Source organism: Okeania sp. SIO2C2, assembly GCF_010692625.1.
In the GTDB taxonomy this organism is placed as follows: Bacteria; Cyanobacteriota; Cyanobacteriia; order Cyanobacteriales; family Microcoleaceae; genus Okeania; species Okeania hirsuta.
Window position 1 is genome coordinate 1 of record NZ_JAAHGM010000032.1, and the last position, 57671, is coordinate 57671.

General features: G+C 36.6%; 46 protein-coding genes, 2 tRNA genes and 2 pseudogenes. 25 read left to right on the forward strand and 25 right to left on the reverse strand.

Features of this window, described 5'->3' with window-relative positions; translation table 11 throughout:
- Nucleotides 1–694: 694 nt before the first annotated feature.
- The 3 genes from F6K18_RS37355 (at nucleotide 695) to F6K18_RS22285 (ending at nucleotide 1391) form a co-directional block, all read left to right on the forward strand.
- Nucleotides 695–925 (forward strand): adenylate/guanylate cyclase domain-containing protein, encoded by a 231-nt coding sequence (locus F6K18_RS37355; protein WP_375341338.1) that lies wholly within the window; start codon nucleotides 695–697, stop codon nucleotides 923–925.
- Between the two features lie 180 nt (nucleotides 926–1105).
- On the forward strand, nucleotides 1106–1231 hold the full coding sequence (locus tag F6K18_RS37360) for a hypothetical protein (RefSeq protein ID WP_375341339.1): 126 nt from the start codon (nucleotides 1106–1108) through the stop codon (nucleotides 1229–1231).
- Nucleotides 1232–1320: 89 nt separating this feature from the next.
- A tRNA-Gly gene (locus F6K18_RS22285) sits at nucleotides 1321–1391 on the forward strand.
- A gap of 728 nt (nucleotides 1392–2119) precedes the next feature.
- Here F6K18_RS22285 and F6K18_RS22290 read toward each other — a convergent pair.
- Complete coding sequence (locus tag F6K18_RS22290) at nucleotides 2120–2881, reverse strand: YebC/PmpR family DNA-binding transcriptional regulator (protein ID WP_287524174.1); 762 nt, start codon at nucleotides 2879–2881, stop codon at nucleotides 2120–2122.
- A gap of 154 nt (nucleotides 2882–3035) precedes the next feature.
- The gene (locus F6K18_RS22295) at nucleotides 3036–3683 is read right to left on the reverse strand and encodes a histidine phosphatase family protein (protein WP_287524304.1); all 648 of its coding nucleotides are present in this window, start codon (nucleotides 3681–3683) and stop codon (nucleotides 3036–3038) included.
- A gap of 1153 nt (nucleotides 3684–4836) precedes the next feature.
- Here F6K18_RS22295 and F6K18_RS22300 point away from each other — a divergent pair.
- Nucleotides 4837–5151, forward strand: coding sequence for a transposase (locus tag F6K18_RS22300; RefSeq protein ID WP_287524177.1), 315 nt, complete (start codon nucleotides 4837–4839; stop codon nucleotides 5149–5151).
- A gap of 7 nt (nucleotides 5152–5158) precedes the next feature.
- On the opposite strand, the gene F6K18_RS22305 is transcribed toward F6K18_RS22300, so the two are convergent.
- Nucleotides 5159–6232 (reverse strand): class I SAM-dependent methyltransferase, encoded by a 1074-nt coding sequence (locus F6K18_RS22305; protein ID WP_287524180.1) that lies wholly within the window; start codon nucleotides 6230–6232, stop codon nucleotides 5159–5161.
- Between the two features lie 108 nt (nucleotides 6233–6340).
- Complete coding sequence (locus tag F6K18_RS22310) at nucleotides 6341–6640, reverse strand: 30S ribosomal protein PSRP-3 (protein WP_124143727.1); 300 nt, start codon at nucleotides 6638–6640, stop codon at nucleotides 6341–6343.
- A gap of 74 nt (nucleotides 6641–6714) precedes the next feature.
- On the opposite strand from F6K18_RS22310, the gene F6K18_RS22315 reads away from it, so the two are divergent.
- On the forward strand, nucleotides 6715–7542 hold the full coding sequence (locus F6K18_RS22315; protein ID WP_287524182.1) for a TIGR01548 family HAD-type hydrolase: 828 nt from the start codon (nucleotides 6715–6717) through the stop codon (nucleotides 7540–7542).
- A 217-nt stretch (nucleotides 7543–7759) separates the two neighbouring features.
- Here the strand turns inward: F6K18_RS22315 and F6K18_RS22320 are convergent, their stop codons facing one another.
- The 4 genes from F6K18_RS22320 to F6K18_RS22335 form a co-directional block, all read right to left on the reverse strand.
- Entirely contained in the window at nucleotides 7760–8242 is a 483-nt protein-coding gene (locus tag F6K18_RS22320) for a GxxExxY protein (RefSeq protein ID WP_124143725.1), read from the reverse strand.
- A gap of 15 nt (nucleotides 8243–8257) precedes the next feature.
- Nucleotides 8258–8515, reverse strand: a complete 258-nt coding sequence (locus F6K18_RS22325) for a hypothetical protein (RefSeq protein ID WP_287524185.1) — start codon at nucleotides 8513–8515, stop codon at nucleotides 8258–8260.
- A gap of 105 nt (nucleotides 8516–8620) precedes the next feature.
- A complete protein-coding gene (locus F6K18_RS22330) occupies nucleotides 8621–10039 on the reverse strand; it encodes a M16 family metallopeptidase (RefSeq protein WP_375341340.1) in 1419 nt (472 codons plus the stop codon).
- Nucleotides 10040–10245: 206 nt separating this feature from the next.
- Nucleotides 10246–11709, reverse strand: a complete 1464-nt coding sequence (locus F6K18_RS22335) for a pitrilysin family protein (protein ID WP_287524306.1) — start codon at nucleotides 11707–11709, stop codon at nucleotides 10246–10248.
- 683 nt (nucleotides 11710–12392) lie between these two features.
- Here F6K18_RS22335 and F6K18_RS22340 point away from each other — a divergent pair.
- Nucleotides 12393–13019, forward strand: a complete 627-nt coding sequence (locus tag F6K18_RS22340) for a TetR/AcrR family transcriptional regulator (RefSeq protein WP_287524189.1) — start codon at nucleotides 12393–12395, stop codon at nucleotides 13017–13019.
- 75 nt (nucleotides 13020–13094) lie between these two features.
- Here F6K18_RS22340 and F6K18_RS22345 read toward each other — a convergent pair.
- The 3 genes and pseudogenes from F6K18_RS22345 to F6K18_RS22355 form a co-directional block, all read right to left on the reverse strand.
- Nucleotides 13095–14079 (reverse strand): annotated as a pseudogene (locus F6K18_RS22345) (IS5 family transposase).
- A gap of 438 nt (nucleotides 14080–14517) precedes the next feature.
- Nucleotides 14518–15492 carry a DUF2207 domain-containing protein gene (locus F6K18_RS22350; protein WP_287524192.1) on the reverse strand — a complete coding sequence of 325 codons (975 nt, stop codon included), beginning with the start codon at nucleotides 15490–15492 and terminating at the stop codon, nucleotides 14518–14520.
- Nucleotides 15493–15666: 174 nt separating this feature from the next.
- Complete coding sequence (locus F6K18_RS22355) at nucleotides 15667–15864, reverse strand: hypothetical protein (RefSeq protein ID WP_287524194.1); 198 nt, start codon at nucleotides 15862–15864, stop codon at nucleotides 15667–15669.
- Nucleotides 15865–16172: 308 nt separating this feature from the next.
- Between F6K18_RS22355 and F6K18_RS22360 the strand changes: the two genes are divergently transcribed.
- A complete protein-coding gene (locus tag F6K18_RS22360; RefSeq protein ID WP_287524195.1) occupies nucleotides 16173–16316 on the forward strand; it encodes a hypothetical protein in 144 nt (47 codons plus the stop codon).
- Nucleotides 16317–16373: 57 nt separating this feature from the next.
- On the opposite strand, the gene F6K18_RS22365 is transcribed toward F6K18_RS22360, so the two are convergent.
- Complete coding sequence (locus tag F6K18_RS22365) at nucleotides 16374–16886, reverse strand: hypothetical protein (protein ID WP_287524197.1); 513 nt, start codon at nucleotides 16884–16886, stop codon at nucleotides 16374–16376.
- Between the two features lie 225 nt (nucleotides 16887–17111).
- Between F6K18_RS22365 and F6K18_RS22370 the strand changes: the two genes are divergently transcribed.
- The 4 genes from F6K18_RS22370 to F6K18_RS22385 all read left to right on the forward strand — a co-directional run bounded on the left by F6K18_RS22370 (nucleotide 17112) and on the right by F6K18_RS22385 (nucleotide 24877).
- A complete protein-coding gene (locus tag F6K18_RS22370; RefSeq protein WP_287524199.1) occupies nucleotides 17112–18473 on the forward strand; it encodes a hypothetical protein in 1362 nt (453 codons plus the stop codon).
- A gap of 90 nt (nucleotides 18474–18563) precedes the next feature.
- Nucleotides 18564–19820 carry a DUF1822 family protein gene (locus F6K18_RS22375; protein ID WP_287524201.1) on the forward strand — a complete coding sequence of 419 codons (1257 nt, stop codon included), beginning with the start codon at nucleotides 18564–18566 and terminating at the stop codon, nucleotides 19818–19820.
- A 546-nt stretch (nucleotides 19821–20366) separates the two neighbouring features.
- Nucleotides 20367–23078, forward strand: coding sequence for an ABC transporter substrate-binding protein (locus F6K18_RS22380; protein WP_287524203.1), 2712 nt, complete (start codon nucleotides 20367–20369; stop codon nucleotides 23076–23078).
- A gap of 434 nt (nucleotides 23079–23512) precedes the next feature.
- Nucleotides 23513–24877: a DUF1800 domain-containing protein gene (locus F6K18_RS22385; protein ID WP_287524206.1), complete on the forward strand. Its 1365-nt coding sequence runs from the start codon at nucleotides 23513–23515 to the stop codon at nucleotides 24875–24877.
- A gap of 183 nt (nucleotides 24878–25060) precedes the next feature.
- Here the strand turns inward: F6K18_RS22385 and F6K18_RS22390 are convergent, their stop codons facing one another.
- Nucleotides 25061–25354: a hypothetical protein gene (locus F6K18_RS22390; protein ID WP_287524208.1), complete on the reverse strand. Its 294-nt coding sequence runs from the start codon at nucleotides 25352–25354 to the stop codon at nucleotides 25061–25063.
- 111 nt (nucleotides 25355–25465) lie between these two features.
- Here F6K18_RS22390 and F6K18_RS22395 point away from each other — a divergent pair, with 111 nt between their 5' ends.
- Both F6K18_RS22395 and F6K18_RS22400 read left to right on the forward strand, forming a co-directional pair.
- On the forward strand, nucleotides 25466–25708 hold the full coding sequence (locus F6K18_RS22395) for a hypothetical protein (RefSeq protein ID WP_287524210.1): 243 nt from the start codon (nucleotides 25466–25468) through the stop codon (nucleotides 25706–25708).
- Between the two features lie 121 nt (nucleotides 25709–25829).
- Nucleotides 25830–26450 carry a tetratricopeptide repeat protein gene (locus F6K18_RS22400; protein ID WP_287524309.1) on the forward strand — a complete coding sequence of 207 codons (621 nt, stop codon included), beginning with the start codon at nucleotides 25830–25832 and terminating at the stop codon, nucleotides 26448–26450.
- Nucleotides 26451–26746: 296 nt separating this feature from the next.
- Here the strand turns inward: F6K18_RS22400 and F6K18_RS22405 are convergent, their stop codons facing one another.
- From F6K18_RS22405 to F6K18_RS22420, 4 genes are all read right to left on the reverse strand, one after another.
- Nucleotides 26747–26899, reverse strand: a complete 153-nt coding sequence (locus F6K18_RS22405) for a hypothetical protein (RefSeq protein ID WP_287524212.1) — start codon at nucleotides 26897–26899, stop codon at nucleotides 26747–26749.
- A complete protein-coding gene (locus F6K18_RS22410; RefSeq protein ID WP_287524215.1) occupies nucleotides 26896–27339 on the reverse strand; it encodes a DUF4332 domain-containing protein in 444 nt (147 codons plus the stop codon). Before F6K18_RS22410 ends, F6K18_RS22405 begins: the two co-directional genes overlap by 4 nt.
- Nucleotides 27340–28294: 955 nt before the next feature.
- Entirely contained in the window at nucleotides 28295–28999 is a 705-nt protein-coding gene (locus tag F6K18_RS22415) for an HAD family hydrolase (protein WP_124143716.1), read from the reverse strand.
- A 525-nt stretch (nucleotides 29000–29524) separates the two neighbouring features.
- Complete coding sequence (locus F6K18_RS22420) at nucleotides 29525–30736, reverse strand: NAD(P)/FAD-dependent oxidoreductase (RefSeq protein ID WP_287524217.1); 1212 nt, start codon at nucleotides 30734–30736, stop codon at nucleotides 29525–29527.
- 183 nt (nucleotides 30737–30919) lie between these two features.
- Here F6K18_RS22420 and F6K18_RS22425 point away from each other — a divergent pair, with 183 nt between their 5' ends.
- Nucleotides 30920–32071: a hypothetical protein gene (locus F6K18_RS22425; protein ID WP_287524219.1), complete on the forward strand. Its 1152-nt coding sequence runs from the start codon at nucleotides 30920–30922 to the stop codon at nucleotides 32069–32071.
- A 316-nt stretch (nucleotides 32072–32387) separates the two neighbouring features.
- Here the strand turns inward: F6K18_RS22425 and F6K18_RS22430 are convergent, their stop codons facing one another.
- Nucleotides 32388–32873 carry a hypothetical protein gene (locus tag F6K18_RS22430; RefSeq protein ID WP_287524221.1) on the reverse strand — a complete coding sequence of 162 codons (486 nt, stop codon included), beginning with the start codon at nucleotides 32871–32873 and terminating at the stop codon, nucleotides 32388–32390.
- A gap of 847 nt (nucleotides 32874–33720) precedes the next feature.
- On the opposite strand from F6K18_RS22430, the gene F6K18_RS22435 reads away from it, so the two are divergent.
- Nucleotides 33721–34647, forward strand: a complete 927-nt coding sequence (locus F6K18_RS22435) for an alpha/beta hydrolase (RefSeq protein ID WP_287524312.1) — start codon at nucleotides 33721–33723, stop codon at nucleotides 34645–34647.
- 498 nt (nucleotides 34648–35145) lie between these two features.
- Here the strand turns inward: F6K18_RS22435 and F6K18_RS22440 are convergent, their stop codons facing one another.
- The 4 genes from F6K18_RS22440 to F6K18_RS22455 all read right to left on the reverse strand — a co-directional run bounded on the left by F6K18_RS22440 (nucleotide 35146) and on the right by F6K18_RS22455 (nucleotide 41510).
- Complete coding sequence (locus F6K18_RS22440) at nucleotides 35146–36819, reverse strand: mechanosensitive ion channel family protein (RefSeq protein WP_287524223.1); 1674 nt, start codon at nucleotides 36817–36819, stop codon at nucleotides 35146–35148.
- A 1288-nt stretch (nucleotides 36820–38107) separates the two neighbouring features.
- A complete protein-coding gene (locus tag F6K18_RS22445; protein WP_287524225.1) occupies nucleotides 38108–39112 on the reverse strand; it encodes a calcium-binding protein in 1005 nt (334 codons plus the stop codon).
- 110 nt (nucleotides 39113–39222) lie between these two features.
- Nucleotides 39223–40194 (reverse strand): calcium-binding protein, encoded by a 972-nt coding sequence (locus F6K18_RS22450; protein WP_287524227.1) that lies wholly within the window; start codon nucleotides 40192–40194, stop codon nucleotides 39223–39225.
- 500 nt (nucleotides 40195–40694) lie between these two features.
- On the reverse strand, nucleotides 40695–41510 hold the full coding sequence (locus F6K18_RS22455) for a hypothetical protein (protein ID WP_287524230.1): 816 nt from the start codon (nucleotides 41508–41510) through the stop codon (nucleotides 40695–40697).
- Nucleotides 41511–42024: 514 nt separating this feature from the next.
- Between F6K18_RS22455 and F6K18_RS22460 the strand changes: the two genes are divergently transcribed.
- Together F6K18_RS22460 and F6K18_RS22465 are read left to right on the forward strand one after the other, a co-directional pair.
- Entirely contained in the window at nucleotides 42025–43350 is a 1326-nt protein-coding gene (locus F6K18_RS22460) for an AAA-like domain-containing protein (RefSeq protein ID WP_124155106.1), read from the forward strand.
- A 373-nt stretch (nucleotides 43351–43723) separates the two neighbouring features.
- A complete protein-coding gene (locus tag F6K18_RS22465) occupies nucleotides 43724–47266 on the forward strand; it encodes an AAA-like domain-containing protein (RefSeq protein WP_287524233.1) in 3543 nt (1180 codons plus the stop codon).
- Between the two features lie 99 nt (nucleotides 47267–47365).
- Here the strand turns inward: F6K18_RS22465 and F6K18_RS22470 are convergent, their stop codons facing one another.
- Complete coding sequence (locus F6K18_RS22470) at nucleotides 47366–48889, reverse strand: serine/threonine-protein kinase (protein ID WP_287524235.1); 1524 nt, start codon at nucleotides 48887–48889, stop codon at nucleotides 47366–47368.
- Between the two features lie 96 nt (nucleotides 48890–48985).
- Here F6K18_RS22470 and F6K18_RS22475 point away from each other — a divergent pair.
- The 5 genes and pseudogenes from F6K18_RS22475 to F6K18_RS22495 form a co-directional block, all read left to right on the forward strand.
- Nucleotides 48986–49058 (forward strand) — tRNA-His (locus tag F6K18_RS22475).
- 105 nt (nucleotides 49059–49163) lie between these two features.
- Entirely contained in the window at nucleotides 49164–49388 is a 225-nt protein-coding gene (locus F6K18_RS22480; RefSeq protein WP_287524237.1) for a hypothetical protein, read from the forward strand.
- A gap of 602 nt (nucleotides 49389–49990) precedes the next feature.
- Nucleotides 49991–50254, forward strand: coding sequence for a PEP-CTERM sorting domain-containing protein (locus tag F6K18_RS22485; RefSeq protein ID WP_287524240.1), 264 nt, complete (start codon nucleotides 49991–49993; stop codon nucleotides 50252–50254).
- 343 nt (nucleotides 50255–50597) lie between these two features.
- Entirely contained in the window at nucleotides 50598–52223 is a 1626-nt protein-coding gene (locus F6K18_RS22490; protein WP_287524315.1) for a PEP-CTERM sorting domain-containing protein, read from the forward strand.
- A 110-nt stretch (nucleotides 52224–52333) separates the two neighbouring features.
- A pseudogene (locus F6K18_RS22495) lies at nucleotides 52334–52414 on the forward strand (IS1 family transposase); the annotation flags it as partial.
- A 26-nt stretch (nucleotides 52415–52440) separates the two neighbouring features.
- Here F6K18_RS22495 and F6K18_RS22500 read toward each other — a convergent pair.
- Entirely contained in the window at nucleotides 52441–52710 is a 270-nt protein-coding gene (locus F6K18_RS22500; RefSeq protein WP_287524242.1) for a hypothetical protein, read from the reverse strand.
- Between the two features lie 12 nt (nucleotides 52711–52722).
- Nucleotides 52723–53034 carry a hypothetical protein gene (locus F6K18_RS22505; protein WP_287524244.1) on the reverse strand — a complete coding sequence of 104 codons (312 nt, stop codon included), beginning with the start codon at nucleotides 53032–53034 and terminating at the stop codon, nucleotides 52723–52725.
- A gap of 251 nt (nucleotides 53035–53285) precedes the next feature.
- Here F6K18_RS22505 and F6K18_RS22510 point away from each other — a divergent pair, with 251 nt between their 5' ends.
- The 3 genes from F6K18_RS22510 to F6K18_RS22520 all read left to right on the forward strand — a co-directional run bounded on the left by F6K18_RS22510 (nucleotide 53286) and on the right by F6K18_RS22520 (nucleotide 57355).
- Entirely contained in the window at nucleotides 53286–55277 is a 1992-nt protein-coding gene (locus F6K18_RS22510) for a serine/threonine-protein kinase (protein WP_287524246.1), read from the forward strand.
- Nucleotides 55278–56229: 952 nt separating this feature from the next.
- Nucleotides 56230–56355 (forward strand): hypothetical protein, encoded by a 126-nt coding sequence (locus F6K18_RS22515; RefSeq protein WP_287524247.1) that lies wholly within the window; start codon nucleotides 56230–56232, stop codon nucleotides 56353–56355.
- Nucleotides 56356–56371: 16 nt separating this feature from the next.
- Nucleotides 56372–57355, forward strand: coding sequence for a hypothetical protein (locus tag F6K18_RS22520; RefSeq protein ID WP_287524249.1), 984 nt, complete (start codon nucleotides 56372–56374; stop codon nucleotides 57353–57355).
- The last annotated feature ends 316 nt before the right edge of the window (nucleotides 57356–57671 follow it).

Here is a 57671-nt window from a genome sequence, read left to right on the forward strand (position 1 = left end):
GCGATCAAAAGGTAGTTTTAGTGTCAAAGTTAATTTACTCATAGTAGGATTAATGATAACACAACCCTACACAATTGTGTAGGACAGTACGGGATCAATCCCGTGGCTCATGTTTCATCCAGGGGTTAAAACCCCCTGGCTCTCATCTTCAACTCAAACTTTTGTAGCTTTCTGTGACAATATTGTTGTGGCTCACGGGGTGAAAAGCACCTCAAAACTATTGTGATATAAGGGTTTCAACTATTAAAACTCTGTATCAAAAAGATTTTTCCTGTTTGATCATGATCATCATTTTTTCCTTGGCCTGTTAAATCTGAAAGCCGTCGAAAACATATACAAAGATTTTTAACATTATTTTCCTGAAGTCTTGCCTTGTTTTGGTTCCCTATGATTACAATGATTATCAGTAGAAAATTTTCTGATGGTAGTCGATTAATTCTAACTATAGATAGAACACAATGGACAGATCAGAATATATTTGTCATAGGAGTTATCTACCAAAAACGAGCCTCATCTATTTATTGGCAAGTTTGAGAAAAAAAAGGTAGTAGTAATTTAGGACAACAGAAGGCAGTTATTTGGCCAGTTTGACGTTGATTGAAAAAAGATAAACTTGTGATGATTGGAGACCGGGAATTTTGCTAACCCAAAGCTCCGCTAACATGGTGTCAAATTATCACACTGGTCGAATATTTTGCAAGCTCGTAGAATAGGTGAGTTGTTAAATGAATATTTAGCAGAGATGACAAAAGCCATTTTTGCTAATGGTGTTACTGTGGATAAGTTTGTGGGAGATGCTGTGATGGCAATTTATGGTTCACCTGAAGAGTTGACAGCAGATGAGCAGGTGCAACGAGCAGTGGCTTCAGCTAGGGCCATGTTAAAAGCTTTGGATAAATTATTGGATAAATTAAATGAGAGGTGACAAAATCTGGTATTAATTGGCCCGAATGGGGCTTCACCAGTGAGGTTTCGTTGTGGTATTCATCAGGGTAATGCTGTAGTGGGAATGTTTAGTGGTGCAGAGCGGTCTGATTATACAGCTATTGGCCCATAGGTAAATATTGCAGCTCGGCTACAGGAAGCTGCAGAGCCAAATACAATTTTGGTATCGCAGACTGTTGCTAACTATGTGGATAGTCGAGAGGTGAAAAAGTCTGGGTATCTGAAGTTGAAAGGTATAGATCAAGAGGTTTTAGGTTTTGTAGTTAGTCGAGACTCTATAACTTAAAGCTCAGATGGCAGTAAATATGATCTAAAAATTTTTTCTGCTAGACTTGTTGCAATTCTAGAAAAGTGTGTTATAGTAAAGAAACAACTGCGGGTGTAGTTTAGTGGTAAAACCTTAGCCTTCCAAGCTAATGATGGGGGTTCGATTCCCCCTACCCGCTTATAAGATAAAATAACGAGTTTACAACCTTTCAACCTTCTTTCTTTACTAGACAGATGAAAAAATATGAAAATGTGTACAAAAACCGTACAAAGAAGCTTACTTAAACCTAACTAAAATTGGCCAATTTTTAATGGCTTGTTTAACTATAAAGGGAATGACGTCGATGCCTTAAAAATAGCTAGAACCCGTGCTTATTCAGGATTTATGCCTTTTTGAGGTAAAAGCCTCTGCCTATCTATATTTGAGCCTATTTTGTGGCTTTAGTGGCGTTGCTGATTTGGGGTATGATTTGTATTTTTTGGCGATTGCTAAACTATATTAATGACAAATATTTGAGATTCTTCAGTTTTTATTTTCATACCTTGATTCAGCAACGCCGCTTTATTTTGTGTAAGTCCCACATTGTATAAATAATTCCACTGCAGATCTTAGGAATAGTAAATTGTATATATTTCAATCTAAAAATCGAACAATTTTGGCTCATAGATTATCGAATTTATGACCCAGATACTGATAAAAAAACAAAAATAGATCATCTGGAATAAATGATTTTATGTGCAGTAAATAATAAAAAATTACCATTTAAGACTGTGCTGATGGATAGTTGATATCCAACACAGTTGAGTGCTTTTGAGATTCCAGTTGAAAAACCATCTTTATTTCCATGAGAGTTTATGCTTTTAATTATAGTTAGATTGTTCCCAGAATTATCTGGGAAAAAATAATCTAAACTAAAGCAGCAGAAATAAGTTCATTTGCTATATCAAAATTAGCTGTCACATTCTGCACATCATCAAGATCGTCAAGAGCATCCATTAACTTGAGGAGTGATCGTGCCTGGTCTGGTTCTGTCACCTCAACAGTATTACTAGCAATCCATCGAAACTCAACTTCACTCACATCAAAACCTTTACCTCGTAGCATCTGACTAAGATTTTCCAAATTAGTAGTTTCAGTAAATACCTCTGCACCCTGAAAATCTTCTTCACAAATCATTTCATAATATTCCGCTTCTCCTTCAACAGATGCTTCCAATAATTCATCCTCATCAACAGACCCTGTAATAGTCACCACACCCTTGTGGTTAAACATCCAACTTACGCAACCAGTCTCACCTAAATTACCTCCATTTTTAGTAAATGCACTTCTGAGGTCTGCTGCTGTACGGTTACGATTATCTGTAAGTCCCTCAATCAGAATCGCTATCCCACCTGGCCCATAACCTTCATAACGAATTTCCTCAAGTTCATTACCATCATTGAACTGACCAGAACCTTTAGCGATCGCCCGCTCGATATTATCATTGGGAATACCTGCCACCTTTGCCTTATCTATCGCTGTACGCAACTGAAAATTACCAGCCGGATCAGCCCCACTACGGGCAGCAACAATGATCTGGCGAGAAATTTTAGCGAACACTTTGCCTTTAACGGCATCAACTCTAGCTTTTTGGCGTTTAATATTCGCCCATTTACTGTGTCCTGCCATAAAATCAAATAGCGTAAAAAAAATACATTTTCATCACTAATGTTGATAACTATTCACAGGCATAAAAATCCTGGTACAATAGTTATCAAACTTCTATCGAAATTATATTTTAACGCTTTTTATGGCTTTCCTCAAAACTCAACTATGAGTTAGGCTAAACAAACCTGACATTGGTTTCTATATTATCTAGATGAGAAGTATCCCCACTTAATTCCATGACCCATTGTTGTTTTTCACGAACAATTTTAACTAAACAACAAAGAGAGGCTTTGATTTCCATCTTAGCAATTTCACCTACTAATCCTGCAGCAGTGCCAATAACTGAAGCTCCGTGCCCCAGTAATAAAATATTTTCTGTGGGAAACTGTGCCACTAGACCTTGAGAAGTTTCTCCAGTGCGCTTCATACAAGCTTCCCAAGTTTCAGGATATTGGGGAGTGCCTGCATTGTAAGAAAGATCTATTCTTTTGTAAGCTTTGGCCATTATTTCTAGGGATATAGTTTCTGGCATAGCAGGCATCCATTCTGGATTTAACCATTCACACAAGCCCCAATCTAGTTTAATAGGTAAATCAAGAACTTCTGCTACTTCATTGGCAGTTTGTACGGTTCGCAGAAAGGGAGAGGAAAAAATTTGAGTGATATTTTCCCCAACTAAACGGTTTGCTAGTTGTTTGGCTTGAATGACACCATCATCCGACAGATGAGGATCGTATGGTCTTTCAGCAGTGTTAAACCATTCGGGGTTTACGAAGTCGATGCGGTTTCCGTGCCTTGCTATCCAGACTGTTTGTTGAAACATAGGTTCATCTGTTGCAGATTGCAATTTTAAATATATAGCAATTCAGAAGTCTGAGAGACCTCAGACTAATTATCAAAAATAATTTGGCAAAAAGGAAATTGAAAAATTATATAGCACTACGTCTTTTAGTTGGGACAATAAATTTTGGTTGTAAGGGAAAAGTCAATAGCGGTGCGACCCTGCGACGACGACAGTCGCAAGCGGTCAATCTTCGGAGCTTCCCGTAGGGTGGGATGGCGAGGAAACCCGCTCTTGTAGAGCCGCTCGCTCCGCTAACGCCATATCCAATCGACCAAGAGAGGGAATAAGCACTCCTGTGAGGGAACAGGGAACAGAGGAATGTCAAGAGCATATTTGTGTAGCGCTATAGTTGAAATGATATACTCCCATCTGATCGGATATCTATAACTCTATGGTTACTTCCATCTTTAAATCTTGACTATTGTCCCATTGCTTTATTGCGTTTGGCATTACTTATAAAACAAAAATCATAACTATCCTCTTTCTTTACAAAATCTTCATAAAACTTTTTAGTATCTTTACCGTATCTTTATGTAAAAATACGGAAATAGCTGCTAGTTTATATATAAATAAATTAAGTATTAACTTATTTGTTAATTATTATTTTATTGGTTTGTGTGTTGTAATTAGCTTAAGCTTCCTCAAGAAGAGGGGGCTATTTTTTTTGAGACGCTGAAATACTTTTTTAGATGAAGTCCTATTTATTTTGGTACTGATATGAAATATAAATAAAGAATACTACTAATAATTTCCCTGCTTAAAAGACTTTACTTAGGAATGTCGATTTGACTAAAAATAGAGTTTTACTCTACTAAATGATATATAGGCTATTCCTACTGACTCCTGTACGTCGCCAATCCGACGACTCCCCTACCTGGGTCCTGATATCATGTCCGGTAGCATCGGTATTGTAAGCGTGAAGGTAAGGAAGAAGGAAGAAGGAAGAGGAAAGAAGGGTTAAAAGCTTGAAAAAACGTAAATTTCCTGTAGATATTCACCCTTGGTTTTACACAAACGCGCCCCAGCGGACATGATATGACTCCTTAAAACAACCTAAGTATTTGTAGCAAAAATTTTAGTATTTCATGGCTTTGTTGCACAAACAGAGCAAATAGGGTAAAAATAATAGTGCGTGGCACAACAAACGAACACCAACGTAGACATGAGCAAGTCCAAGTCTAAGTCTAAGTACCTCCTCAGCAACTGGTCTGAGTATGATGCTTCCTTAAAACAGAAAGGAAGTCTGACATTTTGGCTAAATGATGAAGTGATAGAGCAGTGGGTAAACCAACAGAAGACTGGAGGTAGGGGAGCATCTAATACTTATAGTAATCTAGCTATAGAACTAACGGTCATTCTCAGTAGTTTGTTTGGATTAGCAGGACGACAAACAAAAGGGTTGTCGCGATCGCAACATTCATGCAACAAAGCCCTTCAAAACTACTAAATCTTGACTACATCCGCCGACATAATATCCACCTCAATTCTACAGGTGGTCTACCATTGGCTAGAGGAAATATATCTCTACCAGTCGCCCAACTTTCAAACCAACTTGTAGGAGGCCAAGCTGTTTGAGGCAGATGTTGACGTTCATATTCTATAACTAACTCATTAGAAACGATCGCTAAGGGTAAACTCTGCATCGCTGTGGCAAACTCCTTAGCAGTGAACAAACTCGACCAAGATAACTGTGCCATCTCTCGGACTAACTCATCCGGTACATACCCATCTACGGTTAAAAATATATTGAACAGAAGCATACCACCAGGACAAATAAAATCAGACATTTTTGCTAGAAATAACCGCAGTTGCTCTACATCGCGAAAATGAGATACTACTTCTGTGGCGATCGCCAACTGATAAAAAGCTGGCTGCATTCGTGTCAGTGGGTCGAGAATATCTCCCTTAATCACATTCATAGATAAATTTTCTGTAGTTATCGCTGTTTGCAACTGTTCAATAAAAGCAGGGGTTAACTCTAAAACATCTACAGAATGACCTTTTCGTGCCAAAGGTAAAGCATTCCTACCCGTTCCCCCACCCACATCTAATATTTTTAATGAAGTGTTTTTACGAAATTCTGCCACAGTTGCTAATACTCTAGCATCAGGGTGAGAACCAAACAAGGGAGGCTTTCTCTTCTCTACCCAAGACTTGTACTGTTCCTCTAAAGTTGGGCTACGAACAGTTACTTGGCAAGCCATACCTTTTTTGGGAGGCTTAACTAATTCATACTGAATAACTAATATTGAACTTGTAGAAATATTAAACCCCTCTGCCAACTTCCTTTCTATCATTTGACGCAATTGTAGTTGTCTTTCCTTGGGCATTGGTCTACCCAGGTGAGAAAATAAGCTTTCTACAATATTTATGTAATGCTCAAGCATACCAGGCAGACATGGAAATGCCAACTCACCACCTCCTGAAATATAGCTATCAAGCTTATATATAACAGCTTTTTTGAGAATAGCTGGAGAAGTTACAAGTGGCAGTTGGTCACTTATGAATAATGTCTGTTCCTGGTTCATCAGCAGATTCTGCTTTAATTAATTTTTTGACAGTTTAGTATAATATTATTGACATCAACTAACTATTGTTGAAGAAGGAAGTCTGAAGTTAATTTTTACTTTTAACTTCTAATTAGTCCCTGTAAAAACTATTTCTGGAAATTTTGATTGAACTTCTGTCATTGGCCGTCTTCTTCCCTCTTCTTGCCAGTAGTTAATTATCTCAGTAGCTTGATTGAGAAGATCGACCCGGTCTGATTCATTAATCCAATGTTTGGCTTCTATTTCTTTTCTTAATTCTTCCCAAGCATCATTGCGAGGCCAGAAAAAATAACAAGTTAAGGGGCTAGTACCATTTCCTACCACTTGATCTACTGCAAGTGCTACATTATCTTCTAACCAAACTACTTTAAGTATGAATTTGGACAATTTACCTCCAGAGCCAATATTAGGCTAATTTCAAAACTTTGCACAATATTTAATCATACCACGGAAATTGAGTGATGGACAAAGCAATTTTGGTTTTTGACATTGATGGTGTAATTCGGAATGTTGGAGGGTCTTATCGACGGGCGATCGCGGATACGGTAGAGCATTTTACATCCGGCACATTTTGCCCCACTTTGACAGATATTGACCAACTAAAATCTGAGGGTGTTTGGAATAATGACTGGGAGGCTTCGCAAGAGTTAATTTATCGCTATTTTGAAGGCCAAGGTCAAAAAAGAGAGGATGTTGGTTTAGATTATCAAAAGTTAGTGGCTTTTTTTCAGTCTCGTTATCGGGGTCCCAATGAAGATAATTGGACTGGTTATATTTGTACGGAACCGTTGTTAGTGAGTTCTGATTATTTTCAGAGATTGACAGCAGCAGGATTTTCTTGGGGATTTTTTAGTGGGGCAATGCGCGCAGAAGCTGCTTATGTTTTGGAAGGTAAGTTAGGGTTGAGTTCCCCTGTAGTAGTGGCGATGGAGGATGGACCAGGAAAACCTGACCCCACGGGGTTATTTGCAGTATTGGAGACATTGGAAAAACAGCATGGTTTAGCTGAAAATCTACCTGTGATTTATGCTGGCGATACAGTGGGAGATATGTATACGGTGGAGAATGCTCGTCTAGCAATGCCATCGAGAAGTTGGACAGGGGTGGGTGTGTTGCCTCCCCATGTGCAGGAAAGTCAGACAAGGCGAGAGACTTATAGTGCAAAGCTGTTGGAGGCAGGGGCAAAGGTGGTTTTGAGTAATATTGAAGAATTGTCTGAAGAAGCGATCGCTCGCGCTTTGTTGAAGAAGGAAGAAGTGGATGGGGACTCAAACCCTAAGCAATTGTAAACACTGTATAGAACCCTTATGGGATCTATTTAAAAATAGAGGGAGAGTGTGGGAGGTGTGGGAGGTGTGGGAGGTGTGGGAGGTGTGGGGAGCAAATTTCAACCATTGCCAGACACTGATTATGGCACGGATACACGGATAAAGAACGGATAAAGATTGGTGAATCCGTACATCTGTGGCCAAATCCTGGTCTAGCAATGGGGATGGCAGTGACACCTTAAAAAGGAAGATCATCCCACTGCTGTTGCTGCTTTTGTGCCTTCAACCAGTCAGGGACATAAATCCATTGATAATTGCGAGGATACTTGAGAGCGGAAGGAGAGGGAAATACCCGCCGAAACCGCAAACTCCGATCGCCAAAATTAATCAATAAACCAATAGACAAACCTGTGTGATTGAGATAAGTAATCACTTGGCCTAAATACTTTTGATGCAAAGTTGCAAAAGCCTTGATTTCTAAAATAACCTCTTCCTCAACAATGAAATCAGGAATATAAAAGCCCAACAAATTATCCGATTCATAAATAGGCAATTTTTCTTGAGGTTTAAAACCAACTCCCTCATTTGTTAACTGTTGTTCAAGCGATCGCTGATAAATTTCTTCCCGATAACCAGGCCCCAACTTATTATGAACAGTCATAGCTGCCCCAATAATCTTATAGGTTAAATCCTCATGTACTGCTTTGACTCTACCTCTCATATTTGCACCTTCAGATCAAGAAAAAAATCTAAAACTATTTTGGCATAACCTCCAACCCCTATAGCTAGACCAGGATTTGGCCACGGATATACAGATTAGCCAATCTTTAGATCCGTGTATCCGTGGCATCATCTTTATCCCTGTATCTGTGGCATCATCAGTGTCTGGCATCCGTGGCATCATCTTTATCCCTGTATCTGTGGCATCATCAGTGTCTGACATCCGTGGCATCATCTTTATCCCTGTATCTGTGGCATCATCAGTGTCTGACATCCGTGACATCATCTTTATCCCTGTATCTGTGGCATCATCAGTGTCTGCCGTGGCATAATCAGCGTCTGACAGAGGATGGGGTTGAGTCTCAACTCCCTACTTCAATTAACTAGGTTCTGGAATTGTAATATCTATTGAAGTAATTTTCAGATCGTTTCCCAGACTACTCAGAGGTGGTTGAATATCTTCTTTGTTACCCACCACTAAAGTTACAGTTTTATCTGGTTGCAAATATTTTTGAGCTACTCTTTGCACATCCTCAACGGTAATATTTTCTATTTCCTGACGATAGCGGAAAATGAAATCTTTAGGATAATCATAATATTCATATCTCATCAAACGAGATAAAGTTTGAGCTGGATCTTGAAAGTTGAAAATAAATGAGTTGAGAGTTGAATCTTTGGCATGGGTGAGTTCCTCCTGTGTAATAGGTTGAGTGCGAATACGTTCAATTTCTTCATTCACAGATGTGATAAATGGCACGGTTGCATCCGAACGAGTTTCACCCCCAGCAATGAATACTCCTGGATAATCATAGTTAGGACTCCAATAAGCAGAAACTGAATAAGCTAAACCTTGACGCGATCGAATATTATTAAACAAACGTCCTCCCAAACCATTAAGTACCTCATTCATTACGCTCAAAGCTGTATAATCAGGATTATCTAATTTTCCGCCTAAGTGACCCATTTGTACATAACTTTGAGTTAGCTGGGGTTGGTCAATAAAAAACATATCACCGACTTGAGCTTGACTAACATTTGGTAGAGGTGGTTTTACTGCTTTAATGCTTGGTTGCCAGTTGCCAAATTGCTCTGTAATGAGCGATCGCATCTGTTTAGTCTGAAAATCTCCTACTATTCCCAAAATCATATTCTCAGGATGGAAATATTTAGCATAGAAATCAATTAAATCTTCTTGGGAAATATTGTTGAGGGTTTCATATTCAACAGTTCGAGCATAAGGACTTTCTGTCCCATAAATCAATTTTTGGAACTCACGACCAACAATAGATTCAGGGTCGTCATTGCGACGAGCAATTGCACCTTGCCATTGTTGTTTGGCAAACTCTAGTTTTGCTTCAGCAAATACGGGTTCGCGAATTACTTCGGTAAATAATCCAAATACTTCTGTCAAGTCTTCAGTCAGGCAACTGAACCTGGCACTACCAGCAGTACCACCGATACCTGTTTCTACTACTGCTGCTTTTTGTTCGAGTATTTGATTTATTTCTTCAGGGGAATGTTGAGTTGTGCCACCTGTACGCATTACAGTTCCAGTTAAGTCTGCTAACCCGACTTTATTTTCTGGTTCAAATCTTGAACCTGTCCGGAATATTGCTCTACCACCTATGAGCGGTAATTCATGGTCTTCCATGAGATAGACAACGATGCCATTATCAAGTTGAAAGCGAGTGTACTCTGGTAGTTCTAATTCTGGTAGTGGGGGAAATTCCAGTTCGGTATAATGTTTGGCTGGAGTTATAGCTATGGCTGGTATTTGCCCTAAAATAGCTAACAGCATTACTACGGCTAAAAATGCTGTGATGAAAATTTTGGATTTAGTAATTTTTCTTTTATAGTTAGAAAGCATTGTTTGTAGGTTTTAGGTGGTAGGTCATTTCAGTTATCAGTTATCAGTAAACTTTTCTTGAGCTGCCATCTTCAGAAAGAAAAAAAACTCCTGACTTCTGACTTCTGACTCCTGACTTCTAAATTATCATACCTAATTTACTTGGGAAGTAGTCTGCCAATAGTACGGTTTTCGGCAACGAAAGTTTTTTGAGCTACACGCAAAATATCTTCTGTAGTTACTGCATTAATGGCATCTAATTCTTTAAACAGATTTTGCCACGAACCAGTTTTAACTTCATAGCTCAAGAGAGCAGAAACCATTCCTGTATTAGAGTCAAGAGAGCGTAATAAACCTGCCCGTGCCTGAGTTTTCACCCTTTCTAACTCTTGCTGAGAAACTGGCTCTGTTTTCAATTTTTCAATTTCTGTCTGCAAAGCTGCTCCTACTTCATCCACATTACTATTGGGAGCAGTCAGAGCATAAAATAGCATCAGATGTGGATATTTATCTCCTGGATAACTACCAGCTCCTCTTGCTACTAGCGCTATTTGCTGTTTCTGAACTAATGACTGATAGAGGCGAGAAGTACGACCATCACTCAAGATGCTAGTAATCATTTGATAAATTACATTGTCAGGATGATTTGTTGCAGGTCGGTGATAACCCTCTATATACCAAGGTTGGGATTTCAATTTCATTGTTACTTCCCCTAGTTCAGTTTGGGGAGGTTCGACAATATTAAGTTGTGCTGGTTTTTCTCTAGTTTTGTAGCGACCGAAATAAATTTTTGCTAATTTTTTGACTTCTTTGGGATCGACATCTCCAACTATCCCTACTGTTAAATTACTGGGAACATAATGGGTATCAAAAAAGTCGCGCACGTTTTCTCTGCTTAAATTTTCGATATCTTCTTGATAACCAATAACAGGGCGACGGTAAGGATGAACTTGGAAAGCTTTACTTAAAAATTTTTCCAACAGTTGGGCAACAGGTGAATTTTCTGTGCGCGATCGCCTTTCTTCGAGAATTACTTGTTTTTCTTTGTAAAATTCTCTAAATACTGGCTCCAAAAATCTTTCTGACTCCAAAGACATCCATAATTCTAGTTTATTGGCAGGTAAACTGTAGAAGTATAGGGTGTAGTCTGCGGAGGTGGCAGCATTCAGTCCAACCCCTCCTGCTTGTTGGACAATTTTGGAAAATTCATTTTGATTTACATATTGAGATGCCAGCTTTTGAGCTGACTCAAATTCTGCTAAAAGTTGGGTGACTTGTTCAGTTTTTTGCTTGGCACTAGCTGTTTGAATTTCTGCAAATATCTTATCTAGTTTTTCTAAAGCTTTTTTTTCAGCTTGATAATCTTTTGTACCGATTTTTTTTGTGCCTTTAAAAGCTAAATGTTCTAGGTAATGGGCCACACCTGTTTGACCGTCCGGTTCGTTCGCCCCACCAACATCAGCATAAATAGAAAAAGATATGACTGGAGCATTATGCCTTTCCAATACGATGAATTTCATGCCATTGTCAAGGCGAAATTCTGTTACTTTTTTGATTACTCGGTCTAGGTAAGGCTTAATTGATATTTTTTGGTCGGGAGTAGATTCCCGTGCTAAGGCCATATTTGCGGGAAACCCAAACCAAAACAAACTTATGGTAATCAAGCAAAGACATAAGTTGAGCGATCGCTTTTTTAGTTGGGCCAATTCAAACCTAGCATTCAAGAATTTAGAATTTAGAATTAAGAATTTAGAATTACCTCTTCTGATAAATAAGAGGATTGAAGCAAAGGATTTTTCTTCTTTTTTCTCTATGAATGGAGAGGCTTTATACCTGAATTTTTCGGTAATGATTTTTTTATACCAAGCTGGTAAGAAAGTTTGCATAAATATTAAAAATTTAATCCTTCGAGTTGAGTAGATTTTATCTCAGAGCTTTCTGTAAATAGTTCTATTTTGAGTTTACCTTTAAGAATTTGAAATTTTGACTTCCACATAGCAATGCTATTTGGACATATCTGCATAGGTAATTGAATTTTTGATTGGGCGACAATTAGGATTATATTCTGAAGTCTGAGATTTTGCGAATATTAGCGTAGGGTGCAACTTTTTCGATTATACAAAATAGCAGTCAGCAGTCAGCGGTCAGCGGTCAGCTATTTCAATTCTATAAAGCTGAAGTGCTGAGGTGCTGTTAGCTCCGCATTCCGTAGGAAATGCTTACATAAAATCTTTGTTAATTAATGCTGAAATTGCCAAATTATAAGGCTACAACTGGTTAAAATAGCATAAAAGTTTGAACTATTATGAAAGTTTTAACTAAGTTACCAACTTCGGAAATACAAACACGAACTAAGATATTACAAGCAGCTCAAAAGTTGTTTGCTAAATCTGGATATGATGGTACTACGATTCGAGATTTAGCCAAGAAGGCAGGAGTTGCAGAGGGTACTTTGTTTCGTCATTTTACTAATAAAAAAGCGATTTTGATTGAGTTAGCTACACAGGGTTGGGTAGAAATTCTCACAGATTTATTAACAGAATTAAGTGAGATGTCTAGTTATAAAGCTGTGGCACAAGTGATGCGTCGCCGGATGTTAAATATTAATCGCAATGCAGATATGATGAAAGTCTGTTTTTTGGAAGCACAATTTCATCCAGAGTTGAGGGATAAAATTCAATCGGAAGTTATTGAGAAAATGACGGATGTGGCGGAGGCTTTTTTTGCAACAGCAATGGAGCGGGGTGTATATCGTCAGATGAATCCGAAACTTGTGGCACGGGTATTTTTAGGAATGTTTGCGATCGCGGGTTTTAGCCAACAAACTTTATTAGAACCTGATGCTTCTCCTCAAGTAATGCAAGAAATGGCGGAGGGATTAGCTGATATTTTCTTGAATGGTGTTTTGGCCTCTGAAGAAGGTGTTCAATAATTAATAATTAATAATTAATAATGGCTTTGTTGCATGAATGTTGCGATCGCAACACTCCCCCGCAAGAGAAATTAATTAGGAAGCTACAAAGTAGCTTTCTGGCTTACAGTCCTGTATCATACGATTAAGTATGGCGCATTGTATGAACAACTCCACTGCCTGATTATCAAATTTTCGTCGTCGCAACTTACCTCCAAATATCACTTTTAGTCTAAACATTGTGGTTTTCCTACGGAATGCTACGCAAACTGATAGGGAGCGTTGATGGTAGCCACTTTCACGCTTCCATTTCTTTCGCCCCACTTGTCTAATGCGTCTCAGGTTTTGATCTCTAGGATGAGGAGTACCTTTGCAGTTGCCATGCTGCCAAATCACTGCATTTTTTCGTGGCGGAATGGTCGTTTTTGCCCCTAGCTGACTGGCTTTTTCATAACATTTGCATTGATCATAAGCCCCATCACCTGATACTTGAGTGATTTCACCTTCTACCCCATACCCCATCTAATAGGTCTCCAAATACTTGGTCGTCACTCACATCATTAGTTGTTACCACCGCCGTGACAATCTCTCCCGTGGCCTCATTCACTCCTAGGTGCAGTTTACGCCATGTTCTACGTTTACCTACACCATGAATCCTAGTTTTCCATTCCCCTTCGCCATACACTTTGACCCCTGTAGAATCTACTACTAAGTGAATTCCTTGTGCCGTTGGTATTACTGGCATAGCAATGTTTAATTTTCTAACTCTACGGCATACAGTACTGTGGTCTGGTACGGGTAAGTCTAGTTCCATTAAATCAAATATAGACTCCACAAGTCCTTCTGTCTGTCGTCCTGCTAGTCCGTACAAGCTGCTTACAGTGACCATTAATTCAATAGCTACATCACCATAAGTATTAGATGCTCCCCTACGTCCTTTCCTCTGTTGGTTTACCCACTGCTCTATTACTTCATTACTGAGCCAAAATGTCAGACTCCCTCTCTGCTTTAAGGAAGCATCATACTCAGACCAGTTCCTGACCCGATACTTAGACTTAGATTTGGACTTGGACTTACTCATATCTACTAGGTTTGGTGTGCCACAAACTGTTATTTTTACCCTATTTCCTTTCTTTGTGCAACAAAGCCATTAATAATTAACAATTAACAATTACCTCTTCTGTAATAGAAGGATTGGCTAAAAGGAATTTTTTGATTTTTTCTCCATGAATGGAGAGGCTTTATACCTTTATTTTTCGGTAAATGTTAGATATTGGAGAACTTCAGGAATTATCAGCCTTTTGTGAAACCATTGTAGGGACGTTCAATAGAACGTCCCTACAGTCTTTTTAGCAGAAAATTTACAAAAGTTTAATTATGGTAAGCGGATTTAATATTAGTGGAGGGGCAGTGGTTATGGCCATATTGAGAAAGGAAGCAATCTCAAGGGTATGAGGTGCATCAACATTTTGTTATATAGTGAGGTTAATGGGTAGTACTCCTAATTGTTCAACTGATACTATCCACCACCACCGCCACCACAACCACCGCCACCGCCACCGCCACCACAACCACCGCCACCGCCACCGCCACCGCCACCGCCAGGGCCGCCACCAAAACCACCGCCACTGCCACCACCGCGAGTGATGCTACCTCTTCCACTACTACCACTACTACTACTACTAAAACAAACCAAGGCGATCAATAAAGAGACTATCAATATTGGAAATATAGCAGATATTAGCTCTAATAATCCTGAGAAAAAAGAGTTAACTGCCTGATAGCGCTGCCAATTTGCTTTTGAAACATCAAGAATATTATGAGGAAATAGCACCAAAACTTCTATTTCTTGTTGCGGTGGAATAGCTTTTTTAGCTACAAATTCCACAGTTGTTGAATTAATTTTTTGAGCTTTTGCAGGAAATCCAAAACTTTTATATGTTTGAATTTTTTCTGATAAAACTTCTGGCAGTCGGACTATTATTTTGGCATTCTTAATCACAGCACTCCGGTTAGCAAATATTGCTTTCCAGTAAACTTTATCTCCACTCTCATTAATATGTAAACCACCAATTACTCGATATTTCAATACAAAAGTATGTGCTTCAGGAACATTGAGTTGATGTTGCCATTTAATCCATATCTGGTTATTTTTGATTCCAGTTTGACTAGGAATTTGTTCCTGATTTTCCCAAACTGTAACATCGGTAATTTTATCTACTTTATCTAGTGGAATATATCGATATCTTTGGTTGGTATGAGGTTGGGTGAAGACATATTTCTGGGTTTCGCTGACCAGCATATCTCCATTTTTTTGCACATCTATTTCAACATTGATAAAATCCCAGTAAAAAGGAGAAGTTCCCTGAGCAATGGTTTGTAATGCTGGAGATAAACCAATCAATATTGCTACCAAAAAAGTTAATATTTTTCGTAGTTTAAATCGGGATTTTTTCCGAGAGTATGGTTCAATCAAAACTGGTAATTCATTCATTTTTTCTTTTCCTGAGTCGAAGTGAAAACTTTGGTTGCAAATCAAGACAAAATAAAATTCAGTGTATTGATCTCCACAATATTTGTATAAATACAATATTTCAGAGATCAATAAGTCTGAAAAATCATAATTATTCCTTGATAAGTAGAGAAATTGTTAATCTTAAATTGATGCTTAGTCAATTATCCAATAACCATTTTCCCTCCAATATTGTTCATTTAAAGCTTCTTCTAAATTTTGTGGTTGGATCAAACCTTGGAACATTAAAAGTTCTCCTAGTTTCATATGCAATGAAGTCTGAATGTCTATTGCTTGGTTTAGTTGAACTTGCGAAATTAATTGTCTTCGGATTAAAATTTCACCTATTTTCATAATCGTGTTTCACCTTAATTGATGTGGTCTGTTCATTAACTACTAGCTCTTGTCAGAGAGAACTTATGCAAGTTCTGTAAAATATTTCTTAAAAGTGCATAAGTTCAAATCATCAGAGACTATAATAAAAATGAAATTAGTTATCGTGTTTCACCTTAATTGATGTGGTCTGTTCATTACCTACTAACTCTTGTCAGAGAGAACTTATGCAAGTTCTGTAAAATATTTCTCAAAAGTGCATAAGTTCAAATCATCAGAGACTATAATAAAAATGAAGTTAGTTGATGAAGCTTTAAATTTTAAATCTTATGAATCAATCGAACACAACTATTTATCAATCATTAGACTATCAAATCAATAATTTATTAAACGAAAAGTTGGCCAAAAAATTAACCATTGGCAAGTATATTCACAATAAAACTAACTATTTTGTTTATAGCTGTGACAATTAAACATCACTCTCCCATTTGGAAACTTGAATATTTTTATTTCAATTATTATATCTAGCTTTATTTGGTATTCTTTATTTGAAAACAATTTTCTGTTTTTTGAAATGTAAAACTACTATAAATAATAGGATTTACATTAGAGTTTTGGTCTTGATACATAAAGATTACATATATATAATCTGCATCAGCTAGTTTGGGATATTCTTGATTAACTAACTTAACTGTATTTTCAGCAATATTTTGAAGTTTTTGTTCTGTCAAATTATCCCAACTTTTATCAGCAAAAGTAATTTCTAAACTTCTGATATAGTTAACGTCATTTGTCAAATCAACGCCTAAGTGATTACTGCTTCTAATATTAAAAGATACACCAGCTCCTCCTGGATGATTTTTGCTGAGAACTGCAGATAATTTTATTCCATCTTCCAGGGTACTTATCATTCCACAACTACTCAGTAATAAAAAAGGGAAAAAAATCAGTGAAATTATTCCCAAGCGCAAAATAGGTATTGGCAAAAATCTACTAATTGAAAGTCTAGGTTTGGTTTTTGGCAAGTTTATTTTCATAATCATTCATGTTCTACCTTAATTTATGTGGTCTGTTCATTACCTACTAGATCTTGTCAGAGAGAACTTATGCAAGTTCTGTAAAATATTTCTCAAAAGTGCATAAGTTCAAATCATCAGGGACTAGAGTAAAATAGAACCTTTAGGAGAATGAATTTTGAATGCTAATCAGCGTAAATACTGATTCAATAATCTTGAATAATACTGTGGAGGAATATAGGGGGGAGACAAATGGTTCTCAGCAAGAACTACTGGACATTATGCAAAATTGATTTAACTAGCTATGATGTGTCTGGTTATCAGAAGGGATATCGAGAGGACTTACTATTGCCTGTTCAACAACAATTTCAAATCTGGTTTCCATCTATTGCTGAACTCAAAGAAGTCTCCTCCCAAGATGACAGAAAAATTCAAGCTACTTTGCTATCTCACTTTCTATCTCAAAATTCGGCCTCTTCTAAGGAATGCAGCATAACAGCAGGACTTTCTTTGCGCTGCTATATTTCTCATGGCATTGTTCATGCTTGTCAAAAACTGGCTCAACAATTTGGCGATCGCTATGGTTTTTCCCACTTAGACTTGTTGTACCTGGTACTCACTGATGATGGTAAGATCAAGAACTTTCAGGAAGTTAGCGAAAATTCTCAGTCTTCTTACCCCTATTTTTGGGCGCACATTTTGAGAACATTCAATCCTGATAAAGCTGGACTCTGGAATTGGACTTATTTACTCACCCGTCGCCACCCAGAACTAACTCGAACGTTATGGGTGGAATTTGGTTTATCTTTAACTACTCCTTGGGGAAAACTAAATGAGATTAAGCGTTACCAAATGGAAACTCTTTCACCTCAAGAACGGGATGTGGTAGAAGCATTTCATGGGGTATATCGCCGCGACAGACGAGAACAGGGTGCAAGGGGCAAATGTCCTGAACCTTCTGAGTCTCAACTTCAGGAAATGCGCGATCGCCTTTGTCAAAGGAGAATTATATATAATTCTTCAGATGAACTACTCGAACAATTGAAAACTATTGCTAAGTTTCTACAGGAACAAATTTTCAATCCAACTGAGATTTCACCACCCTCTAATGCTTCAGCAATGGAACTTGAATTTCTAGACGAACATCGCGATCGAGCTATTATGGATGCTATTGAGGGAGTGCTTTATCAACGTTTGCAGAAACTACAAAAAAGTGCTTGGTATAGTGAATTTGCTCCTCATTTTTTACCTAGTTTACGACTAATTTATTGTGAAAAGAAATCTCAAAGTGAAGTAGCTAAACAATTAAATATGAATAATCAATCTCAAGTTAGTCGAATTTTAAAACTAAAGCAATTGCTGAAGCAAATTCGAGAACAAGTAATGGAGCAATTGCTCCAGATTTTGTTGAATCAAGCAGAGTTAAATTCAAATCAAGGGGTTTTAGATCCAAATGCTTTTGATTCTTTAATTGAACTATTAAGTCGTTATTTAGATGAAACCGTTTTTCTAGAGGCAGCTAAGGAAATTTCTACAGCAAAGAAATACCAAGAAATGACAAGTTTATTCGCTCAAAAAATGCGCTATTATCTTGAATATAGTCAGCCTATTTGACAGAATAATAAATATTAAAATAACTACATTAATTATTGCATTTTCCACAAAAAGCAAATTTTAAATTACAACAACAAACCGGAGAAAAATATGAATATTTGTTCTAATTATGGGCAAACAAACAGACAGTATTACCGACAATTGCACTCAGAAACTATTGATTTAGAACCTGAAGATTTTCAGCAAGCAACTCTCTTGAGTGGTAAATTTAATAATGAAGCCCAAAAATGGCAAGCTTATTTGAAAATTTTGGGTTTATTCGCACTAAAAAGAAGGTTGAGCGATCGGCATTTAACATTAGATAATCAAATTGAATCTCTGCCAGCTAATCAAATTATCAGTTCAGAACCAATGAGTAATCTGCAAGTCGGCGGATTTAAAGTTTGCTTACTGACAAATGAGAGTATAGTAAATGAAGGAATTGAAATTCCCGAAAAAATGATTAATTCCCCAGATTTTGCTGCTCATTTCTATATAGTAATACAGGTTTTAGTAGAGGAAGAAGAAGCTATTATAATTGGATTTATACGATATGATAAATTAATAAATCAGTCTTTACAAAAAAACAAAATAGGAAATTATCAACTTTCTTTGCCTGAACTAAATTCTGACTCCAGTCACTTAATTTTAAATCTTAAATATTTGAGTCCAGTAGCTATTAAAATCCCAGAAAATACCTTGGATGAATCAAAATATTGGGAAAAATTAACAAGTTGGTTAGAAGGTATTTTGAGAGAAGGTTGGCAACCAGTGGAAGAACTTATAGGAAATCGTAAACCGATTATACAAATGGCTTTCAGTTTAGATAAAACAACAGAAAAATTATCTCCCAAAGTAGTTAAAAAAATTATTAAACAATTCCAAATGACTCAAAAACAAAGAGGCAAAATACAAACAGATTTATCTCAACCTGAACTCTCAGATACAGAAGTAAATAAAGCTCTAGTAAATATTTTACAAACAACAGAAGATGAAGAAACACGCTGGCAAATTGCCGAATTGTTGTGGGAAATAGACCCTAGTAATCCAGCAGCAGGTGTACGTCGTGCTATGGATCTAGGAATACAACTGGCAGGAGTTCCAGTGGCACTAATGATAGCAATTTTACCCAAACCAAACCAAAGATTTGCTGTTCTTTCCAGAGTTTATCCTCTGCAAGACCAACGTTTTTTACCAGCAAATTTAAAACTCATTGGTTTAGATGAAATGGGGGAATCTTTATTTGAAATTCGTGCTAGAGAAAGAGATGATTATATTCAGTTCAAATTTACCGCCGATCCAGGCGATCGTTTTAGTCTTCAAGTTAGCCTTAATTCTGCCACGGTGACAAAGGATTTCATAATTTGATTACATAAAGGATATGGTAGGTTGGGTTAAGCGGTAGCGCAACCCAACAACAATGTCTAAAAATATTGGTCTGCAAGAAGAATAGTAGTAGCAAATCAGGACTTATAGAGGTTTTCAGCCTGATGAGGCACATAGACGATCCCCCTAAATCCCCCTTTTTAAGGGGGACTTCCAGTTCCCCCCTTCTCAAGGGGAGTTAGGGGGGATTTCCAGGACTATACCTCACTAGAACTCCTACAAATCTTAGAAGTTTGACAATATAAAATCCTTGTGACATTGAGATTTGGTGTTGGGTTTATCCTAACGGATAAGCTGGCGCTAACGTCTCCTCAACCCAACCTACAAAGAGCAATTTTCAAGAATATAGTACTAAATCTTAGAAGTTTGACAATATAAAATCCTTGTGACATTGAGATTTGGTGTTGGGTTTATCCTAACGGATAAGCTGGCGCTAACGTCTCCTCAACCCAACCTACAAAGAGCAATTTTTGGAGAAGTCTATTGAAACGAATATAATATTAAAACTATAACAATGAATTAAGAATAATGACTAGAAAAGTTGTTATCAAAATAGAAGAAGGCAGTTTTGAATTAGGTTTTCCTGTTTCCCTGGAGTTTTGGCAAGATGGTAGAATCATTGCCAGAGAAGGCAAGTGTCCTCAATTGCCCCCTAACCCTGATTTTCCTAGAGTTTATGACGAATGGAGAAACATTTATACTAAGTTGGGAGGCCGAGGGATAAAGATACCAGATGGGCAAACTACCAACGTCTGCATTTTAGAAGAGTGTCAAAATGCTACTCTCACCCTAGAATCTAATGTCAGAAATTGGTTAGGGGAACCTATCTTTGGAGCTATAACAGCGCGAATTATAGGAGAACTTCAATATAGAACTATAAATGAATCAGTACGAGTTATCATCGATACATCAAATGATTATCTGCGTAAATTATCCTGGGATTATTGGGATTTATTTGAGAAATCATATTTTTTACCCCAGGCAGAATTTGCCCTCTTGTCTAAATATAATCGACCAACAGAAACGTTGCAACAACCGATTCAAATTCTGGCAATTTTTGGTAGCGATGAGGGGGGATTACAACTGCAACAGGATCGGGAACTGATTGAAAACTTAAATAGACATGGGGCAAGAATTACCTCTATTCCAGCGAGAGGAAATTCTCTGACTCCTCAAGAACTATTTGATACTCTTTGGCTCGGAAATTGGGATATTATTTTTTATGCTGGGCACAGTTCTGGTCAGACTATTCATGTCGATCATGCCTTAAATTTATCAATCGATCTTTTGAAAGAAGCTTTGAGGAGAAATACTCCTAGAGTCAAGCTGGCAATTTTTAATTCCTGTGATGGACTGGGTATTGCTGAATATTTAGCTGATTTTAATATTCCCCATTTGATTGTGATGCGAGAACCTGTTCCCGATATAGTAGCACGGCGTTTTTTACAATATTTCCTGGAAGAATTTACCCAAGGTAAACCTCTCCACACTTCTGTTCGAGAAGCACGGAAGCATTTACAACAACTGGAATATGCTATTCCAAATGAATTGTTTTATCCAAGAGCATCTAGATTGCCTGTACTAATCCAAAATCCTGCGACACCTGAACTATATTGGCCTCAACCTGAACCTGAACCTGAACCTGAACTTGAACCTGAACCTCCAATAAAACCTAAGCAAATAATTCTGTTTTTCTTGGCGATCGTTGGTGTTTTGGGAATTTGTCGTTGGTTTTATCCTAAACCTGAAACCCTTGGAGATAACATCAGTAAAGGTGAGGAAATTCTGGTAAAACTATTTCAACCACGAGACAAACAAAGGGGTGTGGATGCAGTTGCCGAATGCCAAAAACCATTGAATCATTTTCTACCTATTTGGTATAGTCATATTCGACAACAATGGAGTGATTGTTTTGTCACCAAAAAAAGTTATTGGGAGGCAGCTCAAAATTTCCAGGAAAGCTGGAAGACAGAAAGAAGAGATCCAGAAACTTTAATATATCTCAATAATGCCTTTTTAGAAGCGACGGGTGTTGATTACTATACTATTACAGTTGTAGTTCCAGTTTTACAAGATGAAAGGGGGCAAATAAGTAATGCAGAAGTTGCGGAAGAAATCTTACGGGGAGTCGCTCAAGCGCAAACAGAAGTTAACTTGAGTTTATTTAAGAAGGCAAAATCCTTTAATTTAACTTTGCCTGGTGCAAATTTTCTCAACCTTAATGACCTGAATGGAAAAGGTTTAAAAGTTATCATTGCTAATGATGCTAACTTAGAGACTCAGGCGAAGAAGGTTGCCCAAACCCTGGTCAAACGGTCAGATATTTTAGGTGTTATTGCTTCTTGGACTAGTGAGATGACGATGGCAACTGTAGATATATATAACCAAAATCAATTAGTATCAGTTTCTCCTGGTGCGGCCACATCTGAACTCACAGACCAACCTCGAAAATTTTTCTTCCGAATTATCGCAACTAATCATCTTCGAGCAGAAGCAATGGTTGATGTCTTGATGAATAAAATTAATCAAAACAAAGCTACAATTTTTTATAACCCTGCTAGTCCCTATTCTAGTGATTACAAAAAACATTTTAAACAAAAACTCTCAGAAAAAGGAGGATATCTCATTGATTCATTTGATATTTCTCGGCCTAATTTTAATGCTAAAAATGTTATCCAAAAAGTCAGAAAATATGGTAACTCAGCTATTGTTCTTGTGCCAGATGGGCAAGTGACTGATTCCTTTGCTCATGCTCTGAAAATCATCGAAGAAAATGATGGTCAAAACTGGATAGTTAGTGATTCCTCAATTTACAGTCCCAAAACCCTAGAGATTGTTCAACCCCAACTCTTGGAAAAACTTATGGTCACCGTTAATTGGCATCATTTGAACAATCCCAAAGATAATTTTGCTAAGACTGCTAAAGAATTGTGGGGAGGTTCTGTTAGCGATCGTACAGCTTTGAGTTATGATACTGCTCAGGTGCTAATCAAAGGAATTGAGGAAAATGGGGAAAAACATCGTCGGGAAATTAAGAAGATATTGGCAGGTAAAAATTTCCGCGTTGATGGGGTAACAGGAGAAATTACATTTCAACCGGGGACTGGCGATCGCAAAAAACACCCCCTGGAGTTAGTTAAGGTTGTTCGTTGTGATCATCAAGTGTTTAACTTCGTATTTATTCCTGAGAAGTATTCAAAACCTGAAGATGCAGGGTTAAATTGTTCGATTTCTAAATAATATTATTTTCTGATAAGCGCATTACAATACCGTAGATTGAGTTAAGTAGTAGAATTTCGTAGGGTGTGTTAGCGTTTGCGCAGCATTCCGCAGGAAAGCGTAACGCACCGAAAGATTTGGGGTAGGGCGGTGCGTTACGCTACGCGACATGAAAATAAAATGTAATATCATGTCCGGTTAAACAGTGATAAATAAATAACTACGGAGTCCTCAGGAGTCAGTCCTCAGGATTCAGGAGGAAAGAGGGAAGAAAGAAGAAGAACTGGAGTTGAAGGAGAAAGTTTTTTTATAACTAATTATCCGGACATGATATAACAGACCCTACAAGATGGCTAAAATGGTGCGTGACGACGAATTGTTAAATACCTTTCGCAGTTAGATTTTAGCCGTCTAACGCACCCTACTGAACTGATAACTGATAACTGATAACTGAAATGGCTGATACTAAAATTTTACACCTAATTAATCGACTTAGTTTCGGACCAACTCCTGGGCAAATTGAAAAGATTAAAAATATTGGTGTAGAAGCTTATATTCAATCTCAATTACAACCTGATTCTATTCCCTACCCAAAACTATTAACTAAAAAGGTAGAATATCTAGATACATTACCTCTAACTCCCAGTGAAATAATCACAGAATTACAACAACTTCAGCAACAGGGAAAAGAATTAAAATTAGACCAGAGAGGATTAAATAGAATCAAAGGACGTTTTGAACAAAAAATATTTTTACAAGCTACTAAAGGACGTTTTCTGCGCACTCTAGAAAGTCCGCGTCACTTAGAAGAAGTTATGGTAGATTTTTGGTACAATCACTTTAATGTTTTTGGTCGTCAAGGATTAAATCGTTTATATTTTAGCTCTTACGAACAGCAGGCAATTAGACCTTATGTTTTGGGAAAATTTAGAGATTTATTAGGTGCTACTGCTCATCATCCAGCCATGTTAATTTATTTAGATAATTGGCGGAGTCATCGGGGAAAAATTAATGAAAATTATGCTAGAGAATTATTAGAATTACATACTTTAGGTGTGGATGGAGGCTATACTCAAAATGATATTATTGCTTTAGCAAAGATTTTTACTGGTTGGGGTTTACCTCCTAATGCTAAAAGAGCTGAAGATGTAGATGGATTTTATTTTGATGAAAAACGTCACGAACCAGGAGATAAATTTTTTCTCGGACAAACAATTAAAGAAAATGGTATTGCTGAAGGTGAAATTGCTTTAGATATTTTGGCTAACCATCCTGCCACAGCTAAACATATTAGTTATAAATTAGCTCAAACTTTTGTGTTAGACCAACCGCCAGAATCTTTAGTTAAAACTTTAGCTCAGATTTTTTTAGAGAGTGAAGGAGATATTTCTGAGGTATTAAAAACTCTCTTCAATAGTTCAGAATTTTGGCAAGTAGAAACACACAATAGTAAGTTTAAAAATCCTTATCATTTTGTAGCTTCTGCCATGAGAGCTATTGGTAACGAAGTTGATAATTTTCGACCTATTAATGGCATTTTAGACCAGTTAGGAATGCCTCTTTATGGTTGTGTTACTCCGGACGGTTATAAAAATACAAAAGAAGCATGGTTAAGCTCAGATACAATGATTCGACGTAGTAGTTTAGCCGTACCTTTATCTGGTGGTTTATTGGGTAGAGGAAAACCTATTAGTGCGGAAAAATTAATGGCGACTTTGGGTAATAATTTTTCTGCTCAAACTCGCACAGTAATTGAAAATAGTTCTCCCGAATTGAGGGCAGCATTAATTTTTGGTAGTCCAGAATTTATGAGGTATTAAACAATTCATAATTCATAATTCATAATTCATAATTCATAATTCATAATTATGTCTCCTTGAAAACGGATATGATTGACTAAAAAGAGGCTTTAAACTTTAATTATTTGGTAAGAGGGAAGAAGATTTGAAATAAAGAAAAAGTAGATGCAGTAGATTCGCATAAGAAGTTAAGAAGTACAGATATTAACAATTAGAGCGTATTCCAGTGCGGGATATTGCCCACGACGGGTGTACCTCACGCCTTGTGGAGTCCGCTGTATTTTCTAATAAGGAAGAAGATTTGATTTTGATAAAAAAAGCAAAAATTTTCTTGAGATACAATAGTAGAAAAATTATGCTCATATAGAATCCGGTTATACAGTATATGTATATAATTCTATCCACACTTTCTTGCCTTAAATCTCCCCATCTCCCCATCTCCCCATCTCCCCATCTCCCCATCCCCCCATCTCCCCATCTCATATAATAAGTATTCAAGCGGATTCTATATCATAGGTAAAATAGGTAAATATGTATAATTGAAAAACAATACATAAATTAATTGCTCAAATTTACCACAATACTTTAGCCTTATCTACGACAACTATCTTGACAGGAAGTCAATTTATCCTTCCTTCTTCCTTCTTACTTCTTCCTTCTTCCTTCCCCCTAATTACTCAAAAGACAGAAACAAAAGACTCAAATTTGGATGCTGCTCAAAAAGCTGATCGAGAAGGTCTTCAATTTTTTAAACAACAAACAGCAGAATATCAAAAACAAGCAATAGAAAAATTTCAAGAGGCAGCAAAACTATATCATATCAAATCCGGTAGCATCGGTGTAATTAGATAGTTAATCTAGGAGTCAGTCCTCAGTCCTCAGTCCTCAGGAGGGAAGAGAATGCGCGAAACATTTGCTCTTGGATGAAGATGAAAATTTTTTTTATACCGAACCCGAGCGGATTTGATATCAAATAGCAGGTTATGAGGCAAAAGCTGCTAATTCTCTTAACATGATTGGCTTAGTTTACTATTCTTTAAGTAACTATCAAAAATCTCTAGAATATTATCAGCAAGTTCTGTCATTGAGGGAAATACTTAACCATCAAGAAGGAAAAGCTTATGTATTAGCTTCTATTGACATAGTTTATTCTGACTTAGGAGAAAAACAACAAAGTCTAGATACTTTCAACCAATCATTACAACTATTTCGAGAACTAAAAAATCTCACTCAACAAGCTTTTATACTTCGTCAAATTGGTATGGTTTACTTTAGTTTAGGGGAAATAGAAAAGGCTAAAAACTCCTTCGATGAAACCCTGAAAATTCAAAGAGCAGAAAATGATACAAAAGCTGAAGCAAACACTCTTCAAACTTTAGCTATGATTTATGTTCAATTAGGAGATAATCAGAAAGCTAGCAAATATCTTAACCAAGCTCAAGCACTGCAAAATTCAACAGCAAATAATGATTCTCAAACAGATACCTCTAATACAGAAAATTTGTTTGTTCTCCCCACTACGATAGAAGAACATAAAACTAGAATAGATGCTTTGAAAAAACAATTATCAAATCCCCTACTTCTATTTCTCTAGCTCGTGATCAGGTCCTTCTGATATAGAATCCGGTTATATAATATATGTTTATAATTCTATAATTACTTCAGTTACTTCAAGCCTTCAATCTCCCCTACTCCCCTACTCCTGTACTCCCCACCCCCAAATATATGATAAGTATTCAACCGGATTTGATATTACTCCTTTGCCAAAAGCAGGTACCGCTCCTTCAAACAGACGATAAAAATTGGGGTGCATCTCATATTTGCAAAAATACTTTTTTCCTATTAGACATCTGGTAAAAATCAAAAATAAAATCAATTATTATCCATAAATTATAAATTATTCCCCTCCTGGGAGGGGGAGGGGCGAGGGGTGGGTTGCCTGTTGCCTGTTGCCTGTTGCCTGTTGCCTGTTGTCTCTTTTCTGGAGATGTTTATTCCCTGTTCCCTATTCCCTAAAAGCGATAAATTTTTGGCTTTATTCAAAATTGATATGCACCCAAAAATTGAGCTTGTTGAATCCATTTTTGAACCAGATCGACAGTGGGACAAAGGTCACGTCTTTGCATAGTTGACACCTGTAATTTTAGGATTTGTTGGTGCAATCTGTGGATAGGTATTTGAGCTAGTTGAGTAACTGAAACAATACCAGCATGAAGCAGAAGTCCACAGTATTGACAGCCAATACTAGGAACTCTAGCTAAGTCTGCTAATGCCACCCATTTCTTAATATATTGAAGATGAATTTGTAGTTGATTTGCTAGGGTTAATTTTTGTTGGGGAGTGTGGGTTATTTCTAGTAGTTTTCTCGTAGTAGTAATGCCATATTCTATTAGTAATTCTTGGTGTTTTTTACTTAATCCTGGTAATTTTTCAATACACCAGTTTTGAGATTTTGTTGATTGTTTTTTTTGTGTTATTTTCATGTTTATTTTTTCTGTTTTTCAGCTTTGAGCAAATTATAAATGGCTCCTATACCTGATACAAATTACCAAAAATAATGCTATACTTTTGATTAATTCGCTATATCCAATTAACTAATAGAAGAAACAGAGAATATAAAACAAAAATGTCTCTTAGTCTTAGCTTATAGGTAATTTACCAGACTTAATATTTTTCAGCCTTTGAGGGGTTTGACTATTGGGACTTAAACATTTTATGGTCAAAAAATGGCGCTCTTGTCAGTCTAGATAAAGAAATTACGTCAATGCCCTAAAAATGCCTATTCTATTTTGTGTAAGTCCCACTATATATATAGCAATCGTAAATCATTTGTAAAAAGTCAAAAAATAGATAAAAGCTTGAAACTTTTATCCCTGTTCCCTGACAGGAGTGAGGTACCAGGAGTATCTTTTGCCAACGCAGGGTTACAACAGTTACTGTTCCCAGATCCGGTTTCTCTTTTGCCAGATATTTTTATACAACCTTGCCGAGGGCAGCTATAGTAACTCTGTAAGTATATCGAATAAGTTGCTGCAAAACTTCTAATTTTCACTAATTATTTGGGCGTTGCTGAGTGGTAATGATTTTTAGATTAAGTATCAACGAAAAACATAAGTTTTTCAATTTTACTTTCAGCTACTTACCATGAGATTTTAGCAAGGCCATTATTTGTAGGGCTTAATTTGAAGTTTTTACTTAAAATAAGTTTAATATCAGATTATCTTGCTTGTATTAATACTCAAAAAAAATCTGCCCAACTGAGCAGATTTATATTGTCAACATCTACTTTTTGGAGGTTTCTACCATCCTGCATTTAATCATACCAATATTTTGCATCTCGATCATAACAGTTTAATAATTGTTATCTAATTTATAATAAACTATAATAATAATTGCTTGAAAAAGTTCTAAATTAGAGGGTATAACCCCTCAATTTACCTAACTAAAGCTATAATCAAAACAATCAAGAAGAGTAGCAAAGTGATCTTCCTCTGGTTGTAAAACCGTGTTTCTATTTAATAAAAATGCTTTTATTCCTATATTAATTGCACCCTTATAATCAGCAGTTAAACTATCTCCAATATGCACAACTTCTTCAATAGCACAACCACATTTTTGTAAAGCAGCGACAAATATTTTTCGATCAGGTTTAGCTGCTCCTACTTCTGTAGAAATAGTCACATGATCAAAAAAATCTGCTAATTTCAACACTGCTAAAACTGGATAAAGTCGAGAATCAAAATTAGATAAAACTGCTAACTGGATTCCACGATCGCGCCACTTAGTTAATGCAGGTTTCACATCAGGATAAACAAACCAAGGTGCAGCAGTAGCAAAATGATTGTAAAGTTCTCTAAAAAAACTCCTGAAATCAGAAAACTGCTCAAATACTCCCAGTTTTTTGTAAGTTGCAGTAGCGACTTCGCACCACCACTCAAACTCCTGTTCGGGTATTTTAGTAGACTCCACTCCAGGAAATGCCATCGGTGGAGCTATTTTAAAACTTTCAAAAAAAGCTGCATTTACAGCAGAAGGCGAAACATCAACTCCCCACTGACTGGCAAACTGTTGATAAATCTCACCTACACTATCGCGCACACCAAATAAAGTGCCTACAGCATCAAGTAAAATAACTTTAGTCATATTTAAGAAGAAGTAAGAACTAAGAAGGAAGAAAGAAGAAAGAAGAAAGAAGAAAGAAGAAAGAGGAAGGTTGATATTCTCTTGTTTTAGATATTCCATAAGTCAACAGTAGTCATGGCAGTTGCTATATAGAACCCATTTAATATCTACAGGACTTACGCATTCCACCATATATAGTAGTAATCACTGCTGTCAACTCATACATATTGTGTATATTTATATTTTGCGTAAGTCCTGATCTATTTAAAAAGAGATGGGGAGGTGGGGAGTATTTTTTAACCTTTTTTTCCATATTCCTTGCCTACCAGTCTTTAATCATAAATTTAGGGTCAAATAAACAAAACACGATAGTGATTTTCAACATGAATGTAAAGATGATTAGAAGGAAAAAAGGAACTAATCATCAGGAAACTTTACGGAATAATTAAGCTTTAAAGTCTCTTCTTTGAAGAAGAAATAAAGACAAAAAATCTTTTTCGCCAATCCTATGGATTTTAAGCAAAGGTAATGATTAATTATTAATTATTAATTATTAGTTGTTGAAAAACTTGATAGTGCCTCTTGAATAGGATTAACTATCCAGTTGAAAGCAACTTTCATTTGATGATCCAATGTGGGCAAGCGATACAAATAAACTAAACGTCTTGCCAAATGTGCTACCTGACCATCCAGTTTAATTCCTAAACTGGTAAGAGTCGCGTTGTCAAGTCCCAATGCCATCATTTCACCCAATGGCTGATAGCGGAATGGTAACAAAGGTCGCCCAGTTGCAGATGCCCAGATATTCCAGGCAACATAATCAGATTGTTGTATCGCTACTTGAGCAGTGGTGGGTACTTTTTGTCCGTCTGCATCTTGGCAGTCTGCTAAATCTCCGAGAGCAAAGATTTGTGTATTGTCTTGCACTTGTAGAGTTGCACTGGTGATGATTTGGTCACGCTGATTTTTTTTCAATGGTAATGACTTTACTACTGGGGCGACTTTTGTACCCACTGTCCACAAAACAATATCTACAGGAATGGTGTCAACTTGCCCTTTGTACTTTAAGGAAATTTGATTAGCTTCAATAGACTCAATTTCTGTTTCTAAGTCAATCCAAATATTTCTTTCAGACAATGCTTGAGAAGCTGCTTCCCGGTTAAATTCTGGGGATGTTCGCAGAATCATATCGCTGCGTTCGACTAATCTAATTCGCCCCTTGTCTTGCAAACGATCTGCTAATTTACAAGCTAATTCTACCCCGCTATAACCACCCCCGGCAATGGCGACTCGAATTTTTTCGCGGTCTGATGCTTCTAAAACTCGTAACTTTTCTTGGAGACGGTAAGCATCATCAATGGTGCGGAATGGGATTGCATATTCGGCGGCACCTGTAACCATTTCCATTGGCGTTTCACCTCCCATTGCTAAAACGAGGCGGTCGTAACTGAATGCTTGACCGTTTTCTAGTTTGACTTGTTGTTGGTTGATGTCAATTTCAGAGACAACGCCTTGACAAAAACGAATGTTGGTGTTGGTGAATAACTCTTCAAATGGTGGAGCTATTTCCCAGGTTTGTAATTCCCCGGTCACAAGTTCATATAATAGTGGGGCAAAGAGGAAGCGATCGCGCTGGTCTATCAGAATTATTTCTGGTTTTTCTGACGGTTGCCAGGGAAACTGGATTAGGCGAAGGGCGGTATAAAGTCCACCAAAGCCACCACCAAGGATACAAATGCGCTGAGATTTTTCGGTCATAGTTAAGTAGGGGAAGTTAATATTAGGTTACTTCTTTATAGGATAGCAAGATAGTCATATCGTTTCACTAAAGTCAAAAGTCCAAAACCGAAAGTCAAAAGTAAGACAATTTTGCCTGATCGATCGTAGATGCTAATATATAAGTACGGAAAAATATAAATATCCAAAAATAGAGCAAGTCTTATGCTAAAAAAAGCTTTGTTTTTTGTGACAACGACACTAAGTGTTTTGGCTAGTTTATCCGTAGCTAATTTATCCGCAAATGCGGCAAATTTTCTCTCCTTTACTAGCGAACCAGGGGACTTTATTGGTCAAGGTCGCTCCCAGTTTTATACTCCAGATGATAGATATTTTCGAGTATCCAGAAACTTCGATAATGGATTCACTCTAGGGTTTAATGATTTTGCTTTTGGGGGGAGAACCTGGTGGTCTTTAGACCTGGCCGCTGCAAATAATCAAACTCTAACTCCAGGAAATTACGAAGGAGCAACCCGCTTTCCTTTTCAAGACTCTAGCGAACCAGGTCTGAGCTTTAGTGGTAATGGTCGAGGATGTAACAGACTCACAGGTCAATTTAACGTAGAAGAATTTGTTTACGATTCTTACGGGGAACCAGAACGTTTTAAGGCAGATTTTGAGCAGCATTGTGAAGGTAAAGAAGCGGCGCTGTTCGGACAGGTAGAATTTGACAGGTCTGAATTCGACCGCGCCAATATGGCGAGACTGATGGCTCTTTCTGAGGAAATTCAGGAGTACGATACGGCATTTTATTTCTATAGTCAACCAGGAGATTATATTGGAGGAGGTAACGAACAACTTCTGACTCCAGAAGAAGTAGATTTTCGAGTGACTATGGGCAGGAATAACAATGTGTCATTTCGCTTGGATAACATTAGCAATAGTCAACCTGGGGATCGTATTTGGTGGAATTTAAACTTTGCCGCTCCCGAAAGAAGTCTATTAGCTCCAGGTTGGTACGACCGCGCTATTCGCTACCCTTTTCAACCTAACGATCGTCCCGGTCTCAGTTTCTCTGGTAACGGAAGAGGTTGTAATAGGTTAGGTGGCAGGTTCAATATCTTAGAAGCAGCTTATGATGTTAACGGAGATATCAAAAGCTTTGATGCCATATTCGAGCAGCATTGTGAAGATGAGCTAGCAATTGGCCCGGCATCATTTGGACGCATTCGCTACAATGCTGAAGTTGAATCTACTCCTGAACCTAGCGCAGTGTTAGGTTTGTTCGGTATTGGCAGTTGCTTGTTAAGTCTAGGACAGCGACGTGGAAAAAAAGCGACCGCTCGTAAACTCCCTAGGGAAAAATTAATGTATTAAATTATTAATTGTTTATATCATGTTTGGATAATTACTTATCATACTGTATGTTGGCTAAACAGAAAGGGCAACCAAACCTACAAATTGCAAGTTTTTTATTATAAGTATTTAACTGAACATGATATGCTCCCAAATATTAAAACTTTTCCTAAATATTATATAGTGGGAAGAGCGGGTGTGAGGTGTAGGGGATAGGGTGTGGTCAAAAAGTACGAAAAACCAGAATTAAATCGGCTTTAAATCTTCCCCAATTCAAGAACTTGTAGTAATTAGTTAATACTTAAAGTCGGCTATAACATAAACCTAAATACCCCCTTTAATCTTCATCTTCATCTGGCGGTCTAGTAATCACATCAAACAAGATTTTTGCTAAATCATTTTTATCATCAATTTCTTGAACTTCCTCACTTATTGCCTTAGCTTTTGCCAAATCACCCATCTTCGCAATAATCAATCCCGAAGCAGCATAAGCTGTAATCAAAAGATTAATTTGTTGCTCATTTTTTCGACTAGCTAATATAGTTTTTACCTCCTGCCAATCATTCGGTAAATTTTCTCTTTTTTTCACTTCATTAATTACCATATCAGCCAATTGTAGAGACATTTTCATATTATTTTTATAGAAAAAATAACGATAAGCACCTATCAAAATATCCAGATTTCCTTCAGTCTTAGCTAAAGCTTGATTAATATAATTTTCCGATGTCTCAGTATCTTCCCAATTTTCCACCGCCAACATCAATAAACTTTTGACATCTTCAGGCACATCATACCAGGAAAACTTATTTTCTTGAACTTGCATTTGTTTGACCTAATAACATTAATAATAATTACCTTAAAAGAAAAAATCTCAAATCTGCTAATCTTAACAACATTTTTACTTCTGTAGGTTGGGTTTCGCAAGAACCCAACAGATATAGTTCATACCAAATCCGGTTATCAAAAGTACCATTTTCAAATTCTTTTCTAACCCTTCTTTCCTTTGCCTTACCTTTATAATAAAGGTTCTTTCTAAACAGGATTTATATCATGTCCGCTTAATTAGTGATAATACAGTTTTTAAGTGGTAGGTGTTAGGTGGTAGGTGTAAATTTAACAGGGAAGACTTGATAGGAGTGGAAATTTGGGATATTTCTTCAACATTGAGAGGAAAACATTTTTATTATACTTAATCATCCGGACATGATATTAGTATCAGATGAACAACCATTAGCAATATCGGCATTAGTGAATTTAGCTATGATTTTCGTGCTTAGGGAATAGGGAATAGGTATGGAGGGAACAGGTACGGAGGTTGCATGCAACCTCCCTACAGATTATTTCGTTTACGGGTTGTTCGGGAGCAAGTAATGAAAAGGGTATTCATAATTCTTATGTTGATTACATTTAGTCCAAATATCTTAATTATTATGTTGATTCACCAACGCCGCAATATCAAATCCGGATAAGAGCGTGATCAAAAAAACTTTCTCCTTTTCCTTCTCTTCTTCTTGCTTCTTTCTTTCCTCCTGACTTCTGAGGACTGACTCCTAAGTCGTTTATTTATCAGTATTCAACCGGACATAATATTACAATGCACCATCACCCAAAAATCATCCTATACTGAAGATATTTCCACATTAATGCCAACTCTAAAATCTAAAATTACTATGTTTATTCCTCTAGGTTTTGAACAAAAATCAATCGTCACCTCTCACGGTAGAATGGTCTACTACGGCAACGAAAAAACACCTTGGAAAACTGACACCGACAACATCGACGACTTGCCAACCCTAGTATTTTTTCACGGTTTCGGCGGTGGGTCATCTGCCTACGAATGGTCAAAAGTTTATCCCGCCTTTGCCTCAGAATACCGCATTCTTGCCCCAGACTTAATCGGATGGGGGCGATCGGAACATCAGGTACTAGATTACAAAGTAGACGACTATATCGCAACAATTATCGAATTTTTAGAACAAACTTGTCAATCTCCTACTAGAGTTATCGCTTCTTCCCTGACTGCTGCAATAATGGTGAGAGTAGCGATCGCCCGTCCGGAATTATTCAAGTCTCTAATATTGACAACTCCCGCAGGTTTATCTGACTTCGGGGAAAATTATACCCGCAGTTTTTTCGCTCAACTTGTGAGTACCCCTGTAGTAGATCGTTTGATTTATAATGGTGGTGTTGCTACTCCTGGGGGGATTAGAACTTTTTTAGAAAACCGACAATTTGCTAATTCCAAGTTAGTTTATGAAGAAATTGTAGAGGCATATTTAGAGTCAGCAACTCAACCTAATGCTGAATATGCTGCTTTATCTTTTGTGCGAGGAGATTTGTGTTTTGATTTATCTTTATATATGAGTCAATTAACAATTCCGACGGCAATTATTTGGGGTAAAAAGTCGGAGTTTACAGGTCCAGAAATAGGTCAACGTTTAGCAGATTTAAACCGTGAAGCTGTGAAGATTTTTCAAACATTAGAAAATGTGGGTTTAACACCTCAATTGGAAATTCCAGCGGTGACTATTGGGTTAATTCAAAAGTTCTTGAAACAGTTGGATGAAGTTCCAGTTGGTGTAGTGCAGGTTGGTTAATTTAGGGGTAGGTTTTGATTTGAATTTAAACCTGCCCCTAATACCATTTATCAAAAACTTTTCTACACTTTCTTGAGTAGGGGAGTAAGGGAGTAATATCATGTCCGGTTAAATAGACATCTCCAGAAAAGAAGAAGCAGGGAGCAGGGAAAAAGAATTGATGATTTCTGTGGGACAATTAATTTTATTTTTTATTATTGGAGATGTCTAATAGTTATAATTAAAGTTCGTAGTAGGGCTTCAGCCCTATCTATTAATTATGGCTAAAGCCCTACTACAAACAAAAACTTTATCAGAATAATTAACATTAACTAGCTAATAATTAGGGAATAAGTTATTTTCCCTGTGTTAATTACTTGATAACTGAAGTTTCAGCAAAGTATAGTATTAATGCATGGTAATTGGTATAATAAAGTTTCTCTTTTAGCTTTTAGCTTCACTTTTTTCCCATTGCTATTGCACTACAGAATTACTATTTTTTTGAGGTTTCAAAGATAATTAGGTAGACTCTTGAACACGAATATCTTTCTGGGGAATAGGAATAGAAATTCCTTCTTGAACAAATCGCTCCTGAATCTGATGAAGAGTTTCATTATATACCCTCCAGTAATCTGAAGTTTTAGTCCATCCTCCTACATACAGATCGACGAAGTATTCTTCAAATTTCCATGCAAATGTACTTGGTCTTGGTTGGTCTAATACTAGAGAATGAGATTGAAAAATATCCAAAAGTAATTGCTCAACTTTAGACAAATTCTCATTATAACCAACCCGAATTTGCAAACTAACGCGACGAGTATCTCTAGCACTATGATTAACGACCACACTACTCAAAATAGAGTTATTGGGAATTGTAATAATCTGACCAGTCCAACCTTTTATTTTTGTATGAGGGAGACTGATGGAATCAATGTAGCCTGATGTTCCACATAGTTCTACTTCATCCCCTACATTAAACGGACTATAGATCATAATCATTAAACCACTAGCCAAATTTCCAATATTGGTTTGCAAAGCAAATGCCAAGATGAAGCTAGTACCACCAACTAAGGCGAGAATTGGAGCAAGATTTATTTCCAAAGCAGTCAATGCTAATAAGACCCCAACACCAACAGTTGCTTGCCACACAGTTCTGACCAATAATTGACGCAAAGGGTCAGAAACTCCCCCTACAATTCGCAGACTTCTATTAGTCACAAAGCCTAAAATTGCAGCAACAATTACAGAAGTAGCCACAATTGCGGAAAAGATACCAATATTTTGGCCCCAACGTAAACCACCTTCTTCTGATTTGATCCAACCAGCTATCCTTAACCACAAACCTTCAGTATCACTGACATCAATCTCGACACCACTAACAGATTCAATATATTGACGGAAAGATTCAGCTTTACCCCCTTTGCTCTCAAATTCATCCAAAACAGTATCAAAGCGATCGGCAAGAGCAGTTTGCTGCTGTTGAAGTTCAGTGACATCAACGACCAATTTAGTCTTGACTTCCGATGCGACTTCACTAGAATCTTCGAGTTTTTGTGATAATGCTTCTAACTGTTTTTCTTTCTCTACTAATTCCTGTTGACTATCGATATCATCTGTATTACTAACTTCATCTTCGATCGCTTCTGCTACTACTTCTAGGTCTTGGGTAGCTTCCTCAGTTCCTTCACTTTGCTTTTTAACCTCAACAGCTTCCTCAACTGCTTCTTGAGCTTTGGCGAGTTCTTTTTGTGCCACTTCTAGATTTTTTTCAGCTTCCTCTGCTTCTGTAGAACCAGGAGATGCACTCTTTTTTCTTGCTTCTGCTTCCTCAAGAGATTTCTGAGCTTTCTCTATAGCATCAACCGCTTCTTCAGATTTTCGGGTTTCCCTATTTTTGCGTTTGATTGCAATTTCAGCATCGCTAATCTCCTGAACTTTAGCTTTTAGCAAATTCTGCCAAGCTTTAGCCTCGACTTCTAACTCCTCCTGAGTCAGAGGTTTGAGTAAAAGCTTCAGCTCATCGACAGGAATTTCTGGTTCTTCAGTAGTAATTGCTGCAATTGTGGCTGAAGTTTCTATTTGTGATTCTTGGGAACTAACTGGAGACACCCATAGCGTTAGAGTACAAGCAACTACCGTTAGGCAAAATGCTTGCCATTTATGGCTAAAGATCAATTTTTTTCTTTTTTTCATTAATCTATCTCACTAATAATAGGTGTTAGGTATTAGGTTTTAGGTATTGGGTATTATACCAATTTTATGTGAGGTGGCATAGAATTATGAAATTTATTAACTTGTCTATCTCGATCTACAGTCAACTCTGATTAAAATATTAGGCGTTGGTGAAAAGAGGTATGATATCATGTCCGGATCAGAGCGCGATAGAACTCCGTGACCTTTACGCGACCAAAAAACTTTCTCCTTCTACTCGGGGTTTCTTCTTCTTTCTTCCCTCCTGACTTATGACTCGGTCCTTCCCCTCCTGGGAGGGGGAGGGGCGAGGGGTGGGTTGACTCCTAAATAATTAAGATGAATATCATACACGCGCTTTACCAACGCCAAATATTATTCTATGCAACTTAGAAATGAATTTGGTATTCGTGAATTTATCTAAATAAATCTTTCTACATTGAGCAGAAACTTGTCATAGATTTGCCGATGATTGGATTCTTATTTGCAGAAGATGAAAATTAATATATCTAGGGAAAATATCCTCAAAAGGCAGAGGGATTTCGACAAAACTATTGAAGGATCACACAAATTAATTAGTATTATGAACAATCGATATGATGGGTTAAATTAACATCTCTATATACATTCAACAATTAATAATTAATTATTAATAATTACCTCTTCTTTTCAAGGAGAGGATTGACTCAAAGGAAAATTTTGATTTATTATCCCCTTAAAAGGGTCGGCTTTAAACCACAATTTTTCGGTAAAAAGATAGAGCAATCATTCAAAAATACGCTTTTTTGAAACATTTACTTTCTGATCGAGCAGAATTATTAGTATTATTCATAATAATTACTATCTAACAGGAAAATCTATACTATATATTTTAAAATATTCTCTTCCAGTAGCTGTAGTGGACGGACACAGCTAAAATGGTAGGTTGCGACGGATTTTTGTTGGGTTTCCTAGGAGGAAAAATCAGGTGTTTACTTTCCTGATAAAAACTTGATTTTTCAGTTAAATAATTGTAAAATTTTCCGGAAATTAGCATAGCAGTATATTTGGCAGATAAATTCTATAAAAATACAAACCAAGAAGTGCTTAATCATAAAATTTGACTTTAATATAAACAGGACTTACGCAAATGGATTATAGTCTTTGCGTAAGTCCTGAGAAATAATATGTGGGTAATACCAAGGGTGATAAATGTTTGCTACAAATAGTCATACTGTTTTTAGACCTTTCCAAAAATACCGATTTTGAAAAGGTCTAATGTAATTATCTAGTTAGATGATGATGATGTATTCTAGGACGAAAAGATAAAATCATTCTCGGTTAAACTATTGCCTAAACTATTGACATTCTCGACTAACAAAGTGCCTCCACCAAAGTTAAAAGTTTGACCATTCATTTGATATTCAATGGTTCCAGCTTGAACACCTATAGTAATGTTACCGGATGGAGGAAGGTTAATGAGTAGATCGTTACCAATTTCTTCAACAAAGGGGAAATCGAGATCTGTCAATTCACCATCCGCACCTGCGACATTACCATTAGGCCAGTAATCAAGAACGTCAAAATTCTTCAGGCTTAAATCACCAGGAGGTGGATTTTGAGTAAAATTCAGCAGAATATCGAAGCCAAATTCAATTTTATCTAGATTGCGTTCAAATCCCCTTAATGTATCGTCGCCAAAACCGCTTACTCCCTCATCACCTGTAACTTTAAAGATATCCTGCTTACTATCCATATCGGGTAGGATAGTCCGGACTAAACTGCTTCCTCCCCCAATCAGAATATCATCACCCGTTCCTCCGACTAATGTATCCTTATCAGCACCTCCTTCGACCGTATCATTACCACTACCGCCGACTACCATGTCATCACCGCTAGAACCTACGACCAAATCTGCATCATCACCGCCATCAAGCGTATCGTCTCCAGTATCGCCGAAGACTGTATCTTGATCATCATCTCCAAAGATTAGATCGTTTCCACCATCTCCATCCAATTCATCATTACCTTCACCACCATACATAGAGTCACGACCACCTCCTCCTTTGATGCTATCGTCATCAAATTCTCCATAGAGTTCATCCCTTCCATTTCCTCCTCCGAGAAAATCATTCCCACTACCTCCAAAGATGTCGTCATTTCCGCCTTTACCTTGCAATATATCATCACCACCCTGACCATAAATGGTGTCGTTGCCATTCGGATAATAAACTAACTGACCATTTACTAAAGACCAATGAGGGCCACTAAATCCTTGTAAATTATCATCTCCACGGGTTCCATAAATGACTGTCATTTTGTGTTACCTCCTAATATTTAATCTTTGTTTTGTTAGGTTTATACTGATGCCAAATAAGTAGAAGTAGTGATTATGAAAGTCTCAGCTACTCTGTTTAATCATTACACTTACAAGATGAAATCACTGGCACTAACAGATGTGGTACTGAGCAACATAATATCTAGGTCAGAAGTATAGTCACCATCACCATAAACATCTACTTGAACCAGCACAGATCCACCAGTATTTTCATATCGAACTTGACCTTGAACTCCTCGAGGAACACTTCCAAAATCACTTGTACCAATAAACGAAAATGCTTGATTTCCTGAACTACTGAGATTAGCATCAATTGCTGATAAATCTATATTGTCAATTCCTCGTTGAAAATCATTAATAGTCTCAGGAAAGAAAATGTAATTTGTAGGAGCGTCAGATAGACTGACATATTTAAAATAGTCAGCACCACTACCTCCAGTTAAAACATCAAAATCAGCACCACCAGTGAGTGTATCACTGCCTGAACCACCATTAAGAGCGTCTGCACCACCATTACCGAATAATTGATCCGCTCCTCCAACTCCATTTAGGTTGTTGTTGGCATCGTTACCGTAAAGACGATTATTGAGACTATTACCTGTACCATCAGAAATTGTGTTTCCGAGGAGAAGACTTTCTACATTTGCACCCAAAGTATAGCCATTGATCTTACTAACAACGATGTCAAGTCCTTCGCCACTATACTCAATGACTTGATCGTTCGGAGAACTAACTACATAAGTATCGTAGCCAGTGCCACCCCGCATCACGTCATTACCACTACCACCATCAATAGTATCACGACCAGATCCTCCCCAAAGAGAATCATTACCTACACCACCATTGAGGTAGTCGCGGCCAGAGTCACCGTATAGAAAGTCGTTACCATATTCACCAAACAGATCATCATTGTCATTTCCACCACGCATTGTGTCGCTATTATCTGCGCCCCACATTGTGTCATTGCCAGCGTAACCCTCCATAATATCCCCGAAATAAGTACCCTGTAGAAAATCGTTACCTGGAGTGCCTTGAATATAAGCCATTGAAATTTCTCCCACATCAATTCGACTTTGTTAGTTAATTTGATGGGCCTATAGCAATCCTAGATAGTTGTAATATTTTTGAGGCTAGAAACTTTGCTGTCAAAAGCTTGAGCCTCTTAGGTTTTCACGACTTAAATTGGAGTGCTATAGCTCTCAAACTAAACTTATGAATTAATTATGCCTCTTTCAGACCAACAACGACAATGGAGGAAAAATCAGGTGTTTACTTTCCTGATAAAAACTTGATTTCTCAGTTGAACAATTGTAAATTTTTCCGGATATTAGTATGGCAGTATATTTGGCAGATAAATTCTAGAAAAATATCATCCTAGAAGTTGTTAATCATAAAATTTGACTTTAATATAAATAGGAATTACGCAAAGACTATAATCCATTTGCGTAAGTCCTGAGAAATACAAATCTGTGGGTAAAAATTTATCAGTGTTAAACCCCTACAAAAAATTTATTTGTGTCATATTTTTCTTGAGTTGATATTAGAATCACTACCAAAAAATCTAATTTCTCAAATTTAAGATCAAGTTGTTGCCATTGCTAGAAACTTTAGTTATTTTCCAGTTTTTGTATTGACCTAAACGGCTAGCGAGTGATTTTTTAACAGAATTTGCTACCTTGTCTTTTACTTTGGGATTATTCAGACCATTGGCAAGTTGTGTTTCAATATTTTTGGTTAATTCACCCTTAATCTTATTTTGGATACGACTACAGATACCCTTAAAAGCTTGGCATAGCTTATTAGGAATTCGTAAATCAGTCTTAAAGTCTACTTTGGGATTTGCGTATGAAATAGACCCATTATAAGCAACAGGTATCAAAGACATTGAAAGGATTGAGTTGTTCAAATGGATATCGCGTTCCATTTTTAATTTGCACTCACCCCATTTTCCAAACCTTCTGCGGACACATTTTGCTTTAATTTCCTCTCCTTGGCTTTCAAACCTTGCAGTTGCTTGAATTCGACTACCATTAATAGTGGCTTGGATAGATGAGGTATTCATATTATCAATGTAATATTTCAACTGGCGAAATTTGGTAACTTTATGTTTGTACTCGGGAATCAAGAATGATTCTTTGGCTCCATTGGGCAATAGTACATAGCTAGAATCTTGATGCCAGCTACTACCATGGTTTTTTCCATAGTTGTCAAGATGAACTTTAGTTGAACTAAAAGCTGTGTTAAAAGCTATGGCAACAGCTGTTTTAGGAACGGTAACATTTACAGTTTTTGCATATGCAGGTAAATTTAGTACATAGAAAGTACCGAGCGTCAATCCGAAGGCAACTGGTGCTGCCAGAAATCTTTGTAAATTCATTTTTGTTCTCTTTTACGCTTGAATGTTTGTTGTTATTAATAATTTTCACTTTTCATACTAAGAACGACAATGGATAAAAAATCAGGTGTTTACTTACTCAAAGAAAAGATTTTTTCCTAAGTTTAATAATTGTCAATTTTTCCGTATGAGTATGGCAATATATTTGGCTGCTCAATCAGTAATAAATTATCTATTAACAGCTCCATACCTACAATATATAATCCGCTACAATACTCCTTTTTTTTTAGTCTGTTAATTCTCTACTTTTTAGATAAAATTTAGTTTGCAGAGCTATGTATGGCATGGCTGAAAATTATTTTTATAAATGAGTAAAGAAGTGATTATCTGCAGGATAAAAACAACAATTAAACTATTCCAAAATCTAGATAACAGAAAAAAAATCAGGAAAAGTCAGGGTAGTTAAAATAAAAAATCAGGATTTTTATAATTGTTCTGTTTATCAATGCTCAACATGAATAAAATATAATTATAGTAATTTATATGCTAATCTACCATGAAATCAGAATCAGAGTTTACTTGGAGCCAAGCTAAAGAGAGAGCAAATCAAATAATCTTCCAAAACACTGGTACACACTTGAGCGATCTGGAAATTCTAATTCTCCAAGGAGCATGGGAAAAACAAACTTATATTCAGATAGCTCAGGAAAATGGTTATAGTGCTGAATATCTCAACAAAGATGTCGGCAATAAAATGTGGAGTAAATTTTCAACAGCATTAGGAGAAAAGATAACTAAAAAAAATTTTAAGGAAGCACTACAAAGATGGAAAGAGGATAATAATAATCAATTTGTTTCATCCATTGTCAAACTACCTTTTCCAGAAGGAGCAGTTGCTCTAGATTCTCCTTTATATATAGAGCGAGAAAATGTAGAAAATTTATGTTATCAAACTATAGAAAACCCAGGATCTCTAATTAGGATAAAAGCTCCTAAACTGATGGGTAAAACTTCTTTAATAATGAGAATTTTAGCTCAGGCTAAAGCTCAGAATTATCGGACTGTCTATCTAGATTTAAGTAGTGTGAATCGAACAGTTATTACTAATTTAGATAAGTTTCTCAAATGGTTATGTTTAACAGTAGGTCGGCAATTAAATTTAGAAAATCAGCTAGACAACTATTGGGATACAGAAATTCTTGGCAGCAATGATAATTGCACAGTATATTTTGAAGAATATTTATTAACAGAAATTGATACACCATTAGTGTTGTGTTTGGATGCAGTAGACCGGTTATTTCCTTATACTGAAGTCATTGAAGATTTTTTTGGGATGTTACGATTTTGGCATGAAAGAGGAAAAATATCTGATGTTTGGAAACGACTACGTTTGGTAATAGCACATTCAACAGAAGTTTATATTCCTCTAGATATTAATCAATCTCCATTTAATGCTGGTTTGCCCATAGAATTATCTGAATTTAATCATAACCAAGTACAAAGATTAGCTCAACTACATGGCATAAATTGGAATAATTATTTGATTCAAGAATTGATGAAAATAGTAGGAGGACATCCTTATCTTTTGCGATTAGCTATGTATGAAATTTGGTCACATAAAATTACTTTAGAACAATTATTAAAAGAAGCTGCAACTGAAGCCGGAGTCTATAGTAATCATCTCCGGCGAAATTGGGAAACATTACAAAAATTGCCGGGATTAACTGAAGCATTTAAACAGGTTGTTACTTCCTCAGAGCCAGTTGAATTAGATTCAAAACAAATTTATCAGTTACATAGTATGGGATTGGTTAAGCAAAAAGATAATTATGTAATGCCTCAATGTCATCTTTATCAAGATTATTTTCGGAGAGTTTTATAACACTTGATTGAGTAAACAAAAATTTTGCTGATGGTGTTATCAAGAATTGATTAATGATTAACAATTACCTTTCCTGTAATAGGATAATTTGCTTAAATAAAAAAAATATATTTTTCCTTAATGCGAGAGGATTTAAATCTAAATTAGAGAATCATTAATTATTCGGAAATCTAATAGATATTTATTTTTTGAATAGTAAAGATGACGGTTAAAGGCAATAGGCAAAAGAAAAAAACTAAAAAAAATTCCGCACTCTTTTTTTTAAGTTAATATTTATATTATATTTACAGCCTTATTTGTGCACCAACTTATCAATTTCGAGATTTTTTGTTAATTAGTTGAGTTTAATTATATGAACTAAGCTATATAAAAAATGTCAAATATTAAATATGAATATCAATATGGTGGTAGTTTGCCTATTGATGCTCCTAGTTACATAATTAGAAAAGCCGACTCAGAATTTTATCAATACTTGAAAGCTGGAGAATTTTGTTATGTATTGAACTCGCGACAAATGGGTAAGTCTAGTTTGCGAGTCAGAACAATGAATAAGCTACAAGCTGAAGGAATATTATGTGCTTTTGTTGACCTTACAGGAATTGGCAAAGAGGATGTAAATCCGGAAAAATGGTATGCAGGAATTGTTCAATCTTTAGTTAGTAGTTGTCAGCTTACGAAGAAAGTTCAGTGGCGAAGTTGGTGGCGGGAAAGAAGAGATTTGCTTTCTCCAGTACAACGTTTGAGTTTGTTCATAGAAGAAGTTTTGTTAGAAATAATTGAGCAAAATATCGTGATTTTTATAGACGAAATTGATCTGGTCAGAAGTCATGATTTTTCCTTAGATGATTTTTTTGCCTTAATTAGATATTTTTATAATCAACGAGTTTTTGAACCTAAATATAAACGTCTTACTTTTGCTCTGTTAGGAGTAGCAACTCCCAGTGATTTAATCACAGATAAAACTCAAACACCTTTTAATATTGGTAAGGCAATTGAACTACATGGATTTGAGTTTCAAGAAGCAAAACCTTTAGCTTTAGGATTAGAGGAAAAAGTAAATAATCCCCAGGAAGCTCTCAAAGAAATATTAAACTGGTCTGGCGGACAACCTTTTCTCTCTCAAAAATTATGTCAGTTAGTTGTACAAAATTTAGCCGATGGTATGACAAACTATAGGTCAATTCAACAATTAGTTCAAACCAGAATTATTAATAACTGGGAAGCTCAAGATGAACCACCTCATCTCAGGACAATTCGTGATCGCCTGCTTAAAAATAAGCGCTGCATAGGTCAAATATTGGGCATCTATCAACAAATTTTACAACAGGGAGAAATTGTGGCAAATGGCAGTGTTGAACAAACAGAATTAAGGTTATCAGGATTAGTAGTTCAGGAACAAGGAAAACTCAGAATTTATAACAAAATTTATCAACATATTTTTTCTCATAAATGGTTAGAAAGACAATTAGAGCAACTGCGTCCCTATGCTGAAAATTTGAATGCTTGGGTTGCTTCTAACTATCAAGACGAGTCTCAACTTTTGAAAGGTGAATTATTACAAAAAGCTCTATCTTGGTCTAGAAATCATAGTCTTAGTGAGGTTGATTATTACTTTTTAGGCTCTAGTCAAGAACTGGAAAAGTTGAAAGTAAAACAAATATTAGATATCAAAGAACAAGAAAGTATTATCCTAGCTGAAGCCAATAAAACTTTAATCCAAGCTCAACAAAAATCTAAACGAATAGTAAGTGTCGGCACTGTAATTTTAATTATCTCACTATTAGCAGCAACAGTAGTGGGGTTACAAGTAAAACGAGCTAACCGAGAATTAGCAGAAGCTAGTATATCTCTAGAAAGTTTTTCTGCAAAAGAAGTCTATAATAACATCAGTCCATTTGATGCGTTACTGTCAGCATTAAAAGTAGGAAAACAACTGCAACAGTTAGAAAAATCAGCCCCAGTTAGATTAGATAGACGTACAGAAGTCTTGAATACATTAAGATTTGTAGTTTCTGGTATTAGAGAGCAAAATCGCCTTCAAGGGCATCTCGACAGGGTGACAAGAGTGAATTTCAGCCCCAATGGCAAAATTATTGCTTCTGGTAGTGAGGATAAAACAATAAAGCTATGGAATATTCAAGGCAAACTGCTAAAAACTCTCAAAGACCATAGAGACCATATCTCAGGAGTTAGTTTCAGTCCAGATAGCAAAACTTTAGCATCTGCTAGCAGAGACGGTACTATAAAACTGTGGAATGTGGACAACGGTACTCTACTGAAAACCATCCTCGCCCACAATAACACTTGGGTGAGAAGCGTCAGTTTCAGTCCAGATGGGGAACTCCTGGTTTCTTGTGGTTCAAGAGGTTGGGTAAAATTCTGGAATGTCAAAGATGGTACTTTGGTCAGAAAAATTCCCGCTCATCGTACTCCCAATGGTCGTTATTATGCAGTTACTCATGTCAGTTTTAGTCCAGACGGTACTATAGTTGCTTCTACTAGTTTTGACAATAAAATTAAACTCTGGAAAGTTGAAGATGGTAGTTTGCTCAAAACTCTTAAGGGTCATAGAGACGAGGTAAGGGTTGTTACTTTTAGCCCTGATGGTAAAACTTTAGCTTCCAGTAGTGCTGACAAAACCATTAAGTTGTGGGATGTTGAAAATGGTATTGAAATTAAAACTCCTACCCCCAGAGGTCACCGTGGTACAGTCTGGGGTGTCAGTTTTAGTCCTGATGGTAAAACTCTGGTTTCTTCTGCTGAAGATGGTTTGGTGAAACTCTGGAATTTGGAGGAAAAGGGAATTGAACCACAAATTTTCCGAGGTCATGTTGGCATAATTAGGAGTGTTACTTTTAGTCCTGATGGTAAGATGATAGTTTCTACTGGTAGCGACCATACTGTTAGGTTGTGGAATGTAGAAGGTCTAGAAGGTACAGAACCAAGAACTTTTACAAATAATCAAGGTGATGTATCAGTTGTCAGTTTCAGTCCTAATGGCAAAATTCTGGCTTCTGCTGATACTGACAATACTATCAAACTATGGAATGTGGCAGATGGTACTTTACTGATAGTTCTCAAAGGTCACAGTGGAGATGTCTTTCATGTTAGCTTCAGTCCGGATGGTAAATTTTTAGCTTCTGCTAGTCTCGATAATACAGTTAGACTGTGGAATGTGAAAAATGGTACTCTAGTACAGACCTTTAAGGGTCATAGTAGGTCTGTTTATGCTGTTAGTTTCAGTCCGGATGGAAAGATTTTAGCTTCTGCTGGCGATGACCGTACTGTAAAATTATGGCGACTCACTGATCAAGTATTTTTGCAAAGTCTTAAGGGTCATCTCCGCTCAGTTAGGAGTGTCAGTTTCAGTCCGGATGGTGAAGTTTTAGCTTCTGCTGGTTTTGACCATCGGGTAATTTTGTGGAGTGTCGAAGATGGCAGGATGTTGAAAGTTTTGGATCGGGGTAATCTTAACTTGGTTGCTGTTAGTTTTAGCCCAGATGGCAAGTTACTTGCTTCCAGTGGTGGTGATGCTGCTGTGAAGTTATGGAATGTGGCGGATGGTACTGAGGTGCGAACTCTCGAAGGTCATGGAAGTTGGGTGAGAGATATTGATTTTAGTCCGGATGGTAAAATAGTTGCTTCTGCTGGTTTTGATAGAAAAGTGATTTTGTGGAATGTGGCGGATGGTACTGAGGTGCAAACTCTTGAGGGTCATCTGGGTCGGGTTTTTAGTATTAGTTTTAGTCCAGATGGTAAGTTACTAGCTTCTGCTAGTGAAGATGGTACAGTTAAGCTATGGAATTTGACTTTGGATATTGAAGATTTTATGGAGTTGGGTTGTCAATGCTTGAGGGATTATATTGTTACTCAAAATCAGGATGAGGAGATACAAAATATTTGTAGAGACTACTGAACAGGTTGTTTTAATAATTATTGACAACGGCGATCGCACCCTAGAAGTGGCGTGACTTGAATTATCTATCCCACACTTTCAGCTAAAACCTAATACCTACTACCTAACAGCACACTTATCCAACTTTTTCGCCATCCCCTCAGCATGACTCCACCATTTTTGACCTCCTGCCCAAATTCGTGAAGGTAAATGACCAACTGGTGCCCAACTTCTAAACTTAAATCCGCGATCGCGAAAATGCAAATTATAAGTCAACCAACCTACCTGACTACAAAACTCTCTATAATCTTCATCCACACTTTCATAAATCTGTTTTTGTACGCTCAACCCAAATTTTTCCCTACTATATTTTACCCAGAGGCAATCAATAGTCAACAAATCTTCACAAGGCAAATTATCAATATCATCCCTAAACAAATAACTTTTTCTCCTCTTCCCCAAAGCATCACATAAAACTCCCCACGTTTCCATATCTGCTTCCCGCCACTTTTGCACTGCCAACAAATACTGCAATTTCCCATAGTCTACCCCCACTCCTGAAATTAATTCATTTTCATCCAGTGCCATAACTTGGGGAATAAACCTTCCTACGAAACTCCGCACCGATGGTAACAGAGGCAACTTTTGATTTACCAACGCCAAAGACTCTATATTTTCCATAGGTTGAATGACAATATTAGAGCGAGACTCCAACGCCTCTAAAACTTGTTCCGCAGACTGATAACGTTGACTCACAGAATTTTGCAACAACTTATCTAATATATTGCCCAGACTTTGACTCACACTACTCCAACTCGGCAAAAAATATCGCCATCTCCAACAGTCATTAACAACATCAAACATATCCCATGGCGCAACATCCGTCAGTAAATGAATGCAAGTTACACCCAAACTAAACAAGTCACTTGCTGGCAATGCTTTTCCTCTGGTTTGCTCCGGTGCCATATATTCAGGACTACCAATAATGGTACCAGTTCTAATTAAAGCAGTACCTGTCAGCAACTTCGCCACACCAAAATCAATTAATACAAATTCCCCAACTTTTCCCACAGCTTGATTTTCTCCTGGTAGGTGTGGTGGTTTTTGATAGTTAATAGGTGGAGAAATACGACGAATAATATTTTCTGGTTTTATATCGCGATGAATAATTTGATGTTGATGAATAAACCGCAATACTGGCAGTAAATTTTGCAAAAATTGCCATATTTGTTCTTCGTTAAATACCCCCTGTTGTTGTAATTCTTGCTTAAGGGTCAAACCCTGAATATATTCTTGTACTAAGTACAAATTTTGATTGTGTTGGAAGTGAGCTAAAAGCAAAGGAATTTGTGGATGTTGCCCCAACTGTACTAACCGCATCACTTCTCGCCGAAATAGTCTTGCTGTTGTCTGACGGTTTTCTGGGTCTTGGGTAGGAAATGAAAGTTGCTTGAGAATACATGGGAGCTTCAGAGGATGTTTTTCGTCTACGCCCAAAAATGTTTTGCCAAAGCTTCCCTGACCGACTTTTTTCAGGAGACGATAACGCCTGTGGAGGAGTAGGGGCGATCGGCAACTCTGGCAATAGGTTGCTGTATCTGGATTTTCAGGATTGGGACATTGAGGGTTAACACAATAACTCATTGAGGGGTTGTTTTTATATTTTAGATTTTTCTCTAGGGGGTTTACAAATATAATTTAGTAATGCTATAGTAGTTTACTGTAAGAAAAATATGTATGGCGAGCGTGGCCAAGTGGTTAAGGCAGTGGTTTGTGGTTCCACCATTCGTGGGTTCGAGTCCCATCGTTCGCCCTTTTATTAAGTCCGAAGTGACGGGAACTCTCACCAAAAACTCATGGTGTAAAATCTCGAAACCAATAATCCTTACTCAGTTTTTACTCATTTTACCCGCGAACAGTGTCAGGTAAAGAGATTTGCGTACCTCCACCTCCACCAGATTTGAATTGTAGCTATATTGAAAAAAAATTTGGTGAGTCAATAATATTTGTTGACATTGGAGATGGTAACCCCGACCCTCACGACTTAGATCGTGATGATGATGGTGTTGGTTGTGAGAGTTTATCAAGATTTGATGAAGACAAAACCTTCTTATCCCTAGAAATCTACTATCAAATGGTATAAGCTGTACTGATGAGTCTATCGTATCTCCGTTGTTTCACGGTTTTTACTGTTTGATAAAAAAACCACTTTTTAACCACCATAAATAAGAAAATAATAATAGCTGTATTTTGTGCTTATCTAAGTGGGTAGTAAACAAAGATAATTGCCATTTAAGTAATATCAAAACTATTGTTATATAGGTATCAAAGGGAATAAAATTGTCTGATTAATTATGTGATGTTACTTATTGATTTTTATTGACAAACAATGAGTATATATGGGAGCAAATTTATATAGCTACTTAATAAAAGTTAACTCCTTTCGTAATTAAAGATTTAGCAAAAAGTGGTTTTGATATTAATTCTAAAATCCCTCAAAACACTATTTATACAAAATTATGTTATTTAGAAAGTTAGCATAACTAGAGAAAATTTTTACTGTTTGACTTATATTCAAGAAGTATTTATAAAACTAATATATTTACAAATATTAACTATATAAAGATTCAGTAAAGATGCTGATTTGCTATTGCTTTATTTTTAGACTCTCACTATTATTACTAACTAAACAAGTAGAAACTTTGTTTTGAAAATTTAACAAATTTTTGATATTGATGGAGTCGTATGAAGTTATCAAGTTTATTCCTTACCGCAACCATTTTATTAATTCCTGTTCAAGTTTTTGCTCAAACATCTAGTGATCTCCTCCCTGACACCACTACCACTGCTCCCTGTGATGCTACATGTGTAGAATCACCAAAACCGATGCCAGAACCAACTTCTATATTAGGCTTCCTCACCCTCGGAACTCTAGGTACAGTATCAACCCTCAAGCGCAAACTGAATTCCTCAAAATCTATAGATAAAGAGCTAGAGAAAGTTTCTTAAACTAATCCAGTGTCAATATATTTAGGAATGAGAATAAAATATGATCCACAAATATTGGCTAGGAGTATTGCACTGAAATGCTCCTGTGGATAAAATCTGGAAGTTAATAAATTCTCATTCCTTAGTGAGTCGGTTACATTTACCCTGAGAGATATAACTGGTTTAGGGAAGAGAAGTAAGTTGTCCTACTTCTGTACCCGAACTCACCTCTATTTTTGGTTTACTAACTCTAGCAACTCTAACTCTAGGAACTCTAGGTGTAGAATCACTATTGAATCGTAAACCAAAAAACTAGAAATCAATATCCTCAAACACTATAGCAATCATATAAACTTACCAATTGATGAAAATTAAACATTACTTACTGACTCCTATGCTAGTAGTAAGCATGGCAGTTTTATCTGAAAAGAGCTTTGCTTTTGATTTTAAATTTAGTTCAAATGAGACAATTTTATTAAATGAGGAATTTGATGAAAAAGGAAAGTGGAACCTACCTCAAGCACTTAGTATTGAATCAGGTTATTTGGCTTTTAATACTACAAATGCAGATTTTCAAACAGCATCGCTTAACTTACTAGATTTAGGAATAAATCTTAATCCTAGCAATGGTCCAATTAATTTTTATTGGAGTGGAATGTTTCCACAGAATGCAAAACGAGAGCAAAATGCTTACATTCCAGCATTAGAATATGCGGATAATCCACCTGTCTGTTGGAATGGAAAAGGCAATGAAATGGCTAGAGTTTTTCTGGCTATAGAAGATTCTTCTTGTGAAGAACTTGAATTACCAGCTCGAATTACATTTGATTGGGAGACAAGTTCAGCAGCATTTCATTTAGCAGAGTTTTTTGATGCAACAGCAGGTACACCGTTGAAAGGTACAGGTTTTTTTGACTACAATCCTAACGTTTCTTTTCTTGGTGATGAAAGCAATGAAATTGATCCTGATGATGTACTGTCTAATATTTTTCCAGGAGCTTTAGACCTAACATTAATCAGTAATGGTAAAAAAGCGACATTTAATTCACGCACACCTGAAGTTAATAGAGGTGAGGTATCAAGTGGACTTGACTTTTTTTTACCTGAAGAAAACTCTAATGAGAGTCTATCGTATTCAGCAAGTGGAGCATTCGGAAATACATCATTCTCTAGTTTGAGTGAGGGTCTCATAACAATTGCGAGTATTGATTTTGAAATATCTGGTGCTAATACAAAGTGTGGTCAACCAACAGTTAGTCCCCCTCTGCTACCTCCCGCTGAATGTTTGGCCTTGAATACCATACAAGATTTAGGGCAAGAAACTCAGGTGTCTGGATTTATTGACACATTTCAAGATTTTGCTGGAAATTGCCCTGAATGTGGTATTACTGAGTTAAGTTTTTCTAGCTTAAAATTAGAAAAATTTCAAAAAGTTGATGAAAATGCGGAACTTAGAGCTTGGTTACGCCCCAATGCGTTTACAAGACTTTATGCAGATCCGGATTTTACTCCAGGTGTGGAACCAGAACAGCGTGATAGTTCTGAGTTTCCTTTTGTCACCTTGGATAGCCAACCAAATTCTCAAACAGAGTACCGTATGCGAATTCAGGAAAAAAATCAGAAGGTTGAGGTCGAGCTTTTCTTTTTGAATAATGATGAATGGAAGTCATTAGGTGAATCTTTAGTAGTAGATTCATCGCAATGGAGATATGTTATTGATCAGAAAGTAGAGGAAGAGGCTAACTATTTATATGGCATTGAAGACCCTTTATCTTTTGAATCAATTAATATTTTCTTAAGAAATGATAGGGGGAACCCAGACTTAAATGCTACTACGAAAATAGATGCTATTGCCCTTACTCAAGAATCTGTTCCTGAGCCGACCTCAATCCTTAGTTTCCTAGCCCTTGGCACTCTTGGTGCAGCCTCAATCAAGCGCAAACTGAAGCCCTCAAAATCTATAGATAAAGAGGTAGAAAAAGCATCGTAAGCTAATTTGTGGTAAAAATATGCAGAAAAACGGTTACATCTCTCAGGGTAAATGTAACCGTTTTTTGTTGTTGCACAATAGAGGATGATATTCTATAATTTTATTGAGAGATGGATTGTCCTTATTGTCAAAGTCATAAAGCAGTTAAAAATTGTCATGGTCAGGGAAAACAGAGTTATCTATGCAAAAAATCTCCTGCAAAAAAGACAATAAAAAATCAATCTATCCGCCAAAAATCATCAACAAACTGACCAGTTACATCCGTATTCCGAAAATAATTAGTGCGAATTAAAGGACTAATTTTATTCTCAAAAAAATTAATTTCTTGAATAACATTTTTTGACATTAAATAATCCACACTCCAAAAAGTTAGAAAAGCTTCTCTTGTAGATTCAACCCCCACTCGTTCTCGTATTCGTCGTTGAATTTTGGCAAAAGTGGCAAACTTATTACCTGCTATAAATGGGTCATCTTCTATTAAGGCCACACTCTTACTGCGTCAAGAAGTTAATAAATCTTTTGTAGTTGGGTCTAGGAGTCCTTTTTCTGGTAGTTGTGCCACCAATTGATTCACAGTAACAAGATAATTATCCGTCTGAATATTAGGTTCTATACCTTTGATTGGGTCATAAACTCTAACAACAGCAGGCAAATACCTAAAATAAATGTCCCGTAACGACACATAACTAATATTAAATAGTCCTAGAGTAAGATTCAAAAGAGCCAATAAAGCGATCGCTTTTGCCCATAATGGCACTTGCTGAGAAGGTGGGGAAACTTGAATATCGTCAGTTAAATTAGCATTTGACATAATTATTATGATTAGGCATAAATTAGGCATAAGTTTAGCAATACCAGACTTATAGTTCAATTTAGGCTATTTACACTCAGTCCAAGGAAAGAATTAATATAGAGATATAGCACTACGCAAATAGGTTAGGAGAATTATAAACACTCAAATTCAGTTAAGGATAACTTCTGACTTCTGACTTCTGACTTCTAACTTCTGACTTCTAACTTGCGCGTAGCTCTATAGTTGCCGAATCTTTTTAATACTTAATAATGAGCTACTGTTTAAATCCTCAATGCCCAAATCCTCAAAATCCTGAAGAAACATTATATTGTCTAGCTTGTGGGTCAAAATTATTGCTCAGAGAAAGGTATCGCCCGATTAAACCTATAGGTAGGGGTGGTTTTGGTAGAACTTTTTTCGCTGTAGATGAAGATAAACCTTCTCACCCTCCTTGTGTAATTAAACAATTTTTACCTCAAAATACTGGCGACCCAAAAAAAGCTGCCGAGTTATTTCAACAAGAAGCAGTTAGATTAGATGAACTTGGTCAACATCCACAAATTCCAGAATTATTAGCTCACTTTGAACAGGATAATAATCAATATTTAGTACAGGAATTTATTGATGGTTCTAATCTTGCTCAAGAGTCAACAAAAATAGGTCCTTTTAACGACGGTCAAATTAAACAAATATTGAATGAATTATTACCAGTTTTACAGTTTATTCACGAACATAAAGTAATTCATCGGGATATCAAACCAGAAAATATTATTCGTCGTAATTTTCTACCACAAACTACAGGATGGATGACTAATACAAATCGATTAGTATTAGTTGATTTTGGTGCAGCTAAAGTTATTACTGGAACTGCTTTAATGCAACCTGGAACAATAATTGGCAGTCCGGAATATGTCGCTCCAGAACAAGTAAGAGGTCATGCTATTTTTGCTAGCGATATCTATAGTTTGGGGGTGACTTGTATTCATTTATTAACTCAAGTATCTCCTTTCGATCTATTTGATGTAATGAAAGATAAATGGGTGTGGCGAGATTATTTGAATCAGTCTATTAATAGTATGTTAGGCAGAATTCTTGATAAAATGCTGGCAACTAACCCCAAAATGCGTTATCAGTCTGCTGCTGAGGTAATGAAAGAATTAAACTCAGAACAGAAACTCCCTACTCTCCCTAATATTTCTCCACCCACACCGTCTCCCACCAGAAGACCAACACCATCTCCTACCCCCACCCCCACTAGAACACCAATACCTACATACACACCAATTCGACAAACAAATAATTCCATAACTGCACCACCTCATATTATCCAACCGACAGTTCTACCTCAACCACAAAGGTCAACTTGGAAATGTGTATCGACCCTGACCGGACATTTTGACTCGGTAAATTCAGTAGCATTTACTCCGAATGGAGAAATTTTAGCTAGTGGGAGTCGAGATAAGACTATTGAAATTTGGGATATGAACAAAGGTAGACGTTGGTATACCCTGACTGGTCATGGTGACTCAGTACAAACTTTGGCATTTAGTCCGAATGGAGAAATGTTAGCGAGTGGGAGTCGGGATAAGACTATTGAAATTTGGGATATGAATAAAGGCAAACGCTGGTTTACTCTCATCGGTCACTCTGACTGGGTGGATGCAGTGACATTTAGTCCAGATGGTCAGGTATTAGCGAGTGGGGGGAGAGATAAGGCAATTGAAGTGTGGAATTTACAGAAGGCAAAGCGGTGGTTTACTCTTGTTGGTCATGAAGACCGGGTTTATAGTGTTGCTTTCAATAAAGATGGTGAGATATTGGCAAGCGGAGGTCGCGACCAAACAATTAAAATATGGGATTTTCAGAAGGCGAAAGAGTTGTTTACAATTAAAGGCCATTCAGACTGGGTGCGATCGCTTGTTTTTAGTCCAGATGGCGGCACATTAGCTAGTGGTAGTAGGGATGGCACGATTAAGTTATGGCAGGTTTATGGAGGGGAACTTATTTCGACACCTATACAGAATTTGAAATATGGTATGAGCGATGTTTTGTCTGTTGCGTTTAGTCCAAATGGAAAAATAGTTGCGGGTGGGTATCGCAATGGGATTATTAATTTATGGGATGTGACTACGGGAGAATTGTTGGAAACTCTTAAGGGTCATTCAAGTGATGTATTTTCGGTGATTTTTAGTCGGGATGGTAAGAGTTTAGCGAGTGGGAGTAATGATAAGACGATTAAAATATGGCAGGTTCCTGGGTAATATAGCACTACGCGCAAGTTAGAAGTTAGAAGTCAGAAGTCAGAAGTAATCTCTGACTAACTTTGAGCATTTATAAATGTCCTAACCTATTTGCGTAGTGCTGTATAGCAGGCAACAAGCAAGAGTGGGAAAAGTATTTCTCTGTCTTACGGTTCATTATCAACATAAGTCCTAACTAACTCATTCCTTGCTATATCATGTTCAGTTGAATACTTATTTTCAGGTAGCAGCTAAAACAGGAGTAGAGTTCAACAATTAATAATTAACAATTACCTATTATTAAAACGAATTAAGATTGATGCTTAAGGAAAAAAAATTATTTTTTATCCTTAATTGAAGTTGTTTTAAACCTTGATTATTCGCTAAAATACTTAGTCTTCTGTCTTATACTTAAACATGAAAAATTTATCTATAAATTAAAGACTACTTATGGTAGATACAGCGGAATTAGTAACACTTTTGGCTCGCTCCTTGCCATCCTTAATTAAAGGAAGTGATATCAAATCCGGTTGAATACTTACTATATAGTTGAGAGTACGGGAGTGGGGGAGATTAGATAGACATCTCCAATAATAAAAAATCAAATCAATTATCGTGCAGAAATTATCAATTATTTCCCCCTCCATACCTACTCCCTATCCGTGGAAGAGATGTCTAATATTGGAGTAATTTAAGAAATTATAAACAGATATTATATAGCCCGATTCTATGTGCAATTAACCGGATTTGATCTGAAAAAGTAAGTGAACGGCTTTTGCGAGAAGTTGGTAAGGATACATGGCAAATAGCAAAGGTTATTTGAGAAAAATTATGGCCAAAAATAGAGTCTAAAGAAGCAGTAGAAGACTTTGCTAAAGAAGGTAATGATAAAGATGCAGAAGCAGCTTTCAGACGACAATTGAAAAAAATACTGGAGGCTGATGAAATCCTAGAAAAATAAGTAAAAAAATTAATGGAAGAAAATAATCCTACTTCTACAAGGATCAATGTTGAACAGACAGGAAATTTTAATCAAACAGCAGGAGACAGCGCAAAACAAATTGGTCAAATAGGTTCAGCACGCGATATTACCATGTAGATAGTTAGCATAAATAATGTCTGAGATTAATCAAAATGCTGGCGATAATTCTAATCAGATTGGTAGCATTAATAAAGCAAGAGATATTTACATCGGCTGTATTCTTCGTCAAGGAAATTTAGATGATTCAACTTGGCGCAGACTAGGGGTTTTATTTTTTCTTATATCAGTATTTTTGTTCTCGCTATTCATGGGAGGAGTTAATCTTATTCCTTTTATTAATATTGGTTTTCTTAGCTTTCCATTTGCGGATACTGGTAATTTAATTAAGTGTTGCTGGGGAGGAAGTTTTGAAAATAAAATTAATCATTATGCACAAGGGGAGTTACAACGTAAAAAAAGAAAGAATAATGATCGTAGCAACAAAGAAGATCTCAAAAACCTAAACAATAAAGTTTATGTATACTGGCTTTGTCTAGAAATTATAGATAGACTTGGTGGTGGTGATTTTGAGGGACATAGAAGAATATTTGAAACTATCGATCTCTTGGAACAAAAAACAGTAGAAACTTTAGAAAAACTTCCCAGGAAATACAAAAAAATTTTCAACTTTTACAAAACTAAATTAATACCAAATAACTATGTAGAAATCAACAAAATTATTAGTGAAATATATCGTAAAACAAAAAAAACTCCAGGTATAGAATACGAAAATATTTTGAAACAGGTGGATCGAGAAATCGAAAGTAATTACACAAAAATTTGTCCGTCTATATTGAAAAATTTGTATACCACAAGACAATTAATTGAGATATCTTTAGCTTCAGATATAAGAAACAAAGCAGAAAATAAGTATATTTGGGATGTAAAGTATACAATTTATCATTACAGTAAAGACTGTCCACATTGGAAAGCATTAATGTACGACTATTTAATTAATTATGATGCACAACGTGAAATAATTGTTAGGGAAAACGAAGATGATATTCATAGGGAAAGTGAATTACGCGACCAACAAATAAAATCATGTCTCAGTTGTGATGGTAAAGAAGATAAATAAAACTACAAAGGTAAGCATTTAGCCGTCAGCCATCAGCTATCAGCTATTGTGCTTTTAGTTTAGGGTCTTAGGGTCAAAGCTGTATTAACTGTCTTACTAAAAAAGTTGCCTCCTTTACCCTTAAAGTAAGTTGTTAATTGAAACACTGTCCTTAAAGATAGAGTCTTGTTGCTGATAGCTGACAGCTAATAGCTGTTTGCGCAGCAGTCCGCAGGAAATGCTTATATCATGTCCGGATAATTAGTTATAAAAAAACTTTCTCTTTCTTCTCCTGTTGTTCTTCTTCCTTCCCTCTTTTCTCCTGACTCCTGACTCC

What these genes read in the sequence shown, in the direction of transcription:
- F6K18_RS22290 (WP_287524174.1), bottom strand. Translation starts at nt 2,881, where the DNA reads ATGGCAGGACACAGTAAATGGGCGAATATTAAACGCCAAAAAGCTAGA.
- F6K18_RS22295 (WP_287524304.1), bottom strand. Translation starts at nt 3,683, where the DNA reads ATGTTTCAACAAACAGTCTGGATAGCAAGGCACGGAAACCGCATCGAC.
- F6K18_RS22305 (WP_287524180.1), bottom strand. Translation starts at nt 6,232, where the DNA reads ATGAACCAGGAACAGACATTATTCATAAGTGACCAACTGCCACTTGTA.
- F6K18_RS22315 (WP_287524182.1), top strand. Translation starts at nt 6,715, where the DNA reads ATGGACAAAGCAATTTTGGTTTTTGACATTGATGGTGTAATTCGGAAT.
- F6K18_RS22320 (WP_124143725.1), bottom strand. Translation starts at nt 8,242, where the DNA reads ATGAGAGGTAGAGTCAAAGCAGTACATGAGGATTTAACCTATAAGATT.
- F6K18_RS22325 (WP_287524185.1), bottom strand. Translation starts at nt 8,515, where the DNA reads ATGTCAGACACTGATGATGCCACAGATACAGGGATAAAGATGATGCCA.
- F6K18_RS22330 (WP_375341340.1), bottom strand. Translation starts at nt 10,039, where the DNA reads ATGCTGTTAGCTATTTTAGGGCAAATACCAGCCATAGCTATAACTCCA.
- F6K18_RS22335 (WP_287524306.1), bottom strand. Translation starts at nt 11,709, where the DNA reads ATGGCCTTAGCACGGGAATCTACTCCCGACCAAAAAATATCAATTAAG.
- F6K18_RS22340 (WP_287524189.1), top strand. Translation starts at nt 12,393, where the DNA reads ATGAAAGTTTTAACTAAGTTACCAACTTCGGAAATACAAACACGAACT.
- F6K18_RS22350 (WP_287524192.1), bottom strand. Translation starts at nt 15,492, where the DNA reads ATGAATGAATTACCAGTTTTGATTGAACCATACTCTCGGAAAAAATCC.
- F6K18_RS22355 (WP_287524194.1), bottom strand. Translation starts at nt 15,864, where the DNA reads ATGAAAATAGGTGAAATTTTAATCCGAAGACAATTAATTTCGCAAGTT.
- F6K18_RS22360 (WP_287524195.1), top strand. Translation starts at nt 16,173, where the DNA reads ATGAATCAATCGAACACAACTATTTATCAATCATTAGACTATCAAATC.
- F6K18_RS22365 (WP_287524197.1), bottom strand. Translation starts at nt 16,886, where the DNA reads ATGATTATGAAAATAAACTTGCCAAAAACCAAACCTAGACTTTCAATT.
- F6K18_RS22370 (WP_287524199.1), top strand. Translation starts at nt 17,112, where the DNA reads ATGGTTCTCAGCAAGAACTACTGGACATTATGCAAAATTGATTTAACT.
- F6K18_RS22375 (WP_287524201.1), top strand. Translation starts at nt 18,564, where the DNA reads ATGAATATTTGTTCTAATTATGGGCAAACAAACAGACAGTATTACCGA.
- F6K18_RS22380 (WP_287524203.1), top strand. Translation starts at nt 20,367, where the DNA reads ATGACTAGAAAAGTTGTTATCAAAATAGAAGAAGGCAGTTTTGAATTA.
- F6K18_RS22385 (WP_287524206.1), top strand. Translation starts at nt 23,513, where the DNA reads ATGGCTGATACTAAAATTTTACACCTAATTAATCGACTTAGTTTCGGA.
- F6K18_RS22410 (WP_287524215.1), bottom strand. Translation starts at nt 27,339, where the DNA reads ATGAAAATAACACAAAAAAAACAATCAACAAAATCTCAAAACTGGTGT.
- F6K18_RS22415 (WP_124143716.1), bottom strand. Translation starts at nt 28,999, where the DNA reads ATGACTAAAGTTATTTTACTTGATGCTGTAGGCACTTTATTTGGTGTG.
- F6K18_RS22420 (WP_287524217.1), bottom strand. Translation starts at nt 30,736, where the DNA reads ATGACCGAAAAATCTCAGCGCATTTGTATCCTTGGTGGTGGCTTTGGT.
- F6K18_RS22425 (WP_287524219.1), top strand. Translation starts at nt 30,920, where the DNA reads ATGCTAAAAAAAGCTTTGTTTTTTGTGACAACGACACTAAGTGTTTTG.
- F6K18_RS22430 (WP_287524221.1), bottom strand. Translation starts at nt 32,873, where the DNA reads ATGCAAGTTCAAGAAAATAAGTTTTCCTGGTATGATGTGCCTGAAGAT.
- F6K18_RS22435 (WP_287524312.1), top strand. Translation starts at nt 33,721, where the DNA reads ATGTTTATTCCTCTAGGTTTTGAACAAAAATCAATCGTCACCTCTCAC.
- F6K18_RS22440 (WP_287524223.1), bottom strand. Translation starts at nt 36,819, where the DNA reads ATGAAAAAAAGAAAAAAATTGATCTTTAGCCATAAATGGCAAGCATTT.
- F6K18_RS22445 (WP_287524225.1), bottom strand. Translation starts at nt 39,112, where the DNA reads ATGACAGTCATTTATGGAACCCGTGGAGATGATAATTTACAAGGATTT.
- F6K18_RS22455 (WP_287524230.1), bottom strand. Translation starts at nt 41,510, where the DNA reads ATGAATTTACAAAGATTTCTGGCAGCACCAGTTGCCTTCGGATTGACG.
- F6K18_RS22460 (WP_124155106.1), top strand. Translation starts at nt 42,025, where the DNA reads ATGAAATCAGAATCAGAGTTTACTTGGAGCCAAGCTAAAGAGAGAGCA.
- F6K18_RS22465 (WP_287524233.1), top strand. Translation starts at nt 43,724, where the DNA reads ATGTCAAATATTAAATATGAATATCAATATGGTGGTAGTTTGCCTATT.
- F6K18_RS22470 (WP_287524235.1), bottom strand. Translation starts at nt 48,889, where the DNA reads ATGAGTTATTGTGTTAACCCTCAATGTCCCAATCCTGAAAATCCAGAT.
- F6K18_RS22485 (WP_287524240.1), top strand. Translation starts at nt 49,991, where the DNA reads ATGAAGTTATCAAGTTTATTCCTTACCGCAACCATTTTATTAATTCCT.
- F6K18_RS22490 (WP_287524315.1), top strand. Translation starts at nt 50,598, where the DNA reads ATGAAAATTAAACATTACTTACTGACTCCTATGCTAGTAGTAAGCATG.
- F6K18_RS22505 (WP_287524244.1), bottom strand. Translation starts at nt 53,034, where the DNA reads ATGTCAAATGCTAATTTAACTGACGATATTCAAGTTTCCCCACCTTCT.
- F6K18_RS22510 (WP_287524246.1), top strand. Translation starts at nt 53,286, where the DNA reads ATGAGCTACTGTTTAAATCCTCAATGCCCAAATCCTCAAAATCCTGAA.
- F6K18_RS22515 (WP_287524247.1), top strand. Translation starts at nt 56,230, where the DNA reads ATGGAAGAAAATAATCCTACTTCTACAAGGATCAATGTTGAACAGACA.
- F6K18_RS22520 (WP_287524249.1), top strand. Translation starts at nt 56,372, where the DNA reads ATGTCTGAGATTAATCAAAATGCTGGCGATAATTCTAATCAGATTGGT.